This window comes from Actinocrinis puniceicyclus (genome assembly GCF_018283645.1).
In the GTDB taxonomy this organism is placed as follows: Bacteria; Actinomycetota; Actinomycetes; order Streptomycetales; family Catenulisporaceae; genus Actinocrinis; species Actinocrinis puniceicyclus.
Genome location: NZ_JAGSXH010000040.1, coordinates 1 through 49968 on the forward strand (window position 1 = coordinate 1; position 49968 = coordinate 49968).

General features: G+C 70.8%; 45 protein-coding genes and 1 riboswitch. Of the genes, 35 read left to right on the plus strand and 10 right to left on the minus strand.

The genetic code is table 11. The features are described from left to right. Positions 1-202: 202 nt before the first annotated feature. Positions 203-1114: a glutamate ABC transporter substrate-binding protein gene (locus KGA66_RS13290; RefSeq protein ID WP_211468275.1), complete on the minus strand. Its 912-nt coding sequence runs from the start codon at positions 1112-1114 to the stop codon at positions 203-205. Between the two features lie 300 nt (positions 1115-1414). On the opposite strand from KGA66_RS13290, the gene miaB reads away from it, so the two are divergent. From miaB to miaA, 3 genes are all read left to right on the plus strand, one after another. Then, positions 1415-2953, plus strand: coding sequence for a tRNA (N6-isopentenyl adenosine(37)-C2)-methylthiotransferase MiaB (gene miaB, locus KGA66_RS13295; protein ID WP_211468277.1), 1539 nt, complete (start codon positions 1415-1417; stop codon positions 2951-2953). 18 nt (positions 2954-2971) lie between these two features. Next, on the plus strand, positions 2972-3715 hold the full coding sequence (locus KGA66_RS13300; protein WP_211468279.1) for a class III extradiol ring-cleavage dioxygenase family protein: 744 nt from the start codon (positions 2972-2974) through the stop codon (positions 3713-3715). A gap of 274 nt (positions 3716-3989) precedes the next feature. Next, positions 3990-4940: a tRNA (adenosine(37)-N6)-dimethylallyltransferase MiaA gene (gene miaA / locus KGA66_RS13305; protein ID WP_369015866.1), complete on the plus strand. Its 951-nt coding sequence runs from the start codon at positions 3990-3992 to the stop codon at positions 4938-4940. Positions 4941-5016: 76 nt separating this feature from the next. Here the strand turns inward: miaA and KGA66_RS13310 are convergent, their stop codons facing one another. Further along, on the minus strand, positions 5017-6339 hold the full coding sequence (locus KGA66_RS13310) for a D-arabinono-1,4-lactone oxidase (RefSeq protein WP_312886896.1): 1323 nt from the start codon (positions 6337-6339) through the stop codon (positions 5017-5019). 178 nt (positions 6340-6517) lie between these two features. On the opposite strand from KGA66_RS13310, the gene KGA66_RS13315 reads away from it, so the two are divergent. Both KGA66_RS13315 and KGA66_RS13320 read left to right on the plus strand, forming a co-directional pair. Continuing rightward, complete coding sequence (locus tag KGA66_RS13315; protein WP_211468285.1) at positions 6518-7597, plus strand: ferrochelatase; 1080 nt, start codon at positions 6518-6520, stop codon at positions 7595-7597. Continuing rightward, positions 7597-8442, plus strand: coding sequence for an inositol monophosphatase family protein (locus tag KGA66_RS13320; protein ID WP_246507703.1), 846 nt, complete (start codon positions 7597-7599; stop codon positions 8440-8442). Before KGA66_RS13315 ends, KGA66_RS13320 begins: the two co-directional genes overlap by 1 nt. Positions 8443-8586: 144 nt before the next feature. Here the strand turns inward: KGA66_RS13320 and KGA66_RS13325 are convergent, their stop codons facing one another. Beyond that, positions 8587-8766, minus strand: coding sequence for a hypothetical protein (locus KGA66_RS13325; RefSeq protein ID WP_211468287.1), 180 nt, complete (start codon positions 8764-8766; stop codon positions 8587-8589). Positions 8767-9136: 370 nt separating this feature from the next. Between KGA66_RS13325 and KGA66_RS13330 the strand changes: the two genes are divergently transcribed. Further along, the gene (locus KGA66_RS13330; protein ID WP_211468289.1) at positions 9137-9793 is read left to right on the plus strand and encodes a response regulator transcription factor; all 657 of its coding nucleotides are present in this window, start codon (positions 9137-9139) and stop codon (positions 9791-9793) included. 10 nt (positions 9794-9803) lie between these two features. After that, positions 9804-11186 carry a sensor histidine kinase gene (locus KGA66_RS13335; RefSeq protein WP_211468291.1) on the plus strand — a complete coding sequence of 461 codons (1383 nt, stop codon included), beginning with the start codon at positions 9804-9806 and terminating at the stop codon, positions 11184-11186. Between the two features lie 209 nt (positions 11187-11395). Here the strand turns inward: KGA66_RS13335 and KGA66_RS13340 are convergent, their stop codons facing one another. Continuing rightward, entirely contained in the window at positions 11396-11914 is a 519-nt protein-coding gene (locus tag KGA66_RS13340) for a gamma carbonic anhydrase family protein (RefSeq protein ID WP_211468293.1), read from the minus strand. A 209-nt stretch (positions 11915-12123) separates the two neighbouring features. Here KGA66_RS13340 and KGA66_RS13345 point away from each other — a divergent pair, with 209 nt between their 5' ends. Further along, positions 12124-12417 carry a DUF4193 domain-containing protein gene (locus KGA66_RS13345; RefSeq protein WP_211468295.1) on the plus strand — a complete coding sequence of 98 codons (294 nt, stop codon included), beginning with the start codon at positions 12124-12126 and terminating at the stop codon, positions 12415-12417. Positions 12418-12503: 86 nt separating this feature from the next. Here the strand turns inward: KGA66_RS13345 and KGA66_RS13350 are convergent, their stop codons facing one another. Continuing rightward, positions 12504-13025, minus strand: coding sequence for a DUF3093 domain-containing protein (locus tag KGA66_RS13350; protein ID WP_211468297.1), 522 nt, complete (start codon positions 13023-13025; stop codon positions 12504-12506). Between the two features lie 149 nt (positions 13026-13174). On the opposite strand from KGA66_RS13350, the gene KGA66_RS13355 reads away from it, so the two are divergent. The 4 genes from KGA66_RS13355 to KGA66_RS13370 all read left to right on the plus strand — a co-directional run bounded on the left by KGA66_RS13355 (position 13175) and on the right by KGA66_RS13370 (position 16026). Next, entirely contained in the window at positions 13175-13786 is a 612-nt protein-coding gene (locus KGA66_RS13355) for a PaaI family thioesterase (protein ID WP_438822038.1), read from the plus strand. A 65-nt stretch (positions 13787-13851) separates the two neighbouring features. Further along, entirely contained in the window at positions 13852-14295 is a 444-nt protein-coding gene (gene dut, locus KGA66_RS13360) for a dUTP diphosphatase (protein ID WP_211468353.1), read from the plus strand. 70 nt (positions 14296-14365) lie between these two features. Continuing rightward, positions 14366-15109 carry a DUF3710 domain-containing protein gene (locus KGA66_RS13365; protein WP_211468299.1) on the plus strand — a complete coding sequence of 248 codons (744 nt, stop codon included), beginning with the start codon at positions 14366-14368 and terminating at the stop codon, positions 15107-15109. 257 nt (positions 15110-15366) lie between these two features. Further along, positions 15367-16026, plus strand: coding sequence for a DUF3159 domain-containing protein (locus KGA66_RS13370; protein ID WP_211468301.1), 660 nt, complete (start codon positions 15367-15369; stop codon positions 16024-16026). 127 nt (positions 16027-16153) lie between these two features. Here KGA66_RS13370 and KGA66_RS13375 read toward each other — a convergent pair whose 3' ends face one another. Both KGA66_RS13375 and KGA66_RS13380 read right to left on the minus strand, forming a co-directional pair. Next, positions 16154-16813: a potassium channel family protein gene (locus KGA66_RS13375; protein ID WP_211468303.1), complete on the minus strand. Its 660-nt coding sequence runs from the start codon at positions 16811-16813 to the stop codon at positions 16154-16156. Then, positions 16813-17472 carry a potassium channel family protein gene (locus tag KGA66_RS13380; RefSeq protein ID WP_211468305.1) on the minus strand — a complete coding sequence of 220 codons (660 nt, stop codon included), beginning with the start codon at positions 17470-17472 and terminating at the stop codon, positions 16813-16815. The genes KGA66_RS13375 and KGA66_RS13380 overlap by 1 nt, the downstream gene beginning before the upstream one ends. A gap of 308 nt (positions 17473-17780) precedes the next feature. Here KGA66_RS13380 and KGA66_RS13385 point away from each other — a divergent pair, with 308 nt between their 5' ends. The 5 genes from KGA66_RS13385 to KGA66_RS13405 all read left to right on the plus strand — a co-directional run bounded on the left by KGA66_RS13385 (position 17781) and on the right by KGA66_RS13405 (position 24154). Further along, entirely contained in the window at positions 17781-19049 is a 1269-nt protein-coding gene (locus KGA66_RS13385) for a class I SAM-dependent RNA methyltransferase (RefSeq protein WP_211468307.1), read from the plus strand. 8 nt (positions 19050-19057) lie between these two features. Further along, positions 19058-19169, plus strand: a riboswitch (ZMP/ZTP riboswitch). A 33-nt stretch (positions 19170-19202) separates the two neighbouring features. Then, positions 19203-20504, plus strand: a complete 1302-nt coding sequence (gene glyA / locus KGA66_RS13390; protein ID WP_211468309.1) for a serine hydroxymethyltransferase — start codon at positions 19203-19205, stop codon at positions 20502-20504. A 517-nt stretch (positions 20505-21021) separates the two neighbouring features. Then, the gene (locus KGA66_RS13395) at positions 21022-22593 is read left to right on the plus strand and encodes a DNA polymerase IV (protein ID WP_211468311.1); all 1572 of its coding nucleotides are present in this window, start codon (positions 21022-21024) and stop codon (positions 22591-22593) included. 189 nt (positions 22594-22782) lie between these two features. Next, positions 22783-23577 (plus strand): class I SAM-dependent methyltransferase, encoded by a 795-nt coding sequence (locus KGA66_RS13400; RefSeq protein ID WP_211468313.1) that lies wholly within the window; start codon positions 22783-22785, stop codon positions 23575-23577. 187 nt (positions 23578-23764) lie between these two features. After that, on the plus strand, positions 23765-24154 hold the full coding sequence (locus KGA66_RS13405) for an SCO2097 family morphological protein (RefSeq protein ID WP_211468315.1): 390 nt from the start codon (positions 23765-23767) through the stop codon (positions 24152-24154). Between the two features lie 200 nt (positions 24155-24354). On the opposite strand, the gene KGA66_RS13410 is transcribed toward KGA66_RS13405, so the two are convergent. The 3 genes from KGA66_RS13410 to KGA66_RS13420 are packed head-to-tail and all read right to left on the minus strand — an operon-like array spanning position 24355 to position 29219. Continuing rightward, positions 24355-26886, minus strand: coding sequence for a transglutaminase TgpA family protein (locus tag KGA66_RS13410; protein ID WP_211468317.1), 2532 nt, complete (start codon positions 26884-26886; stop codon positions 24355-24357). 16 nt (positions 26887-26902) lie between these two features. After that, positions 26903-28255, minus strand: a complete 1353-nt coding sequence (locus tag KGA66_RS13415; RefSeq protein ID WP_211468319.1) for a DUF58 domain-containing protein — start codon at positions 28253-28255, stop codon at positions 26903-26905. Between the two features lie 13 nt (positions 28256-28268). Further along, positions 28269-29219: an AAA family ATPase gene (locus KGA66_RS13420; protein WP_369015868.1), complete on the minus strand. Its 951-nt coding sequence runs from the start codon at positions 29217-29219 to the stop codon at positions 28269-28271. A 463-nt stretch (positions 29220-29682) separates the two neighbouring features. Between KGA66_RS13420 and mraZ the strand changes: the two genes are divergently transcribed. From mraZ to KGA66_RS13510, 18 genes are all read left to right on the plus strand, one after another. Continuing rightward, the gene (gene mraZ / locus KGA66_RS13425) at positions 29683-30159 is read left to right on the plus strand and encodes a division/cell wall cluster transcriptional repressor MraZ (RefSeq protein WP_211468323.1); all 477 of its coding nucleotides are present in this window, start codon (positions 29683-29685) and stop codon (positions 30157-30159) included. A 312-nt stretch (positions 30160-30471) separates the two neighbouring features. Next, entirely contained in the window at positions 30472-31515 is a 1044-nt protein-coding gene (gene rsmH, locus KGA66_RS13430; RefSeq protein ID WP_211468355.1) for a 16S rRNA (cytosine(1402)-N(4))-methyltransferase RsmH, read from the plus strand. Positions 31516-31674: 159 nt separating this feature from the next. Further along, positions 31675-32232 carry a cell division protein FtsL gene (ftsL, locus tag KGA66_RS13435; protein ID WP_211468325.1) on the plus strand — a complete coding sequence of 186 codons (558 nt, stop codon included), beginning with the start codon at positions 31675-31677 and terminating at the stop codon, positions 32230-32232. 89 nt (positions 32233-32321) lie between these two features. Further along, positions 32322-34127 (plus strand): peptidoglycan D,D-transpeptidase FtsI family protein, encoded by a 1806-nt coding sequence (locus KGA66_RS13440; RefSeq protein ID WP_211468327.1) that lies wholly within the window; start codon positions 32322-32324, stop codon positions 34125-34127. Positions 34128-34303: 176 nt separating this feature from the next. Continuing rightward, positions 34304-35911, plus strand: a complete 1608-nt coding sequence (locus tag KGA66_RS13445; protein ID WP_312886900.1) for a UDP-N-acetylmuramoyl-L-alanyl-D-glutamate--2,6-diaminopimelate ligase — start codon at positions 34304-34306, stop codon at positions 35909-35911. Beyond that, a complete protein-coding gene (locus KGA66_RS13450; RefSeq protein WP_369015865.1) occupies positions 35908-37401 on the plus strand; it encodes a UDP-N-acetylmuramoyl-tripeptide--D-alanyl-D-alanine ligase in 1494 nt (497 codons plus the stop codon). The genes KGA66_RS13445 and KGA66_RS13450 overlap by 4 nt, the downstream gene beginning before the upstream one ends. Beyond that, positions 37398-38456, plus strand: a complete 1059-nt coding sequence (mraY, locus tag KGA66_RS13455) for a phospho-N-acetylmuramoyl-pentapeptide-transferase (RefSeq protein ID WP_211468329.1) — start codon at positions 37398-37400, stop codon at positions 38454-38456. The genes KGA66_RS13450 and mraY overlap by 4 nt, the downstream gene beginning before the upstream one ends. After that, positions 38453-40006, plus strand: coding sequence for a UDP-N-acetylmuramoyl-L-alanine--D-glutamate ligase (murD, locus tag KGA66_RS13460; protein WP_211468331.1), 1554 nt, complete (start codon positions 38453-38455; stop codon positions 40004-40006). Before mraY ends, murD begins: the two co-directional genes overlap by 4 nt. 47 nt (positions 40007-40053) lie before the next feature. Continuing rightward, on the plus strand, positions 40054-41448 hold the full coding sequence (gene ftsW / locus KGA66_RS13465) for a putative lipid II flippase FtsW (protein WP_312886901.1): 1395 nt from the start codon (positions 40054-40056) through the stop codon (positions 41446-41448). Positions 41449-41465: 17 nt separating this feature from the next. After that, positions 41466-42599 carry an undecaprenyldiphospho-muramoylpentapeptide beta-N-acetylglucosaminyltransferase gene (gene murG, locus KGA66_RS13470; RefSeq protein WP_369015869.1) on the plus strand — a complete coding sequence of 378 codons (1134 nt, stop codon included), beginning with the start codon at positions 41466-41468 and terminating at the stop codon, positions 42597-42599. Continuing rightward, complete coding sequence (gene murC, locus KGA66_RS13475; protein WP_211468335.1) at positions 42596-44149, plus strand: UDP-N-acetylmuramate--L-alanine ligase; 1554 nt, start codon at positions 42596-42598, stop codon at positions 44147-44149. The genes murG and murC overlap by 4 nt, the downstream gene beginning before the upstream one ends. Then, positions 44146-44952 carry a cell division protein FtsQ/DivIB gene (locus KGA66_RS13480; protein WP_211468337.1) on the plus strand — a complete coding sequence of 269 codons (807 nt, stop codon included), beginning with the start codon at positions 44146-44148 and terminating at the stop codon, positions 44950-44952. Before murC ends, KGA66_RS13480 begins: the two co-directional genes overlap by 4 nt. A 231-nt stretch (positions 44953-45183) precedes the next feature. Then, positions 45184-46341 carry a cell division protein FtsZ gene (gene ftsZ, locus KGA66_RS13485; RefSeq protein WP_211468339.1) on the plus strand — a complete coding sequence of 386 codons (1158 nt, stop codon included), beginning with the start codon at positions 45184-45186 and terminating at the stop codon, positions 46339-46341. Between the two features lie 69 nt (positions 46342-46410). Next, positions 46411-47139 carry a peptidoglycan editing factor PgeF gene (pgeF, locus tag KGA66_RS13490; RefSeq protein WP_438822039.1) on the plus strand — a complete coding sequence of 243 codons (729 nt, stop codon included), beginning with the start codon at positions 46411-46413 and terminating at the stop codon, positions 47137-47139. 6 nt (positions 47140-47145) lie between these two features. Continuing rightward, complete coding sequence (locus KGA66_RS13495) at positions 47146-47922, plus strand: YggS family pyridoxal phosphate-dependent enzyme (protein WP_211468343.1); 777 nt, start codon at positions 47146-47148, stop codon at positions 47920-47922. 110 nt (positions 47923-48032) lie between these two features. Next, complete coding sequence (locus tag KGA66_RS30990; RefSeq protein WP_211468345.1) at positions 48033-48761, plus strand: cell division protein SepF; 729 nt, start codon at positions 48033-48035, stop codon at positions 48759-48761. Between the two features lie 63 nt (positions 48762-48824). Further along, positions 48825-49112 carry a YggT family protein gene (locus KGA66_RS13505; protein ID WP_211468363.1) on the plus strand — a complete coding sequence of 96 codons (288 nt, stop codon included), beginning with the start codon at positions 48825-48827 and terminating at the stop codon, positions 49110-49112. A gap of 70 nt (positions 49113-49182) precedes the next feature. After that, positions 49183-49968 (plus strand): DivIVA domain-containing protein (locus KGA66_RS13510; RefSeq protein WP_211468347.1); only part of this gene is annotated, 786 nt, incomplete at its 3' end.

Consider the following 49968-nt stretch of genomic DNA (forward strand, 5'->3'; position numbering starts at 1 on the left):
CAGCGACCGCGAGATGCGACTGCTGAAGGAGCGGCACGTCAGACCACACGAGTTCCACGGCGAGTGGAACTACGACCTGATTGCGACCGAACCGCCCGAATGAGCGTGTCGTTCATTTCCAGGCCCTTAGCTCGACACCAGCCACCTGGCCCGAGGTCGCGAAGTATCGCCTAGGCGTCGCAGGACGTTGTGGTGGACGCTGTCACGATCTCGTCATCCACACGCCGTCCCGCGGCGTGATCGCCTCGATGCCCGAAGGCGCCAGCGTCGCGTTGAAGATCGCCTGCCAGGTGCCGTCCTTCTCGGCGGCCACCAGAATGTCGTCGATCTTGCGGCGCAACAGGTCGTCCCCGTACGGCAGCCCGATGCCGTAAAGCTGAGTGTCCCCGGCCTGGGGGACCGCGATCAGGCGCAGGTGCGCGGGATCCTGCAACGCGTACCCGGCCAGGACGGCGAGGTCGGTGTACACGCCACTCACGCTGTGGTCCTTGAGCGCCGCGACGCACTCGGAGAACGAACCGCGCGACACCGGCTGGGCGCGGGTGAGCGACGCGAGCGGAGTGAACGAGGTCGATCCCGAGGTCGAGCACACGGTGTCGCCCGCGGTGAACGAGGTCACGCCGGTCACGCCGCTCTCGTCGGAGCGCACCAGCAGTCCCTCGTCGGTCTGGAAATACGGCCCGGCGAAGGAGACGTTCTGGGCCCGGTCCGGGCTGTACGAGTACGAGGCCACCACGAGGTCGACCGAGCCGTTCTGCAGGGCGTTCTCGCGGTTAGCGGAGGTGATCGGCACGAACTGGATGCGTGCGCGGCCGAACCCGAGCCTGGCCGCCACCAGTTGCGCGATCTCGACGTCGAAGCCGGTGTAGGTCTTCGTGCTCTCGTCGTAGTAGCCGAGCCCGGGCTGGTCGTTCTTGACGCCGATGACGATGCGGCCACGGCCCTGGTCCCGCTGAGCCATCCGCTGGAAGGTGGGCGAGTTGTCCAGCCGGACCCCGGCGGCCACGGGAAAGTCGCCGGTGGCCGCGATCGGCGAGATGGTGACGCAGCCCGTGGTCGTGCCCGCCGTGACCGCCATGGCGAGCAGGAGTCCCAGCCATCCCCGTCGTCGCACGTGTACGCCCCTCATGCCGCTGCCGCCCCGAATGCTCTTCCCGGTTCGGAAAGGTAGCGCGTGTCAGCCTTATTCGTCACGGCGGGCAATAACGGTCGGGTAACGGAGCCGCGGCGGCCTTCCGATCTCGCGGCGTGCCGCCCGCCCCACGCCCAGCGGGCCGCCGCGGCAGGTTCGGGGCGCCGGCCGCGCGACTCGACGTGGCAAAATTGCTCAGTGGCCGTCGCGCGCAGGGCTGGCGGCCGTGGCCCGCACGGGCCGCCGCGTCGCGGCGAAGCGGATGAGAGTGGTACGGCTGGAATGTCCTCCTCCAGGAAGTACGAGATCGTCACGTACGGCTGCCAGATGAACGTGCACGACTCCGAGCGGCTCTCCGGCCTGCTGGAGAGCGCCGGCTACGAGCGTGCCGAGCAGGGCGAGTCGGCCGATGTGGTGGTCTTCAACACCTGCGCCGTGCGTGAGAACGCGGACAACCGGCTGTACGGCAACCTCGGGCACCTCGCCTCGGTAAAGGCACAGCGGCCCGGCATGCAGATCGCGGTCGGCGGCTGTCTCGCGCAGAAGGACCGCGGTGAGGTGATCCGCCGCGCACCCTACGTCGACGTGGTGTTCGGCACGCATAACCTCGCGGCCCTGCCCGTGTTGCTTGAGCGTGCCCGCGTGCGGCAGGAGGCGCAGGTGGAGATCGCCGAGGCGCTGGAGGTCTTCCCCTCCACGCTGCCCTCTCGGCGTGAGTCCGCCTACGCGGCCTGGGTCTCGATCTCCGTCGGCTGTAACAACAAATGCACCTTCTGCATCGTGCCGTCCCTGCGCGGCACCGAGCGGGACCGGCGACCGGGCGAGATCCTGGCCGAGATCGAGGCGCTGGTCGCCGAGGGAGTCGTGGAGATCACGCTGCTCGGGCAGAACGTCAACTCGTACGGAGTCGGGCTCGGCTCCGTCGACGGCGGGCCTGGTGCGGACAGCGAGGCGTTCTCCGGGCTGCTGCGGGCCTGCGGGCGGATCGAGGGACTGGAGCGGGTCCGCTTCACCTCCCCTCATCCGCGCGACTTCACGGATGACGTGATAGCGGCCATGGCGCAGACGCCGAACGTGATGCCCTCGCTACACATGCCGCTTCAATCAGGCTCGGATGCCGTGCTGCGCGCCATGCGCCGTTCGTATCGCCAGGAGCGCTACCTGGGGATCATCGAGCGCGTGCGTAAGGCGATCCCGCACGCCGCCATCACGACGGACGTCATCGTCGGCTTCCCCGGCGAAACCGAGGCCGACTTCGAACAGACGTTGCACGTCGTGCGCGAGTCCCGGTTCGCCTCGGCGTTCACGTTCCAGTACTCGAAGCGCCCCGGCACTCCGGCCGCCGAGATGGACGGCCAAGTGCCCAAGCAGGTCGTGCAGGAGCGCTACGAGCGCCTTGTCGCATTGCAGGAGGAGATCTCCTGGGCGGAGAACCGCAAGCTGGTCGGCACGGAGGTCGAGCTGCTGGTCGCGGAGGGCGAGGGACGCAAGGACGGCGCGACGCACCGGATGTCCGGTCGCGCCCGCGACAATCGGCTCGTGCACTTCGCCGTCGGGGACGCCACGGCGGACGGGACGAGAGAAGAGCAGCGTCCCCGGCCCGGTGACCTGGTCACGACGCGGATCACCTACGCCGCGCCACACCACCTCGTCGCGGACGGTGATGAAAACGGGAGTGCGGTACGCACGCTGCGACGTCTGCGCTCCGGAGATGCGTGGGAGGCGCGTCACGCGGCTGCAAACGCCAAGCCGGTCGTGTCGCTCGGGATGCCAGGCGTGGGCTCACCCGCGCCGCTTTCGCCGGCTCCGGTCTGCGGCTGAGCGCGGAACGGTTCGAGAATGCTCGTCGCGGCCGCAGTATGCCCGCAGACACCGTTGCTCGTCCCGCAGATCGCGGGCAATGCCGCTGGGGAACTGGCGGACGTGCGCAGCGCCGCGCTCGACGCGGTAGCCCGGCTGTGCGGCGAGCGAACGGATTTGCTGATCGTGCTCGCGCCAACCGAGGGCTCGGGCGCCCGAAGGACCGGGCTGACCGGCTCGTTGCGCCGTTTCGGCGTCGACTACAGCGTCGGAGGGCACGACGGAGCCACGGAACCCTGCTGCGGTCTGCTGATCGGCCGCTGGATGCTTGAGCGAACCTTCCCGGCCGCGGTGCCCGCGCACGAGGGGTGGGAAGTGGGCGAGCAGACCGAGCCGGGAGAGTGCGCTCGGCTCGGCCGGATGCTGGGCGAGCGGGCCGCACGGGTGGCGCTGCTCATCATGGGAGACGGCTCGGCCCGGCGCACGCCCAAGGCTCCGGGCTACTTCGACGAGCGCGCCGAACCCTTCGACGACGCGGTCGCCCGCGCGCTGGCCGACGCGGACGCGGCGGCGCTCGCGGCCGTGGACCCGACTGCCGCGCGCACGCTGATGGTGGCGGGCCGGGCGCCCTGGCAGGCACTGGCCGGGGCGGCCATGGCCGCTTCCAGCCGCGCGTGGCATGGCGAACTGCTCTCCTACCGAGCGCCTTACGGCGTCGGTTACTTCACGGCGCTGTGGACCGGTGCGGAACCGGATGCCACTGCGCGCGACGCCGCTCGCTGACTGCTCGGCTTCGGCCCTTTCGCTCGTCGCCCCGCGTGAGCCTGTAAAGATGATGCCTGCGCGATCCTCAGGCTGGGCCCCGGGGTGGCGCTGTGTCCGGAAGCCCGAAGAACTGGCCACGGTCGGATCGATTGGTCGCCGCCCGCCCGGGGGACAGCGCGTGAGAGAGCGCGCGAGAGCTGCGAGGATGGACCCTGTGACAGGGCCAGTGACGCAGCAGGCGCCGTCGCGGTCGACCGCGACGGTCTATGAGGGTGAGGCGCTGCCCGACCGGCTGAGAACCGAGACCGGCGGGGCAGCCGAATCCTCCGCGGCGCACGGCAGGCCGGCGGTCATCGCCGTGCTGGGTCCGACCGCAGTCGGCAAGTCGGACCTGGCTGTGGCGCTCGCCAGGGCGGTCGGCGGTGAAATCGTCAACGCGGACTCGATGCAGCTCTACCGCGGTATGGACATCGGTACCGCGAAGCTCACCGAAGCCGAGCGGCAGGGCGTACCGCACCATCTGCTGGATATCTGGCAGGTGACTGAACGCGCCGCCGTCGCCGAGTACCAGCGCTTGGCGCGCGTGACCCTCGACCGGCTGCTGGCCGAGGGAAAACCGGCGATCCTGGTCGGTGGATCCGGTCTCTACGTCCACGCCACGCTCGACGACTTCGAGTTCCCCGGGACGGATCCGGAACTGCGCGCCGAACTCGAGGCGCAACTCGCGGAACTCGGTGCCGGCGCAATGCACGCCCGACTGGCCGCGGCCGACCCGGGGGCCGCGGCCGCGATTCTGCCGTCCAACGGCCGCCGCATCGTGCGGGCGCTTGAGGTGATCGAGCTGACGGGCGGCCGGTTCACCGCCACCTTGCCGGGCCACAGCCCGCATTACCCGCACACACTGCGCCTCGGCCTTACCGCAGACCGCGCTGTCTTGGACGAGCGCATTACGCGCCGCGTGGACGTCATGTGGGAACGTGGACTGGTCGATGAGGTCCGTGTGCTGGAACGGATCGGCCTGCGCGAAGGCGCCACCGCGAGCCGGGCGCTCGGATACAAGCAGGTGCTCGCGTTCCTCGCCGGAGAGTGCTCGGAGCAGGAAGCACGGGAACTGACGGTGAAGGAGACCAAGCGCTTCGCCCGGCGCCAGGAATCGTGGTTCCGCCGCGACCCGCACGTGCACTGGCTCGACCAAGGGGTCGCAGGACTTTACCAAGCCGCGCTGGAACTCGTGCGCGGTTGACCGAGACCCCCCGACTGCGGCCCAGACGGCGCTGACCGCAGCTCCGACTGAGGTTCTGACTGCGCGTCAGCCTGGTTCAGGAGCCGAAAACGCGCCGGGTGTACGCATTGGCGAATACGCGCTGCGGGTCCGCCTTATCGCGTACGGCGAGGAAATCGTCGAAACGTGGATACGCCGTAGCGAAGTAGTCCCTGTCACGCGTGTGCAGCTTGCCCCAATGCGGGCGTCCGTCGTACGCGACCATGATGGACTCGGCGTTCTCGAAGTACTCGGTCGGACTCACGCCGTTGGGCATGTGGAACGCCAGATAGGCGGTGTCGCGGCCGTACGCGGTCGAGAGCCACAGCTTGTCGGCCGGTGCCGTGCGGACCTCGATCGGGATGCTGATGCGCAGGCCGGCGTCCTGAAGCATTCGCCGCACCTCACGCAGCGCTGGAACGGTTGCCGCCCGCGGCAGTGCGTATTCCATCTCAAGGAACTTGAAGCGCCGCGGCGAAGTGAACACCTTGTCCGACCGGTCTGTATAGCTGCGCGCCGACAGGGCCCTTGCCGCGAGTTTGTTGATGGCGGGAACGGCGCGCGGCGCGCTGCGGCCCGCCTTGAGCAGTCCCGAGTAGAACGTGTTGGACAGGAACTCGTCCTCGAACCACGTGCGTCCGCGCGAGAGCGGGGCCGCCGGTCCGGCCGTGCGGTTGTTCCGCTTGAGCATGGTGGTGTCGGTGTGCGGGAACCACCAGAACTCGAAATGCTCGTTGTCCTGCCACAGCTGATCGAAGGAATCGAGCACCGCGTCGAGCCGCATCGGTTCCTCCTGCGCGGCCAGCAGGAAGGCCGGCTCGGTGCGGAAGGTGACCGAGGTGATCACGCCGATGGCGCCGAGCCCGATGCGCGCCGCCTCGAACAGTTCGGGGCGCTCGGTCGCCGAGCAGCTCACCGTCGACCCGTCGGCGAGCACCAGTTCCAGCGCCGCGACCTGCGCGGCGATGGACGCGCTCGCTTTTCCGGTCCCGTGCGTGCCGGTGCCGATCGCCCCGGAGACGGTCTGCTCCTGGATGTCGCCCATGTTGGTCAGCGCCAGGCCCTGTTCGGCCAGCAGTTCGTTGAAGCGCCACAAGGGCATGCCCGCCTCGACGGTGACAAGCCCGGACGCCTTGTCCGCCGACCGCAGGCGCGCCAGGTGCTCGAGACGAACCAGTACCCCGTCGGTCACCGCGACCGGGGTGAAGGAATGGCCGGTGCCGACCGGTTTGACGGCCAGTCCCTGGCCGGCGGCCTCCCGCACGACCTGCGCGACCTCGGCGGTGCTTCCCGGCGTGGCTATGCGCCGCACCCGGGATTTCTGGTTGCCGGCCCAGTTGGTCCACGTGCGGGTCGGCGCGGCGCTCGCCTCAGTGCTCACAGCCCAGTTCGCCCATCTCTTCAGGTCGGCGCGGTGCCGAGCGCGGGCCGTCCCGCGCGGGGCTCTCGCGCGTAGCCAACGCGACATGCGCCCGGGCGTCAAGAGCCGTCAAGCGCGTACGGCCGGTTTCGCAGGCTCCGGCCGCGGCCTGCGGCAGCAGGCGTGCGAGGATGGCTTCATGTCTTTGGCCAGCCCGTACGACGCTCTGCTGCTGCTGTCCTTCGGCGGACCGGAGGGACCGGAAGACGTGGTGCCGTTCCTGGAGAACGTCACCCGAGGTCGCGCAATCCCCAAAGAGCGCCTGGTCGAGGTCGGCGCGCACTACTTCCATTTCGGCGGCGTCAGTCCGATCAACGGGCAGAACCGGGCCCTGATCGCCGCGCTCGAACGCGACTTCGCCGGGCAAGGACTGGATCTGCCGATCTACTGGGGCAACCGGAACTGGGACCCATACGTCGCGGACACGCTCGCTCAGATGGCGGCCGACGGAGTACGCCGCGCCGTGGTCTTCGTCACTTCGGCCTATTCGTCGTACTCCGGTTGCCGCCAGTACCGCGAAGATCTGGCCGCGGCGATGGAGTCGGGCGGCGCGGGGAGCGCGGGGCTGTCTCTCGATCGCATCCGCGCCTACTACGACCACCCGGGTTTCGTCGAGCCCATGATCCGCTCGACGGTCGATGCGCTGGGCGCGCTCGACGCGTCTGTGCGCGATGCCGCCGAGCTTGTGTTCGTTACGCACTCGCTGCCGCTTGTCCTGGCGGAGTCGAGCCTTTACGTCGAACAGCACCGCACAGTCGCGCATCTGGTGGCTCAGGGTGTGGAGCTGGCCACCGGGGTCAGCGGCCGGGTGAGCACGTTGACGTACTGCAGCCGCAGCGGACCGCCGAGCCAGCCCTGGCTGGAACCGGACATCGGCGACCACCTGTGCGAGCGCTCGGCTCAGGGCCCCGCCGCGGCCGTCGCGGTCCCGATCGGCTTCGTCTCGGACCACATGGAGGTGGTCTACGACCTGGATACCGAGGCGGCCGAGACGGCGGCCAAGCTCGCCCTGCCCTTCGCCCGTGCGGCCACCGTGGGCACTGATCCGCAATTTGTCGCCGCGATCCGTGACCTCGTGCTCGAACGAGCGGCGCGGGCGCGCGGCGAACAGCCCAGGCCCAAGGCCCTCGGGTCGCTGGGCGTGATGCCGGACGTGTGCCGAGCCGGATGCTGCGCCAACCCGAGGGCGCACCGCCCGGCGTTGTGCGGCTCAGACTGATGGCGCAGCGGGACGCACCGATGGCGGGTGTCAGCGGCGGCACGGCATTGGACCCATGGCGGTTGCTGGATCTGGCCCGTGCGGCGGCGACGCAGGCCGCTCGGCTCGCGGTCGAGCGGCGGCCGGCGGACCTCGGCGTCGCGGAGACCAAATCCAGTCCGACCGACGTGGTGACCGAGATGGACACCGCGGCCGAATCGCTCATCCGGGAGCTGATCCTCGGACAGCGGCCCGATGACGCTTTCCTCGGTGAGGAAGGCGGCGCCGAATCAGGGCGCAGCGCGGTGCGTTGGGTCATCGACCCGATCGACGGCACGGTGAACTACCTTTACGACTTACCGCACTGGGCCGTCTCCGTGGGCGTGGAGGTGGATGGGATCACAGTCGCAGGCGTCGTAGCCGCTCCCCGTCTCGGTGAGCTGTACACGGCGGTGCGGGGCGCCGGGGCCTGGTGCAACGATGAGAAGCTTCGCGTCAGACCGACCACCGAGCTTGGTTCCGCTCTGATAGCCACCGGTTTCGGTTATCGTGCCGAGCGTCGGCGACGCCAAGGCGCGATCGCCGGTGCGCTGCTGCCGCGGGTACGTGACATCCGGCGAGCCGGTTCGGCGGCGTTGGACCTGTGCGCGGTCGCAGCGGGCCGGGTGGACGGCTACTACGAGCGGGGAACACACCACTGGGATCGCTGTGCCGGGGCTCTGATCGCCACGGAGGCGGGCGCGATCGTCGGGGGCTTCGAGGGTGCCCCCGCGAGCGAGCAGATGGCTCTGGCGGCTCCTCCAGGGACCTTCGAGGCGCTCCACGAAGCATTGAGGGAGCTCGGCGCCGACGCAGTCGATTACTGACGTCCGATGACCCAGTGATTCGCTATCTAACACCGCATGACGCTGCGCAGTCGCGGCGGGTATCCCGCGCGAATGCTAAGCGCCCCACACCGCGCAGGGCGTGGGGCGCTTGTTCGGAGTCTCGTGGTTCAGCTCGGGAGATGATCAGGCGGCGGTGGTAGACGGCGCGACATCTACGCCGTGCTCGGCCGCGATCCGCAGCAGGGAGTCGAGCTCGCCCTGCTCAACTTGGACCGCATACGGGTCCTTTGCGTACACAGCACGGCGCAGGGCCGTCTCCGTGTCGTAGATGCGCTGACGCAGACGAATGGAGAACTCTCCCATTGGTTCGCTCCTTGCGCGGGGAGGGGCGGACAGGCGTTCCGGTGAGGGTCCGGGCTGCCGCCAAAGCCGTAGACGTCGGGGCCGGATCGGCCGCGGGTGTAGGGAGTCGCCTTCCTGATGTTCGTACCGGGAATGGATCTAGCTCGTAGGTCGTGCCGCACTCACCAAGTGCCCACGCCGCCGTACCGGCAGGTTGAGCCATCTGGGTCAAGCTTCCCGAACCGGCTGACCGCCAAACCATCCGTTGGGACGCCGTCCTTTCTTGACCCTCCCTTTACGCGGCGCGCGGCAGGCTGTTCTCTTCGAGCGAGCCTCGACCGATGAATATCGGTCGGGCGTGAAGCCACGGTGAAGCGGAGGCGTACGGAACATGCGGGTCTTGGTCGCCGAGGATGAGCAGTTGCTGGCCGACGCGATCGCCACCGGACTGCGCCGTGAGGCGATGGCCGTAGACGTGGTCTACGACGGCGAATCGGCCTGGGAACGCGCCAGCGTGAACGACTACGACGTCGTGGTACTGGATCGCGATCTGCCCGCCCTGTCCGGTGACGAGGTCTGCCGTCTGGTCGTCTCCTCCGGCTGCGCCACCCGGGTGATCATGCTGACCGCTGCCGCGGACGTCACCGACCGGGTCGCCGGCCTCTCTCTCGGAGCGGACGACTACCTCGGAAAGCCGTTCTCCTTCGTCGAACTGGTGGCACGGGTGCGCGCGCTCGGCCGCCGGGCCGTCGTGCCGGTCCCGCCGGTACTGGAACGCGCGGGGTTGCGGCTCGACCCGGCGCGCCGCGAAGTCACTCGCGACGGTGCGCCGGTCACTCTCTCACCGAAAGAGTTCGCCGTCCTGGAAGTCCTCATGCGAGCGGACGGCACGGCGGTGACCGCCGAACGGCTGCTGGAGAAGGCATGGGACGAGAACGCAGACCCGTTCACGAACGTCGTGCGAGTCACGGTCATGACGCTGCGTAAGCGCCTGGGTGATCCGCCAGTGGTGTTGACCGTGCCTGGTGCCGGTTACCGCATCGCGTGAGCGGCGAATCATGACCGGTGATCCGAACTCGAATACGCAGAACGTGAATTTGCGACGGGGTGACGCTCCGGACGGCAGCGGCCCAGGAGCCACGAACCCCGCCGGGGTAAGACCGCCTGACCCGCTCGCGCAGACCGTCGTTCCGCTCACCGCCTCGGGCCACTACACGACGGCCACCGAGGCGACGCCACCCTTCGGCCGCCGCGCGGGGCGTGCGGCCGCCCCGCGCGGCCTGACCGTGCGCGCGAAACTCGCCCTGATCTACGGGGCGTTGTTCGTCGGCGCCGGCATAGTCCTGATCACGCTGATCTACCTTCTGGTGCTCTGGCGGCTGAACCACCCGCGGGCGAACCTGCCGTCCTGGTGCACGTTGACGGCGGCGGACCGCGCCGCCGGGATCCGGCTGACCGGCGCTCAGAGCGCGTTGTGCAATCGGCTGGAGCGCTCCGACACACTGCGCGGCATCCTGGTCTCCTCGCTGCTCGGTCTCGCGGTCACGAGCGTCGCGGCCTTCGGCGTCGGCTACTGGGTCGCCGGGCGTGTGCTGCGCCCGTTGAGCCGGGTCACCGCCGCCGCCCGGCGCATCGCGCACCGGCCCGACGCGGCCGCGCGCACCAGGATCTCGCTCGACGGACCCAGCGACGAGCTGCGGGAGCTGGCCGACACCTTCGACGAGATGCTTGACCGGCTCGACCTCGCCTTCCAAAGCCAGCGGCGGTTCACCGGCAACGTCTCGCACGAGTTGCGCACGCCGCTGGCGATCAACCGCACGCTCCTGGAGGTGGCGCTCGCCGATCCCGACGTGCCTAAGCCGACCGAGCAACTGGCCAAGGCGCTGCTCACTACGAACGAGCGCTCCGAGCGCATGATCGAGGGACTGCTCGCGCTTGCCCGAGCCGACAATGCGCTCGTCAATCCGTCCCCGGTCGATCTCGCCGCGGTTGCCCGCCGTGCCGCCGCTCAGTGCGAGGCTGAAGCCGCCGAGCGCGCCGTCACGGTACGTACCGATCTCGGGCCTGCTGCCTCGTTCGGCGACGCGGCCCTACTCGAGCGCGTGGCGACGAACCTGATTCAGAACGGGCTGCGGTACAACATGCCCGGTGGGTGGGTCGACGTGGTCACCTACGACCAGAGAACCCACGGCCTGCTGGTGGTGGCCAACAGCGGACCCGTCGTGCCCGAGGCTGCCGCTGAGAGCCTCTTCGAGCCCTTCCGGCGGCTCAAGCGCGGCGCGGGAGGGTCGCCGGACCCGGCAGACCGCGGCGCCGGCCTCGGCCTCTCCATCGTCCGCGCGATCGTCTCAGCGCACCGCGGCCGCATCGCGGTCCAGCCGCGCTCCGAAGGCGGCCTCATCGTGCGGGTCTGGATCCCTGCCGTCGACTATGACCGGTGACGGGCCAGGTCCCGCGAAGCGGTCACCCGAACGGCCCCCCCGGCGCGCCGCTGTCCGGGCTCCGTGCTGCTAGTGTCCCGCGCCGGAAATCCGCCGTGAAAATCGGCCCCCGCATCCCGCCTGGCCGCGTTGCCGAAACACCCACAGACGACCCACTGCGTTGATTGAGCACCGCGAGGGTAATCAAAGAACTCGGACGACAGAGTGGCCTAGCCGATCCGCCTCAACTCTTGAGCGTAAGACGCGCCGTTCGCGACGTATCGCGCCACCGCGTCGTCGAAGGCGCCCGGAGGCACGGCATCTGTGCGGATCTTCGCCGGCACGCCGAGGGCCATCGCGCCGGTGGGCACCTCGGTACCGGGGGACACGACGGCACCCGCGCCTACGAGTGCGCCGCTGCGGATGACTGCGCGGTGCAGCACGATCGACCCGGAGCCGATCAGGCAGCGATCCTCGACCACACACCCCTCCAAATGGGCGATGTGACCGATAACACATTCGGAGCCGATTACTGTCGCGAGCTCATCCGTCGCGTGCAGGACCGCACCGTCCTGAACAGATGTGCGCTCGCCGACCGTGATGGACCCGTAGTCGCCGCGCAGTACCGCCCCCGGCCACACCGTGCTCTCTGCACCCACGCTGACCTGCCCGATCACGACAGCATCCGGATGGATGTATGCCTTAGGATGCAGCGTCGGGACGTGGTCGCCCAAGGCGTAAATCGGCATGGGGCAAACCTTCCATGACTGGGTAGGGGTGCGTGACCGGAGGTCGGCCCATCCTGCCAGATCACCCTTTCGGCGGACGCGGGAGGGTGTCGGTTGCGTAACACCCCTTGAAGTAAGGCAAAATCTCCGCCTCGGATCGGGCACAAGTCCGGCTCCCGAAACGTTACGTGCCCAGAACCAGAGAACCGCCTGAAGGGGGAGAGGGAGAAATGGCCACCGATTACGACACGCCACGCAAGACCGACGACGAGCTCAGCGAGGACTCGCTGGAGGAGTTGAAGGCCCGCCGCGTCGACAAGACCGCGGCCGTCGTGGATCTGGACGAGGGCGATGCCGAGTCGCTGGAACTGCCCGGCGCCGACCTGTCCAACGAGGAGCTCAGCGTCCGGGTGCTGCCACGCCAGGCCGACGAGTTCACCTGCGCCAAGTGCTTTCTGGTGCACCACCAGTCGCAGTTGGCGTACGAGCGCAACGGGCAGAGCATCTGCCACGACTGCGCCTGATCGGGGTTGGGAGGGGACGAGATCCCCTCGCAACCGGTGCCCGTCAGCCGGCGGGTACCCGAGGTCGTTCGGGCAGCCGGCGGTGGTCAGCGCTGGAGCGCGTTGACCGCCGCTGCGAGCTGCTTGGGCCGGCGGCTGGACAGGTAAAGATACGGGGTCGGGTCTGTCGGGTCGGCGACCTCCACACGCACAGCGGTCGGTATGTAGCTGCGCAGCAACAGGAAGGCCCGCGGATCCGCCTCGTACGTCCGCAGCGCACGCGAGCGCTCCGGGTCGAGCGCGTCCGCCCCGCCCAGCGCGGAGGCGGGCAGGACGGCGGATCCGGCCGCGAGAGTACCGTCCGCACGGATCTCGATGACCGGCCTGCCGTATGCGAGCACCGCCGCGCCGCTCAGCGCGGTCCCGGCGACCAGCGCGGCCAATGACCACCACGGGCTGATGACCAGCATGATGATCGCCAGACTCAGTCCGAACAGCAGTCCGATGAACCAGTACGACAGCGGCGCGCGCAACTGTTCCCGATAGAGCAGACCCCTGTCGCTCAACGCGGCGTTCACCGCTTCGGCAGTCCGCTCGCGGCTGCCCGTCGATTCCCCGGCGCTCGTCATAGCGCCTAGCGTCACACATGACCCGAGCGCTGCCTAAGCCGCCCCCGTCGGCCGAAGGCGCGAATTCGGCCGGCTGTAATGTCTGGGGCGTGAGCACACCCCACGTGACCCGGCAGAGCGCGCGGGACTCCGCACCCCCGGCCGAGAGCGTGCCGGTCCAAGGCGCAGCGGCCGCTGCCGCGCCCACGGTCGCACCGACCACGCCACCGCCCGACGCCACACCTGCGCAACGACACCCGGAGGCACCCGCCCCGGGCATCGAACTCGGACAGCACTACCCGATGTGCTTCGCCTGCGGTGATGAACAGGCCAACGGCCTGCATCTGCGGGTGTTCGCCGCCGAGGGCGTCGCCGTCACCGCTCAGTTCGAGGTCGCAGCGGCGCACCAAGGCGCCCCCGGTCTGATCCACGGCGGCCTGCTCACGCTCGCTTTCGACGAGGTGATGGGCTCGCTGCAGTGGATGATGCGCATTCCGGCGGTCACCGGGCGGTTGGAGACCGACTTCCTGAGGCCGATCCCGCTGGGCCGCACGGTGCACTTCGCCGCGCGCTGCCGCGGCGTACACGGCCGCAAGCTCTACCACTGCGCCGAGGGCCGGCTCGACGGCCCGGACGGCGAGCCGGTGGCCCGCGCCAGCGCGCTGTTCGTCGAGGTGCGGCTCGACCACTTCGCCAAGCACGGCCGCGCCGAAGAAGTCCAAGCGGTGCTCGACAATCCCGGCGATCACCGGACTCTGCGCGCCTTCGAGGTGAATCCGTGACGGAACACCTGGAAGAGTTGGAGCGCTCTGCGGCGGCCGGACCCGGTCCGTCGGCGAGCCAGGGCATCGACGGCACGGTGGACGTGCTGGTCACCCGGCTCGACGAGGGGCTGCCCCTGCCCAGCTACGCCCATCCCGGTGACGCGGGCGCGGATTTGCGCACGACGGTGGACGCGGTCGTGGAGCCGGGAGAGCGCGTCGTGCTGCCCACCGGTCTGGCCCTGGCACTGCCGGAGGGCTATGCGGCGTTCGTGCATCCACGCTCCGGTCTCGCCGCGCGTTACGGAGTGGCCTTGGTCAACTCCCCTGGAACGGTGGACGCGGGGTACCGTGGCGAGGTCAAGGTGATCGTGGTCAATCTGGATAAGAATGCCCCTGTGGTATTCCACCGGGGAGACCGGATCGCCCAACTCGTGGTGCAACGGGTCGAACGTGCCCGTTTCCGCGAGGTCGTGCGGCTGCCGCAGGCGGCGCGCGGCACGGGCGGATTCGGCTCCACCGGCCGATAGGCGCGGCGCCGCGATCAGAGTCGGACGCGGACAGCCGCGGACAGTGGTTACAGGATGGGGAGACGAGACGATGTTCCGACGGCGAGGGCGCGACGCGGGTCAGGAGCCGGAGGACGGCTTCGACGAGTCGGCCGACGACGTCTACGAGGACGCGCAGAGCGCAGCGCGGCCGACCCCGGAGCCGGGTTCCGGCCGGGAGAACGGCCCGTGGGACGCGGCGGAGCTCGACGACCCCCAGGAAGGCCGGATCGACTTCGGCGGCCTGCTGATCCCGGCGGCCGGCAACATTCGGGTCGAGATGACCGAACAGGGCCAGCTGGTGGCCATCCGCGTCGAGCTCGGGCAGAGCGCTTTGCAGGTCAACGCCTTCGCGGCGCCGCGCAGCGAGGGTATCTGGGCGGAGGTGTGCGACGAGATCGCGGTCGAGATCACGAAGCAGGGCGGCATCGTGGACCGCGGCGTCGGCCAACTCGGCCCCGAACTGCGGGCGCGGGTGCCGGTGCGGCTGCCCGACGGCAACCAGGGCATGCAGGTCATGCGTTTTCTCGGTGCCGACGGTCCGCGCTGGTTCCTGCGCGGCGTGGTCTACGGGCTCGGCGCCGTGCAACCCGAGGCAGCCGCGGCGGTAGACCGGGTGTTCCGGGAGATCGTGGTCGTACGCGGCACCGAGGCGATGGCTCCGCGTGACCCGATCCCGATGGAGATGCCCAAGAACGCCCAGCCGGCCGAGCAGCCACCCGCTGAGGAGGCTTCTCCGTACAGCGGCGGGCTCAATCCGTTCGAACGCGGCCCGGAGATCACCGAGGTGCGGTAACTGCTGGTCCGAACGCGCCTACGCGGCGGCGAGTCGACCGGAGGGGCTTGCGAAATCGCATGGGGAACACCCCTGATCCGGCCGGATCCCTCGCCGTCGCGCCGCGTTTGGCTACGATGCACGGCATGCCAGGTTTCCCCCCACCCGACGCGGCTGCGCCCCTTTTTTCCGCTCGCGAGGGCGCAGTCTCCGCTCACGAGGGTGCAGCCACCCCCCACTGCGGCGCAGGGCCCGCGGCGGTCTCCGAGGAGGCGGCCGTGGTCCCGGAACCGCGCGACGGCGCCCCGGGCGCCACCGATGAGGAGCGCCTAGAGGCGTACAAGGAATCGATCCTCGCCAACTTCGGCGGCAAGCGCGGACTCACCGAGACCGGGCTGCCGAGCATCCTGTTCATCGCGGTCTTCACGGCGACCAGGAACCTGAACGAGTCACTGTGGTCCGCGGTCGCCGTCGCGGCCGCGCTGACCGTGGTGCGGCTTGCGCAGCGCGACAAGCTCCAACACGCTCTGGGAGGGCTGTTCGGCGTCGTGGTGTGCGCCGGATTCGCCAAGTACACCGGCCAGGCGAAGGACTTTTACCTGCCCAGCGTGCTGCTCAACGTCGGAGAGGCGCTGCTGTTCAGCGTCAGCGCCCTGGCGCGCTGGCCGATCGTCGGTCTGGTCATCGGTCCGATCACCGGGGAGATGATGGCCTGGCGCGATCATCCGGAGCGGCTGCGGGTTTTCACGATCTCGACCTGGCTTCTGGCCGCCATGTTCGCGTTGCGCGTGGCCATCGAGATCCCCTTGTACCTCGCCAACCAGATCACCGCGCTCGGCGCGGCCAAGGTCGTGCTCGGATATCCCCTGTACATCGCGGTCGTGTTCGTCTGCTGGCGGATCATCAAGAAGGCACCGTTGCCCGCACAGCCATCGTGAGCCTGCGCGTGCCAGGCGTGTTACCGCACCAAGCGACGCTCCCCGGCGGCTGCCTCTCCATCCTCGGAGAAGGCAGCCGCCGGGGAGCGTCGCTTTTCGTGCAACTTTCTCGCCGCCGGGGCACGCCCTACTGCGCCGAGAGCAGTTCTTCCAGTTGCTGCTCGCGATCGGGAGCGGCGACGAACAGCAACTCATCGCCGGCTTCCAGCGGATTCTCCGGGCTCGGCACGAGCACTCGTCCGCCGCGTAACACGGCGACCAACGCCGTGTCCTCCGGCCACGCGACCTCGCCGATGCCCGTGCCGACAAGCGGCGCATCCGCGGGCAAGGTGAGTTCCACCAGGTTCGCGTCGCCCTGGCTGAACCGCAGCAGCCGCACCAGGTCGCCGACCGAGACCGCCTCCTCGACCAGCGCCGACATCAGGCGCGGAGTCGAGACCGCCACGTCGACGCCCCAGGCGTCGTTGAACAGCCACTCGTTCTTGGGATGGTTGACCCGGGCCACCACCCGCGGCACCCCGTACTCGGTCTTGGCCAGCAGCGAGACGACCAGGTTGACCTTGTCGTCCCCGGTGGCGGCGATGGCCACGTTGCAGCGTTGCAGCCCCGCCTCGTCCAGCGAGACGATCTCGCAGGCGTCCGCCAGCAGCCACTCGGCGCGCGGCAACTCGTCCACGGCGATCTGGTGCGGCTCCTTGTCGATCAGCAGCACCTCGTGCCCGTTCTCCAGCAGCTCCACGGCGATGGAGCGGCCCACGTTGCCGGCTCCGGCGATGGCGACGCGCATCAGTGTCCCGGTCCCTTCGCGAAGATCTCCTCGACCTTCGGCAACTCGGAGGCGAGCAAGGCCACGTGTGCGAGGTCGCCTTCCTGCAGCACGGTCTCGTTGTTGGGAAGCATCGCGTGCCCGAGACGGGTGAGGGCGGCGATACGCACGCCTGCCGCGTCCTCCAGGCGCGAAACCCGGTGGCCGACCCAGCTCGCGTTCATGTTCACCTCGGCGAGGATCACGGTGCCGGACGGGTCCCGCCAGTGCTCGTCCGCGCCGGCCGGCAGCAGGCGCCGCAGCATCTGGTCCGCGGTCCAACGCACGGTGGCCACCGTGGGAATCCCGAGCCGCTGGTAGATCTCCGCGCGCCGCGGGTCGTAGATGCGCGCGACCACGTTCTCCACGCCGAAGGTCTCCCTGGCCACCCTGGCGGCCAGGATGTTGGAGTTGTCGCCGCTGGAAACCGCGGCGAAGGCGCCCGCGCCCTGGATTCCCGCGTCGATGAGCGTGTCCCGGTCGAATCCGGTGCCGGTCACCCGGCGGCCCGCGAACCCCGTGCCGAGACGACGGAAGGCGTTCGGATCCTGATCGACCACGGCGACCGAGTGGCCCAGGTCCTCCATGCTCAGGGCCAGCGCGGAACCCACGCGGCCACAGCCCATGATCACGATATGCAACTGCCTGGTCTCCTCGGTCCGTCTGCGGCGCGCACCCATACAGGCCGCACGGGCTTTCGCCGCTCTGTGTCTATCATCTGTCGGGCGTGCCGCCCAGGGCGGGGTTGGCGGCCGTCCGGCGGCAGGCTCAGAAGGTTCTACCCTGGTGCTTGAGCCTGACCGAACCGTCCGGCGCGGTCGCCCGCTGTAGATCGGATCCCCCAGTGCCCGCTCGTTACGCATCCCGCACGAAGTCCGCTCGCGAGAACGCTTCCACAGGCCGCTCGCGCGCCGAGCGCCCGGAGACGCGCGCCGACCACGGCCCCAGCATGGCGGGGCAGCGCTTCGAGGTGGAGATCGGCCCCGTCGCGCACGGCGGGTTCTGCGTGGCGCGGTACGAGGGCCGGGCGGTGTTCGTGCGGCACGCCTTACCGGGCGAACGTGTTGTGGTCGAGGTGACCGAGGGAGCCGAGGGCGACCGCTTCCTGCGGGGCGATGCCGTCGAGATCCTGCTGGCCTCGCCGGACCGGGTCGAAGCCCCCTGCCGGTTCGCCGGGCCGGGGAAGTGCGGCGGCTGCGACTGGCAGCACGCGACCCCGCAAGCGCAGCGGCGGATGAAGGCGGCGGTCGTCGCGGAACAACTGCGCAGGCTCGCGAAGATCGACCGGGAAGTCGTCGTGGAGGAGTTGCCGGGAACGCCGGACGGCCTTGGCTGGCGCACCCGCGTTCAGTTCGCCATTGACGACGAAGGCCGCGTCGGCCTGCGTAAGCACCGCTCGCACGAGATCGTGCCGGTGGACCACTGCGTCATCGCGTCACCTGACGTCGAGCAGGCGGGTGTCGAGTCGCGCGCTTGGCCCGGCATGGCGGGCGTGGAGGTGATCGCCGCGACCGGGTCGTCCGATCGGACCGTCGTCGTCACGCCGCGAGCGGGCCACCGCGTGCCACTGGTCGAGTTGGACGTGCCCGTGTCCGTTCTGCGCGGCGACGGCAAGGGCGGCACCCAGCGCATCCACGGCCGCGGCCACGTGCGGGAGGTCGCCCTCGGGCAGACGTGGAAGGTCAGCGGGTCGGGCTTCTGGCAGGTGCACCCGGCAGCGGCCGACGCGCTCGCCGCGGCCGTCCTCGACGCGGTGAAGCCGCGGCCGGGGGAGACCGCGATGGACCTGTACTGCGGCGTCGGCCTTTTCGCGGCCCCGCTCGCCGCGGCGGTCGGCGCGGACGGCGAGGTGGTCGCGGTGGAAGCCGACGCGGCCGCACTCGCCGACGCCTCCGCCAACCTGGCCGGGTTCGAGCAGGTCGTGCTGGTGGAGGAGCGGGTGGACAGGGCGCTGGACCAGGCGCCGGAGGGTTTCGAGGCCGAGGTCGTAGTGCTCGACCCGCCGCGGTCCGGTGCTGGGCGCGCGGTCGTGGACCGCATCGCGGCGCTCAAGCCGCGCGCGATCGCGTACGTCGCCTGCGATCCTGCCGCGCTGGCGCGAGACACCGCCTACTTCGCCGAACGCGGCTACACGCTCGCCGACCTGCGGGCTTTCGATCTGTTCCCGATGACCCACCATGTGGAATGCGTGGCGACGCTTGTCCGGGACGATCGCTAGGATCGTCTCAGGCGAGCCGCGACTGGCGCTTCGGCGTGACAGACAGGCCGACTAGGTGGGCGTAACCACCGGGAAGCGGCCCGCCGTTCCGAGTGGGCACCGTGCGCCTGGGTGTTCGCCGCCACCGTAGTTAGCCCAACGATGGAGGCAGACATGCACGAGCCCGCCGTACCGCATCTGGCCGCGGCCGACCCGCAGATCGCCGGTCTGGTCCAGGATGAGGCACGCCGCCAGTACGAGAAAGTCCGGCTGATCGCCTCGGAGAACTACGTCTCCGCCGCGGTGCTGGAAGCCACCGGCACAGTGCTGACCAACAAGTACTCCGAAGGCTACGCCGGCAAGCGCTACTACGAGGGTCAGCAGATCATCGACCAGGTCGAGACGCTGGCCGTGGAGCGCGCCAAGGCGCTGTTCGGCGCCGAGCACGCCAACGTGCAGCCATACTCGGGCTCCCCGGCGAACCTCGCCGTCTACCTGGCCTTCCTCAGCCCGGGCGACACGGTGCTGTCGATGGACCTGCCGATGGGCGGCCACCTCACCCACGGCTCGCCGGTCTCGGCCACCGGCAAGTGGTTCCGGCCCGTGCATTACGGCGTGCGCCGGGAGACCGGCCGCGTCGACATGAACGACGTGCGCGAGATCGCGCTGCGCGAACGGCCGAAGCTGATCATCTGCGGCGGCACCGCGATTCCGCGCACGATCGAGTTCGCCGCGTTCGCCGAGATCGCCCGCGAGGTCGGCGCGATCCTGCTGGCCGACATGGCGCACATCGCCGGCTTGGTCGCGGGCGGCGCGCACCCCTCGCCGGTCGGCCACGCCGACGTGATCTCGACGACCACGCACAAGACGCTGCGCGGCCCGCGCGGCGCGATGCTGCTGTCCACCGCCGAGCACGCCAAGGCGATCGACAAGGCCGTCTTCCCGGGCCTGCAGGGTGGCCCGCACAACCACACCACGGCGGCCATCGCGGTGGCGCTGAAGGAAGCGTCGCAGCCCTCGTTCAAGGACTACGCGGCCAACGTCGTGGCCAACGCCCAGGCGCTCGGCGAGGCGCTGATCGAGCACGGCTTCGACCTGGTGTCCGGCGGGACGGACAACCACCTGCTGCTGGTGGACCTGACCAACAAGGGCGTCACCGGCAAGGTCGCCGCCAAGGCCCTGGACGCGGCGGGCGTCGAGCTGAACTTCAACACCGTCCCGTTCGACCCGCGCCGCCCCTTCGACCCCTCCGGCCTGCGCCTGGGTTCGGCCGCGGCCACCACCCGCGGACTGGGAGCGCAGGAGATGGCGCAGGTCGCGCAGTGGATCGACGCGGCGGTCGCGGTGGCCGCGCGGGCCGGCTCGCTCGACGGCCTCAAGGACCGGCAGGTGGCCGCCGACCTCGACAAGATCGCCGGAGAGATCAGGGAACTGCTGAGCGGCTTCCCGATGCCAGGCTGGGCCGTCGAGCGCTGAGCCGGGCCACGCCGTGTTCGAGTGCTGCCGCACACCGCCGTGCGGCAGCACTCTGACGCATCGGCTCCTGCGCGGCCCGCCCGGCGCGTCACGGCGCGATGTGGTCTAGGCCGCAGTTTCGCCGCCGCCGAGCCCGGTGACCTGGGGTGATAGGAATGGGGCGGAGAGTGGCCGACAACAAACCCGGGCGAGTTTGCGCGCAGGGCTTGGCGGTTATGCCCTTGTGACCCTATCGTTATCAGTGCTCCGCCTAGGTGCGGAGTCCGCCGGGGCCGGTGCGCCCGGTGGCGTGCGTTCCCAACCCTGAGCGGGGAACACCCGTCACCGGACGTGAGCCGAAGGACGGCCCGGGCGACGACGTCGGATTGAGCCTCCGGCTGTGCGGACACGTGGATAGTAGGGCCGTGGCGGGCGACCGTCGCGGCCCTCTACTTTTCTGTGTCCTACTCGCAACCTCGGCGGTGCGCTCGGCGCGGGTTGTATGGGCCTTGTCGGTGCTGAGCGCGACCATGGAGACATGGACCGTCCGCCCTCCCCAGCGCCGCTGACACGGCAAGCGCCGTCGGTGCTGCACGTGGACATGGACGCGTTCTACGCGGCGGTCGAGCAGCAACACAAGCCGAGCCTGCGCGGCAAACCCGTTGTCGTCGGCGGCGTCGGCCTGCGAGGAGTGGTTTCCACCGCGAGCTACGAGGCGCGTGCGTTCGGCGTGCGTTCCGCCGTCCCGACAGCGCTCGCACGACGGCTGTGTCCGAACGCGGCGTACCTCTATCCGCGCTTTGCCGCGTACCACGCGGTCAGCACCGTCGTGATGCAGCTGCTGCGGGAGCTCTCGCCCCTGGTGGAGCCGGTGAGCCTGGACGAGGCATTCGTCGATCTCGCGGCGATGCCTGACGGAGCACCTCGGGATATCGAGCAGGTGCGTGGGATCGCGGAGGAGTTACGCTCCAGGATCGCGCGGCGCACCGGCCTGACCGCATCCGTGGGTGGCGGGACCTCGAAGCTGATCGCGAAGGTCGCCTCGGACGCGCAGAAACCGGACGGCTGCGTGATCGTCCCGGTCGGCGGCGAGCTGGACTGGCTCGATCCGCTGCCGGTGCGCGCGCTGTGGGGCGTGGGTCCCGCGACCGCGGACCGGCTGCGCAAGATCGGCGTCGGCACCGTCGCCGAGCTCAGGGTCCTGACCGAGTCCGACCTGGTCGGGCTGCTCGGCACGGCGTGGGGCGGCATGCTGTTCCGGCTGGCCCGGGGCATGGACGCGCGTGCGGTGGAACCGGAGCGGCCGACCAAGTCCATCAGCGCCGAGGACACCTATCCGCACGACCTGGCGGACCGTGCCGCGATGCGCGCCGCGGTGACGCAGCTCGCCGAGCGGGTGGTGCGCCGGCTGCGGTCGGCGGGCCACACCGGGCGCACCGTGACCGTGAAGGCGCGCGGTCATGACTTCACCACGGTGACCCGTTCGGAGACCTTCGGCGCGCCGACAGATGACGAGCGTCTGGTCGTGGAGGCCGCGATCAGGCTGCTCGACGATGCGGTGCCGGCGGCGACCGCGTCCTCGACGGGCATCCGCCTGCTCGGTGTCGGCATTTCAGGACTCGCCGACTACGCGCAGGGCGACCTGGTGGCGGAGCTGGCGAGGCTTGAGCGCGCACTCGGCGCCGCCGAGGCGCGAGCGCAGGCAGGGGCCGGCGATGGCGGCGCCCCGGGCGACGGAGAGGCTGGTACGGGCTTCGCCGAGCCGAACCCGGCCGGGCCGGATGGCGAGCCGCCGCCCGGCGCTGGTGCCGGTGCCGCCGCTGCGCATGGGGAGAGCGGCCCGGCGGTTCCGGCGGTAACACTGTTCGGCCCGGTCCCGGTGGACCGGGCGGCGCGTAGGTGGCTCGCCGGGCAAGACGTGCGGCACGCGCAGCGCGGACCGGGCTGGGTGCAGGGCGCCGGGGTTGGGCGGGTTACCGTGCGATTCGAGGGACCGGACACCGGGCCCGGCCGAATAGGTACTTTCCGGGCGGACGATCCCGATCTCGAACCGCTGGATGCGGGAGAGGTTGCTCGGGAGGCGCTGCGGTCACGTCAGTCGCCGGCTTAGCCGAGGCCCCGGTGTGCCCGCGGCCGGTCGCTGCGGCCGGCGCGACCCCGTGACAGGTGCCGGAAGTCCGTTCAGATCACACCTGGCATGGCCTAATCTGATCACGCAGCGCGCGGAGGACACCGCGCGCGACCGCCGTCGAAGTGAGGCCCTGCCGTGGTTACCGACCGCACGAATCCCAGAAGCTCGGTGCGGACCGCTGTGTTGTGGGGCGTGGTGCGTTCGGCCCTGGAGACGATCAAGCGCGAGCCGGCTGCGGGCGATGTGCGCTCAGGGCGAGCCGCCGCCGGCGAGCCGGGCCCACCCGTACCGCTCGACATCGTGGACGTCGGCGGCGGCACCGGCGGCTTCGCCGTCGCGCTTGCCGGGCTCGGACACCGGATCACCGTGATTGATCCGAGCCCTGACGCGCTGGCGGCGTTGGAGCGGCGGGCGACCGAGGCTGGGGCCTCCGACTCGGTGCGGGCCGTGCAGGGCGACCTCGGCACGGTCTTCGACGTGCTCGAACCCGGCTCCTGCGACGCGGTGCTCTGCCACGGCGTGCTCGAGTACGTCGAAGACCCCGCCGAGGGCTGCCGTAGTGCCCGCGGTCTGCTGCGTCCCGGCGGCATTGCAAGTTTCCTGGCGGCGAATCGCACGGCGGTCGTGCTCGCCCGAGCGCTCGGCGGCCATGTCGCCGAAGCCCTCGCGGCGCTGCATGATCCCCGCGGCCGGTTCGGCGCGCACGACCCGGTGCCGCGCCGCTTCGGCGAACAGGCACTGCGCGACCTGGTCGAGCAGGCGGGGCTGACCGTCCACGCAGTCCACGGCGTGCGCATCTTCGCCGACCTGGTGCCGGCCGCCGCCATCGACGTGCCGGTCGGCAGCGGGCCCGCGGCCAACGTCGCCGATCTGCTCTCCCTCGAAGCCGCCGCCTCGGCGCTGCCCGAGTTCCGGGCCATGGCCACTCAGCTGCACGTGCTCGCCGGCCTGGACGAGGCGTAACCTGACTGCGTGGCGTGACGCAGTGTCATCCTCTCGCCCCGCCCGGGCCGCTGAGGACGGTCCGAAAGCGGAAAATTGAGCAGCGCCGTTCCGCACACGCGGGGGCCTGCCTATCCTTGACCTCAAGAGGTGTCGGTGCTGAAACACCGCAGCTCGCCCTTGCGTAACGTCCAGCGAGGAGGACCCCGTGCCGCTGTCCGAGCATGAGCAACGGCTGCTCGAGCAGATGGAGCGGGCGTTGCACGCCGAAGATCCGAAGTTCGCGTCCGCGCTCCAGGGAAACAAGCTGCGCCGCAGGCTGCGCCGCCGGGTCGGGTTCGCCGTGGCGGGGGTGCTCGCAGGGGGAGCGCTCATCGGCTATGGAATAGTCGCTGGGCGGGTCGCGCTCGACGCCGCGGGTGCGGCGGTTGTCGTGGCCTGCGCGTGGCTGGCGTGGCTCAGCTGGCGCCGCATCCCGGCCCCCGGGCAGATCGTGCCCGCCTCCAGGCTGAGGCCGCGCCGCACGCCGCGGTCCGGCTCCTTCCGCCAGCGCATGGAGCTGCGCTGGCAGCGGCGCCGCGAGCGCGACGGGTTCTGACCACCTGGACCGCGGCCGCTGCGCGCCGGCCGTCTTCCGGCCGGCCTGCCGGGAAGCCTGGCAGCGTCGCGCACCGCGCCACCCGGAGGGTGTCCCGTTCGGTTCCCTGGCCGAGGTGACGACCGGCATGCCGCGGGATGGCCGGGTTGTCGATCGCCCGATCCGTTCCCGATCCGTTCCCGGGCCGGGCCGAACCCTTCTCAATCCTCTTTCTCGTGCCCGCGGCCGCCACGGTAGATCGACGCGGACATCCGCTCGCGCCGCTCACGCAACCGGGTCAGCGAGGACGAGGGCAGGATCGCGGCCCTGATCCGGTTCCCGCGCCCGGCGTGCTCGGCCAGCGCTGCCCGCAACGTACGCAGATCCCTGGGCAATGCCCGCAGCGCGGGCTGGTCGTACTGTGCGCTCTCGGCATATCGGGCGTGCTCGGTCAGCGTCGTCACTCGGCCGAACGCCGCCCGTGCCTCGTCGTCCATGCGCGCGGCCGCGGTCAGTCTGGACGCCGCCTGGCGCGGGGTGTCGCTGTCGACCCATGCGTAGCCGAGGTCGTCCGCGCACTCGCGCAGCTCCGCCCACGCAGCCAGGGCGACAATGGCCATCGGAGAGCGCTGCGTCCGCTCCTGCCGCCAGCGCCCGATGCCGGGCTGCTGCTGCGTCGGCTCCTCGCCCCGAGCGGCCCGGGCGAGATAGCGCTCGGCCTGCTTGACCAGGGTCCGGCGCTTGCGGCGGCGCCCAAGCCGGCCCACCGCCGGGACCGCGGCCAGCGCCAGCAGCACCAGCAGTGCCAGCTTCGCGCCGACCTGCGCCGGGCTGCCGGTCAGGAACCAGCGTTCGAACCAGCGCGGGATCACCCCGAACGGGCCCCAGGAGGCGAACTGCCGCGACCCGGCCAGCGGGCCGCCGTTGTCCGCGCCCTCGCAACCGCCGGAGATGCGCCGGACCTGAGCCGAGCACTGGCTGGCACTCGCGCTCGGATTCGCCGTCGGGTTCTGTGCCGACTGCGAAGGCAACGCGCTCGCGTGCAGCTGGCCCGGCGTGACGCGCGTCCAGCTCGGGGAGCTGCCCCGCCCTGAAGTCTGGATGCTGACCGTCGGCTCGAAGCGCAGCCAGCCGATTCCGTCGAAGTACAGCATGGGCCAAGCGTGCGCGTCGTGCGTGGTGACGACGTATGTTCCGTCCACCTGGGCGGTGCCCGGCGTGAAGCCGACGTCGACGACCGCCGGGATGCCCAGGGAACGGGCCATCGCGGCCATCGTGCCGGCGAACTGCTGGCAGAAACCCTTGTGGTTCTTGAGGAAGGTCTCGATCGAGTCGTTGCCGTCCCCGGCCGGCACCGACAGGCTGTAGGTGAAGTTCGCCAGGAACCAGTCCTGCAACTCCACCGCCTTCTCGTACGGGGTCGTGCCGCCCGCGGTGATCGTTCTGGCGGTGGCGCGCACGTCCGCCGGGAAGTCGGACGGGAGTTGGAGGTACCGGCCCAATGACGAGCTCAGCGGCCCGGTCGCAGCCTCCAGCTGTCCGCTGGTGGGTGCGACATCGGCGCTGACAACCGCGTACCGCAGCCCGTTCCGGGAGCGTGCGGCCGAGTCACCGGGCACGATCTCAAGAGTGCTCGGGTCGTACAACGGCTGGGAGATGCCCGTGACGGTCTCGGGTGCGTAGGGCACCGGGACCGCGCTGAAGGAGAAGTCCGCGATGACGGAGATCCGCGTCGTCACTTCCGTCTGCTTGATCCCTGCGGTGGTCAGGCCGGGAATGGTGACGCTCGCGGACTCCAGCGGGTTGCTCGGCACCGAGGCCGAGGTCCATTTCTCGCCGTCGAACTTGTCCAGGACCGACATCTGCAGGTAGTCGGAGCGAACTTGAGGCGAGCTGGTGGTGTAACGCAGCAGTGCCACGGGACTCGACGAAGTCAGCGACTTTCGGATGTTGACGGTCTGGTCGATGCTGAACGTGCCCCCGCCTCCGGTCCCGTTGCCGCCGATCGTCTTGAACACGCCGGGCAGGGTCGGCACGAACCAGGGCAGCACCAAGGCGGCAGCCACAGCGGTGACGGTGATCTTGCGGGAAAGCGAGCTGTGCGGGTTGTTCACCGGTCCCGAAAGCTCGCCGGCCGTGTGTGTCGGGCCGCCGAGCGCCCGGCCCCAGCGGCTGAGCCGGTCGTGGCCCTCGGCGCTGACCAGCGACAGGTAGCCCGCGGCCGACACCGCGAACGCGAGCCAGCTCAGTCCGCCGGGTCGGCGCGTGGCCGGGATCAGGTAGACGGCGAGCAACGGCAGCCCGGCGAGCACGGCGCGGCGGAAGGTCACCGCGAGCGCGTCGATCAGGATCGCGAAGGCCGCGCACACGATGGCCAGGATCGTGGTGATGCCCGGGGTCGGGGCCGCGGGCGGAGCGTCGCGGCTGATGTCGGCCTGGCCCGCGGAGACCTGGTCGGCCAGCTCGCGCCATGCGCCGGGACCCGGGATGATCAGTGCGACGGCGTTGTCCGCGGCGCGCAGCAGGGTGAGCGCCAGCACGGCGGCGACCAATTGCGCCAGGATGACCAGCGGGCGCGCGAGCCCGCCGGCGCGGGCGAGATAGCCGGCCGCTCCGGCCACCAGGATCAGTGCGAAGCAGACGAACAGCCACGGGCCGGTCTGCACCAGACGCGTCAGGCCGAGGGTCGCCGCGGCGGTGGCCACCCCGGCGGCGACGGTCAGGCGCAGCGGAGCACGGCCGGTCTTCGTCATCGTGCGGCTCCCGTCATCACGCGCCTCCTGCGGTCTTCAGCCCGACCTCCCCGAGGGCGTCCGCGACGGCGCCGACGCCGACCACCGCGGCGGTGTGCCGGGACGCGACCCGCCACAGGTCCGCGAAACGGTCGCCGGCGCGCGCGGTGACGACCTGCCAGCCTCCCGCCTCGAGCATTGCGGCGGCGTGCCGCTGGCCGTCCTCGAACCCGGGTGGAAGGGGGATCGCCGCCGCGCTGCCCGCCCAGGTCTGCGCGTCCAGCAGGAAGGCCACCGCGCTCGCGGTCACCGGCTTGGCCCGGGCCAGATCGGCCGCATCGTCGCCGGTCAAGGTTCCGAGAAAGGCGATGACCAGACTGTCCGCCCGGTCGTCCGCGGCCGCCTGACTGAGGCTCAGACCGACCGCATGGACCGGGCGCAGCACGGCGAGGGTGTCGAGGACCGCGTCCTGAGTGTCGGTCAGGATCGAGCCGGCGCCGTCACCGGTGCTCAAGTGCACCGTGTAACCGTTGTTGAGCAGGTGGATCGCGCTGCTCGCGGCCGCGGAGACGGCCCACTCCAGCGAGGCGGTCGGACCGGTCCCGCGGTGCGCGCCGGCGCGGTTGTCCAGCAGGACCGTGCAGCGGCTGTGCCAGGTCTGTTCTTCACGGCGCACCATCATCTCGCCGTGGTGCGCCGTGGCCCGCCAGTGGATTCGCTTCAGTTCGTCGCCGTAGCGGTACTCGCGCACGCCGACGTCGTCCTCGCCCGCGGCTGCGGCGTGTGCGGCGTGGCCGTCGCCGTGCCCGGCCCATACGGTGCCCAGTGTGATCGCGGGCAGCTGCTCGACCTTCGGCGCGACCGTCAGCGTGTGCTGAGCGCTGAAGGACCGGGTCAGCTCGAACAGGCCGAGCGGGTCGGCGCTGCGCAGTGTCAGCGGTCCGAGCTGGTAGCGGCCGCGGCTGTCCGACCGCACCCGGTAGGCGACCCGGCGGCTGCCGCCCGGCTCGATGCGCCGCAGGATGAACCTCGGCCGGGACCCGAGCGTGTACGGCACCTGATCCTCGACCAGGAGCGGGCTGCTGGGCAGCCGCGCGGCGTTCTCCAGCCGCAGGTGCACGCGCGCCGGCGAGCCCACCGGCACCCGTGCCGGTTCCAGGCTCCGCCGGCAGGCGATCCGGTACCGCGAGGCCGAGGTGATCGCCGCGGCCGCGACCGGCAGCGCCACCAGCAGGATGGCCACCCGCAGCAGCGGCCCGTAGCCGAGCAGGATCGCGCAGGCGGCCGAGGCGAGGCCCGCGGACAGGAAAGCCCGCCCGCGCGTGGTCAAGCCGGCCGAGAACGTGCGGAAGGTGCTGCGGACCTTCTTCGTCTGCGGGCGGGTGTTCACGGCCGGCTCCCCGTCACGTGCGGGCGCGTCGCGCGCCCTGGCCGTCGATCGGGACCTGGTCGAGCAGATCCGTGACTATCTGCTCGGACGAGCGGCGGGCGACTCGCGCCTCGGCGGTCGGGATCAGCCGGTGCGCGAGCACGGGCACCGCCAGTGACTTGACGTCGTCCGGCAGCACGAAATCGCGGTCCTCCAGCGCGGCCCGCGCGCGCGCAGCCCGCACCAGATGCAGCGTTGCGCGCGGTGAGGCGCCCAAGCGCAGGTCTCCGGACATCCGTGTGGCCGTCACCAGATCGATCACATACCGTTTGACGTCTTCGGACACGTGGACCGTGCGTACCGTCTCGATCAGCTTGACGATGTCGTGCGTCCCCGCGACCGGCATCAACTCGTCGAGCGGGTTGGCGGCGCTGTGCCCGTCGAGCATCCGCAGTTCGGCGGCCGGTGCCGGGTATCCCATCGCGATCCGGGCCATGAATCGGTCGCGCTGGGCCTCGGGCAGCGGATAGGTGCCCTCCATCTCCACCGGGTTCTGCGTGGCGATCACCATGAACGGCGTTTCCAGCGGGTAGCTGACCCCGTCCACGGTCACCTGCCGCTCGCCCATGCACTCCAGCAGGGCCGACTGGGTCTTCGGCGAGGCGCGGTTGATTTCGTCGCCGAGCACGATGTGCGCGAACACCGCGCCGGGCTTGAACTCGAACTCCAGCCGCTGCGGGTCGAAGACGGTCACGCCGGTGACGTCCGACGGCAGCAGGTCCGGGGTGAACTGGATGCGCCGGACCGTGCATTCGATCGTCTTGGCCAGCGCCTTGGCGAGCATCGTCTTGCCGACGCCCGGCACGTCCTCTATCAGCAGGTGGCCTTCGGCCAGCAGCACGGTCAGCGCGAGGCGGATCACATCGCGCTTGCCCTCGATCACCGACTCGACTCGCTGCAGGATGCGATCGGTGACCGCCGAGATCCGGTCGGGCCGTGCGTATCCGGACCCGGTGTGCTGCTCCTGGCGCTGATCGAATTGCTCGCCGTCCTGCGCCTGAGTGCTGCCCGGCACCGGACCCTCCCCTCGTTCACGGCCGCGCCTTTCCGGCTGCCGTTGGGGTCATCTTGCCCGAAGGCGCGCGTGAATGTGCAACAGCTGGGACAGGGCTTTCGAATTCGTCAGCGCAGTGAACCGCGCGGTGATCGGTTCCGTGGGATAGCGCCCTTTTCGAAAGTGCCCGGCGAACCGGCGGACGGCGGCGAAGTGGAGCACTCGGACGGCGTAGAGGGGGGTTTGTGGAGTAGAGTGGAGGGAAGTGGAGGACGTGCGGGATGGCGTCAAGGCGTAGTCACGCACTGCCCGTCCGCCATGTCCTGTGCGCAACTTCCGCTGACCGCCGTGCCCTGCGGCGCGGCGGGTCCGTCCCGGCCGGCAGGAGGCGCCGATGTTCCTCGGCACCTTCGTTCCGCGCCTGGACGACAAGGGCCGGCTGATCCTGCCGGCCCGGTTCCGCGAGGAGGCGGCCCGGATCGACGGAACGGAGCGGCTGGTGATCACCAAGGGGCAGGAGCGGTGCCTTTCGGTGTGGCCGGCCTCGGCGTTCGCCGAGGCGGCGGACCGGATCCGCCGCGCCTCCGCGACCGGTTCACTCGCCTCGCCCCGCGCGGTGCGCGACTACCTGCGGGTGCTCTACGCGGGCGCCAGCGAGCAGTCGTTCGACAAGCAGGGCCGCATCACCTTGCCGCCCGCGCTGCGCGAGTACGCCGGCCTGACCCAGCAGGTCGCCGTCGTCGGCGCGGATACGCACTTCGAGCTTTGGGACGCGGCGGCCTGGGACCGCTACGTCGCCGAGAAGGAACCGGCCTTCGCCGACCTGGATCAGGACGACCTGTTCCGGGGGGTGGCGCCCGACCTGCCCTGAACCGATGCGTCCAGGGCCGCGCGCCGCGGCCGTGGGCCTCCACCCGCTCACCCGCGTTCTGAAGCCCCTTCCCCGGTTCCAGAGCGTTCGTGAGTACATCCGAGCGGGCGGGGACCCACGGCCGCGGCCTTCTTCCCCGGTACCACTGTCCAGTGTCGCGCCCGTACCGCGTATCGCCGTGCTGCGCCGGCTGCGGTGTGTCGCGTGCGCTGCGACCGACCGCCGCCCGTGAGCTGCGGTGGGATACTGGCCGGCATGGCACCTGACTCGGCGGCGGATGACGACACGGCTCGAAAGGGCGATACGGGCCGCATGCGCTCCGAGCCGCGGCAGGCGAGAGAGCCGGCCGCTGCGGAATCGGCGAGCCACGCCCCGGTCATGCTCGAACGCTGCGTCGAGACGCTGGTCCCGGCGGCCGTGGACGGCGCGGTCTTCGTCGACGCGACCCTCGGCCTGGGCGGGCACAGCGAGGCACTGCTGCGCGCCTGTCCGGGAATCCGGCTGATCGGACTGGACCGCGACCCGCAGGCGTTAGCGCGTTCGAGTGAACGGCTGGCGCCGTTCGCGGACAGGATCGACCTCGTGCACGCCGTCTACGACGAACTGCCCGTGGTACTCGACCGGCTCGGGGTGCGGAGCATCCACGGCATCCTCTTCGACCTCGGAGTCTCCTCGCTACAGCTCGACGTGCGCGAGCGCGGCTTCGCCTATGCCTTTGACGCGCCGCTGGACATGCGCATGGACCAGGACGCGCCGCTGTCCGCATACGAGGTCGTCAACACCTACCCGGTCGCCGAACTGGCTCGCGTCCTGCGCGAATACGGCGAGGAGCGCTTTTCCGGACGGATCGCCTCGGCGATCGTCGCGGCCAGGGCCAAGGAGCCGTTCACCACCACCGGTCCGCTGGCCGAACTGGTGCGTGACTCGATCCCGGCGGCTACCCGGCGCACCGGCGGGCATCCGGCCAAGCGCACGTTCCAGGCGCTGCGCATCGAGGTCAACGCGGAACTGGCGGTCCTGCAGCGGGCGATTCCGGCGGCGATCGACGCGCTGGCGGTCGGCGGGCGCATCGCCGTGCTCGCCTACCACTCGCTGGAGGACCGGTTGGTCAAGCGGGCGCTGGCGGCGGGAGCGGCTTCGACCGCGCCGCCCGGCCTGCCGATCGCGCCGCCGGACACCGACCCGCTGCTGCGGCTGCTCACCCGGGGGTCACAGGAGCCGAGCGCGGCCGAGATCGCCGAGAACCCGCGCGCGGCTTCGGCGAAGTTCCGCGCCGCCGAACGGGTGCGCGAAGGGGCGGTGGCCCGCCGGCTGCGCGACACCGCAAGCCAGGATCGCAGAGCCCGTCGCTATTAGAGCGTTAAGTTCGGTTTCGTGGCGGATCGGCCGATCCGCCCCTGGATCGGGCCGAAAATCCGCGAAGACCGGGCGGCATGTGCCGCGCCGTTACGCCTTCTCGCATCGGCCTTGCGGAATACTGGCCGGCATGGTTGCAGCACTGACGGGGGAGCGGCGGTGAGCGCCGGGCCGCCGGAGGGTCCGCCCGACTCGATCCGCGGACGGGTGCGCCGGCCCGGCCGGGTGGGTCCGGTCGCGGTGATCGAGGGATTCGCGGGCCGCCGGTCGGTCGTTCCCTTCGCCATCCTCGTGCTGTGCCTGCTGGCCGCCGGACTGGTGATCCTGCTGCTGCTCAACACCGCACTCGACCGCGGCGCCTTCCAGATCCAGGCCGCGCAGAAACGGCGCTCCCAGCTGACGGACCGCCAGCAGGAACTCCAGCTGAGCCTCGCCGCACTCTCCGCGCCCGGGGCGCTGGCCTCGCAGGCCTCGGCACTCGGCCTGGTACCCAACCCGCGCCCGGCCTTCCTCAACCCGAGCAGCGGCGCCGTCCTGGGCGTGCCGACCCCCGCGCCGACCACGGCGGCGCCCTCGCCCTCGCCGTCGCCGTCGCCGTCAGCGACGCCCTCGGCCTCAGGCACCGCCTCGGCGACGGCCTCGCCCACCGCGCCCGCATCCGCATCCGCATCCGCATCCGCATCCGCATCCGCATCCGCGCCCGGGGCGCGCCCGTGAGCCCCACACGCGACGGCGACCGCGGAAACGACGGACGCCGGGTACCGCCACGTCGAACTCCGCAGCAGTCCGCGAAGCCTCGTTCAAGTGTGCGGACACGGACCGAGAACCGCGTCAGCGCGCCGCCTGCCGCGGCCAAGCCGCTCCAGCTGGGTGACCCGCGCCGGCGGCTGCGCGTCGGGATGATCACGATGGCGTTCGTACTCTCCCTCTTCGGCGGCCGGCTCTTCCAGCTACAGGCCGTGGACGCGGTGAATTACGGCGCCAGCGCGGCTGCCGCCAGAACGCAGGACTACGTCCTGACCGCGACTCGCGGCGCCATACTGGACTCCGCCGGCCGGCCGCTGGCCGAATCGGTCGACGCCGTCGACATCACCGCGGACCCGGTGCAGGTCAGGAGTCTCAAGCAGGACCCGGCGGTGTACGCCTCCAAACTCGCCGCGCTGCTGGGCAATCCGCCCGGCAGCGTCGACGTGGGCAAGCTGCGCGCCAAGCTGTCCGACGTGACGACCCGTTACGTCCTGCTGGCCAAGCAGATCACCCCGCAGGTCTGGAATCAGGTCAAGGCCCTGGGTCTGTCCGGGGTCTACGGCGTACCCGACGCGAAGACCGTGTACCCGAGCGGACCGGTTGCCTCGAACCTGGTCGGCTTCATTGACGGCTCGGGCAAAGGCGCGGCCGGCCTGGAACGCGCCTACGACGGGTTGCTGGCGGGCAAGAACGGCCGCATCTCCTACCAGGCCGCCGACGGCGCCGAGATCCCGACCGCGGGCATCAACGAGCAGGCGCCCGTGCCCGGCACCTCGATCGAGACGACCATCGACGCCGCGATCCAGTGGGCCGCGCAGCGGACGATCGACGCGCAGGTCTCCGCCTCGAAGGCCGAGTCGGGCACGGTCGTGGTGATGGACCCGCGCACGGGCGCGATCCTGGCGCTGGCCACCTCGCCGAGCTACGACCAGACGAACCTGTCCGCGGTGAACCCGGCCGACCTCGGCGACCGCGCGGTCTCCGAGGTCTACGAACCCGGTTCGGTCGCGAAGGTGATCACGATGGCTGCGGCCATCCAGCAGGGTGTGGCGAGCCCGACGACACGTGTGGTGGTGCCCGGCGCGATCCAACGCGAGGGAACCGTCTTCCACGACGACACCGCGCACGCCACCGAGCACCTGACCCTCACCGGAGTGCTGGCCGAGTCGAGCAACATCGGCACCATCGAGACCACCGACACCTTCGGCCCGGACCGCGACCAGATCCTCTACCGTTACCTGACCGAGTTCGGCTTCGGCCGGTACACCGGGCTGAACCTGCCCGGCGAGTCCGCCGGACTGCTCGCGCCCCCGTCGAAGTGGAGCGGCTCACAGCGCTACACCATCCCCTTCGGCCAAGGCCTGTCTGTCAACGCGGTCCAGGCCACCAGCGTTTTCGCCACGATCGCCGACGCCGGGGCGCGTGTGACGCCCAACCTGGTCAAGGGCTACGTCGATACCGGCGGCCGTTTCACCGCCGCACCCGCCGCGTCACGCACCCAGGTCGTCTCGCCCGGCACCGCGCACGAGGTCGAACAGATGATGGAGTCCGTGGTCTCCGAAAAGGGCACCGCGCCCGCCGCGAAGATCCCCGGCTACCGCGTCGCGGGCAAGACCGGCACCGCGAACCGCTTCGACAGCCGGTGCGGCGGCTACTGCGGCTACACCGCCTCGTTCATAGGGTTCGCACCCGCCGACGACCCGCAGTTGGTGGTCTCCGCGGTGATCCAGGACCCGACCAGCGGCCCGTACTTCGGCGGCTCGATCGCCGCGCCGGTATTCCAGAAGGTGATGTCCTTCGCGCTGCAGAGCCTGGCGATCCCGCCCACCGGCACCAAACCGCCGAACCTGCCGGTGCAGTGGTGAACGCACGGACCCGGCAGGGCGGAGACGACGTCAAGATCCGGTAACAGTTGCCCGCGCACGTGAAGCCTGCCCGCAAGTTCAGAGGGTGTCTGGTCCGGTTTCGGGGTCAACGTCGCGGTCGTCGTGCTCGGGGCCGCTGGCACGCAGGCGCGCCGAGACGCGGTAGCCTGCCCGTCGTGCCGAACCCGCTCAAACAACCGCCCCCCGCGACCGGCCAGCAGCGACCGGGACACGCTCCGCAGCGCACCCTCGCGGAACTGGCCGAGGCGGTGCCCGACACGGTGATCACCGGCACGCACGACGCGGCCGCAGTGCTCATCTCCGGATTCACCCACGACTCGCGGGCAGTGCAGCACGGTGACCTCTACGCGGCGATGGCCGGTGCCACGGTGCACGGCGCCGTGTTCGCCGCGCAGGCCGCCGAGCGCGGCGCGGCCGCGATCCTGACGGACCGTGAAGGCGCCGAGCGCGCGGCCGAGACCGGGCTGCCTGTGATCGTCGTACCGTCGGTGCGTCCCGTTCTCGGTCCTGTCGCGGCCTGCCTTTACGACCAGCCCTCCGCACATCTGAAGATGCTCGGTGTGACCGGCACCAACGGCAAGACCACCGTCAGCTATCTGATCGACGGCGGACTGCGCGCGGCCGGTTACCACACCGGCCTGATCGGCACGGTGGAGACGCGGATCGGTGAGCGTGCCATAAAGTCCAGCCGCACCACCCCCGAGGCCCCCGACCTTCAGGCGCTGCTCGCGATGATGCTTGAGGACGGTGTGGGCGCGGTCGCGATGGAGGTGTCCAGTCACGCGTTGGCGTACGGCCGGACCGCAGGGATCCGCTACGCCGTCGCCGCGTTCACCAACCTGACGCAGGACCACCTCGATTTCCACGCCGACCTCGAGGACTACTTCGAGGCCAAGGCCAAGCTGTTCACCCCCGGCTACACCGAGTTCTCGGTCGTCAACATCGACGATCCCTACGGCAGGCGCATCGCTCAGCGGCTGACCGACGCGGACCAGCCGCACTGGACTTACTCGGCCGCCGCAGAGCCCTCGGCGCACTGGCGTGCGGCGCACGTCGAGCCGGCCGCCGAAGGCTCGGTGTTCACGCTGATCGGACCGGATGACTGCCGCGTTCCCGCCTCGGTACAACTTCCCGGCGGTTTCAACGTCTCCAATGCGATGGCCGCGATCGTCGCACTCGTCGCAGCCGGCGTTGAACCGCAGACCGCGGCCGCCGGCGTGGCATCCGTGGCTGGAGTGCCCGGACGGATGCAGCGGATCGACGCCGGGCAGCCGTACCTGGCTGTCGTCGACTTCGCACACACTCCGGACGCGATCGGCACGCTGCTGGCAGCACTGCGGCCGGTGACGCGGGGTCAGGTGCGTGTCGTCATCGGCTGCGGAGGCGACCGGGATCGGGGCAAGCGACCGATGATGGGCGCCGCGGCGGCGCGCGGCGCCGACGAGGTGATCCTCACCAACGACAACCCGCGCTCCGAGGACCCGCTGGCCATCCTGGAGGCCGCCGCCGCCGGGGCGCGTGAAGCGATCGCAACGGGCGCGGCGTCGGCCGTGCAGGTCATCCCGGACCGCGCCGAGGCGATCGCACGGGCCGTCGCGGCCAGCCGCCTGGGCGACACGCTCGTCGTCGCGGGCAAAGGACACGAACAGGGACAGGAGATCGCCGGCGTGGTCCATCCGTTCGACGACGCAGCGGTGCTGCGCACCGCGATCGAACGCTCCTTGACCGAAGGCGGCGCGTCCGAGCGGTCGATGCCGCTGTGATCGGGATGACCCTCGCCGAGATCGCGCGCGCGGTCGGCGGAACGCTCGCCCCGGGGACGGACGGCTCGCTCGCGGTCACCGGGGCGGTCACGGTGGACTCGCGCGCGGTGGAACCCGGCGGCCTGTTCGCGGCCTTCGTCGGCGAGCGCGTGGACGGGCACGACTTCGCCGCGGCGGCCGTCGGGCAAGGCGCCGCGGGCGTTCTGGCGAGCCGCCGGATCGAATCGGACAGCGGCCATATCCCCACCGTGCTCGTCGCGGACGTCAAGGACGCCCTCGGCGACCTCGCCTACGCGCTGCTGAACCGGTTGCCGGACACCACCGTGATCGGGTTGACCGGCTCCTCCGGAAAGACCTCGACCAAGGACATGCTCGGCCAGGTGCTCGCGGCGCACGCCGTGACCATCGCGCCGAAGGGCAGCCACAACAACGAGATCGGACTGCCGCTCACCGTCCTGCGCGCCGACGGGAGCACCAGGTATCTCGTGCTGGAGATGGGCAGCCGCGGCATCGGCCATCTCAAGTACCTGTGCCGGATCGCGCGGCCGTCGGTCGGCATGGTGCTCAATGTCGGCAACGCGCACGTCGGCGAGTTCGGCTCGAAGGAGCAGACCGCGCTGGCCAAGGGCGAACTGGTCGAGGCGCTGCCGCCGGACGGCCTGGCCGTGCTCAACGCCGACGACCCGCTGGTGGCGCCGATGCGCGAGCGGACCGCCGCCCGGGTGCTGACCTTCGGCGAGTCGAACGCCGCGGATGTGCGCGCGAGCGGCATCGAACTGGGCCCGGACGGCCGCGCTCGCTTCGTCCTGCACGCCGACGCCTACGGCCAGCCCGCCGAGGTCGCGCTGCGCGTGGTCGGCGAGCACCAGGTCGCCAACGCGCTGGCCGTCGCGGCCGTGGCGCTCGGGCTGGGGCTGCCGGTGGACGCGGTCGCGCGGGATCTGTCGGCGGCGCTGCCGCTGAGCGCCGGGCGCATGTCCGTCTCGGAACGTCCCGACGGCGTCGTCGTGATCGACGACGCCTACAATGCCAACCCGGAATCGGTGCGGGCCGCGCTCAAGGCGCTGGGCGCACTGGCCCGCGCCCGGCCCGGGGCACGCTCCTGGGCGGTGCTCGGGCAGATGCTGGAACTGGGCGAGCGCTCCGGCGAGGAACACGACGCGATCGGGCGGTTGGCCGCCCGGCTGCGCGTCGACCGGCTGGTCGCGGTGGGCGAAGGCGCCGAGCACATCCACGCCGGGGCCGGTCACGAAGGCTCGTGGGGAGAGGAATCCGTGATGGTGGCCGACCCGGATGCGGCGCTGGCGCTGCTGCGCGCCGAGCTGAGGCCCGGAGACGTGGTGCTGCTCAAGGCGTCCAACTCGATCGGTCTCGGCCGGGTGGCGAAGGCGCTGGTCGAGGACGGTGCGATCGAGGAGTGGGCGGTCGAGGACGGCGCGATCGAGGAGTGGGCGGTCGAGGACGGCGTGGCGGCGGAGGGCGACCGGTGAGGGCGGTCCTGTACTCCAGCGTCATCGCGCTGGTCTGCTCGCTGGTCGGCACCCCCGTCGTGATCAGGATGCTGGTCAAGCGCGGCTATGGGCAGCTGATCCGGGACGACGGCCCGAAGAACCATCTGACCAAGCGCGGCACGCCCACCATGGGCGGGATCGTGATCGTGCTGTCCACGCTGATCGCGTACGGCGCCACGAAACTGGCCACACAGCACTGGCCCAGCGCCTCCGCGCTGCTGGTGCTGTTCCTGATGACGGGGCTCGGCGCGGTCGGCTTCGTGGACGACTTCATCAAGATCTACAAGCAGCGTTCGCTGGGCCTGCGGGCCAAGGCGAAGCTGATCGGGCAGGCCCTGGTCGCGGTGATCTTCGCCGTGCTGGTGCTGCACTTCCCGGACCAGTACGGGCTGACCCCGGCGTCCACGAGCGTCTCCTTCCTGGCGGACACCACGCTCGTGCTCGGTCCGGTGCTCTTCGTGGTCTGGGCGTACCTGCTGATCTCCGGCACTTCGAACGCGGTGAACCTGACCGACGGCCTCGACGGGCTGGCCACCGGCGCTTCCGCGATGGTGTTCGCCGCCTACGTGTTGATCGGCATCTGGCAGTACGGCCAAAGCTGCGTGAACGCACCCGGCCCGGGCTGCTATGCGGTGCGCGATCCGCTGGACCTGGCGATCGTCGCGGCGGCGCTGATGGGCGCGTGCTTCGGCTTCCTGTGGTGGAACGCCAAGCCGGCCAAGATCTTCATGGGCGACACCGGCTCGCTGGCCCTCGGCGGCGCGCTTGCCGGGCTGGCCATCTGCTCGCGCACCGAACTGCTCATCGCGCTGCTCGGCGGCCTGTTCGCGATCATCACGATGTCGGTGATCATCCAGGTCGGTTCGTTCAAGCTGCGCGGTAAACGGGTGTTCAAGATGGCCCCGCTCCAGCACCATTTCGAGTTGCTGGGCTGGGCCGAGGAGACCATCGTGATCCGGTTCTGGATCATCGCCGGGCTCTGCGTCGCGCTCGGCATCGGAGTGTTCTACGCCGGATGGGTCACCGGATCATGACGGAAGCGACGGACACCGCGGACCCGGCCGGGCCGCGCGACTGGCGGTCGGCGGACGTCGAGGGCCGCGCCGTCGTGCCGTGGCGGGGCTTGCGCGTCTGCATCGTCGGAGCGCGGGTCGTCGGCATCTCCGCGGCCCACGCGGTGCGCGCGCTGGGCGCCGAGGTCACGCTGGTCGATCGCGGCGACGACGCGACGACGAGCGAGCGCGTCGCACCGCTTTACGCCGAGGGCGTGCGCGTCCGGCTCGGCGACGACGCCACGCTGCCGGACGGCTGCGAACTGCTCGTCGTCTCGCCCGGAATCCCGCCGCGGGCACCGATCGTCGCGGCCGCCCGGAAGGCCGGCATTCCGGTCTGGGGCGATGTGGAACTCGCCTGGCGTCTGCGTAAACCGCTTCCGGACGGTTCTTACGCGCCGTGGTTGCCTATTACCGGCACCAACGGTAAGACGACCGCCGTGCGTATGCTCGCGGCGATGCTGGGGGCCGCTGGCAAGCGCACCGTCGCGTGCGGAAACATCGGCCTGCCGATTCTTGACGCGGTCCTCGCGCAGGATCCATACGACGTGCTCGCCATCGAACTGTCCAGCTTCCAACTGCACTGGACCGAGTCGATGAGTCCGCTCGCTTCGGCGGTCCTCAACGTGGCCCCCGACCACATCGACTGGCACGGTTCGCTCGGCGATTACACCCGGGCGAAGGGCCGCATCTACGAGAACTGCCAGGTCGCCTGCGTGTACAACGTCGCCGACGATGTCACCCGGGAACTCGTCGAGGACGCGGAGGTCGTTGAGGGCTGCCGCGCGATCGGCTTCACGCTCGGCGCTCCGGGGCTGTCCATGCTCGGCGTGGTGGACGGCATCCTGGCCGACCGCGCCTTCGTCGAGGACCGGCAGCGCACCGCCGCCGAACTCGGGACCATCTACGACGTAGAGCCGCACGCCCCGCACAACATCGCCAACGCGCTGGCGGCCGGGGCGCTGGCGCGTGCCTACGGCGTTCCCCCGGCGGCGGTGCGTGACGGGCTGCGCGCCTTCCGGCCGGACCCGCACCGCATCGCCTTCGTCGCCTCCATCGACGGCGTGGACTTCGTCGACGACTCGAAGGCGACCAACCCGCACGCCGCCGCCGCCTCCCTGGCCGCCTACGAGGACGTGGTCTGGATCGCCGGGGGACTGGCGAAGGGCGCGACCTTCGACGACCTGGTCGCCGGGGCGGCCAGGCGGCTGCGCGGCGCGGTGCTGCTGGGCGCCGACCGCTCGTTGATCGCCCGCGCCCTCGCCCGCCATGCCCCTGACGTCCCGGTCGTGGACATCGGGGGAGCGCAGGACGGCCTGACCGGCGCCCGGGCGATCGAACGCGCCGTCGAAGCCGCGTCGCGATTGGCCGCGGGCAAGGCGGCAGCGCTCGGCGATGCCGCGGCGGATACCGCGCCCGTGACCGTGCTGCTGGCCCCCGCCTGCGCATCGATGGACTTGTTCGTCTCCTATGGCGAGCGCGGAGACCTGTTCGCGCGCGCCGTGCGGGAACGCAAGGCCGCACGCGGGTAACGTGCCCTGATGAGCCGGATACGTTTGTCTGGAGATGGGTGGGCCGCGTGGTTGAACAGCAGGGCCGACCCGTAGAATTCCCGCCTCCTTCCACGACGAAGAACACGGCAACAACGAAGATCACGGCAACAACGAAGAACACTGCGACGACCGAGGGCGCTGCGGCGAACGACGCCGCGCTCGCGGTCTGGGATCTGCTGCGCCGCATGCGGCCCGGCCGCGCCGGCTCCGGGGAGGGCGGTCACCCCTCGTTGCCGCGCTACTTTCTGATCGGCGCGACTTTCCTGCTCATCACGGTCGGTTTGCTCGAAGTGTATTCGGCCTCGACGGTACACAACCTGCTGACCGGCAAGCCGGAGCTCGGCACCGTCGAACGCCAGGCGATCTCGGTCGCGATCGGCATCCCGATACTGATCGTCGCGGCACGGCTGCCGGTGCGCTTCTACCGCGCGCTGGCCTACCCGCTGCTGATCGGCACTCTGATCATGCTGGTCATGGTCCTGGCCCTGGGCCAGGTCTCCACCGGCGGCAACAAGAACTGGCTGGTGTTCGGGCCGCTGACGATCCAGCCGAGCGAGTTCGCGAAGTTCGCCCTCGTGCTGTGGGGCGCGGACCTGCTCGCCCGCAAGGAGAAGCGGCTGGCCAGCTGGGACCACCTGATCGTGCCGCTGCTGCCGATGGCCGGGCTGATCATCGGACTGGTCATGCTCGGCGGTGACATGGGCACCTCGATGATCATCGCGGCCATCGCCTTCGCGCTGCTGTGGATCGTCGGCGCCCCGGGGCGCCTGTTCGCCATTCTGACCGGTTCCGCCGCCGGCCTGGCCGCCGTCGCCGTCCTGCTGCGGCCGAGCCGGGTGCGGCGCTTCACGGCCTTCCTCGACCCCGCCGCCGACCCGCAGGGCACCGGCTTCCAGGCGGTGCACAGCTTCAGCGCGCTGTCGACCGGCGGCTGGTTCGGCGTCGGGGTCGGGGCGAGCCGGGAGAAGTGGGGCTCGCTGCCCGAGGCGCAGACCGACTTCATCTTCGCGATCATCGGCGAGGAACTCGGCCTGATCGGCGCGCTGGCAGTGCTGGCGCTGTTCGCGCTGATCGGATACGCCGGCGTGCGGATAGCGCTGCGCGCCCGCGACAGCTTCGTACGCCTGGCCGCCGGGGCGGTCACCGCCTGGCTGATGGTGCAGATGATGATCAACCTCGGCGCGGTGCTCGGGGTGCTGCCCATCGCCGGCGTACCGCTGCCCTTCGTCTCCTATGGCGGCTCCTCGTTGCTGCCGTCCATGGCCGCGATCGGCATGTTGGTCTCGTTCGCCCGGTCTGGTGACGGCGGCGCGGGACGAACGGATATGCTCTCGACCCGGGCCAGTGCGGCGTCCGCGGCTGCCGCCGGTTCCGGCCGCCCGCGCCCGAAGGCACCGCGAGAAGAGGGACGCACAACGTGACCGACGCAGCCCGTCCGATCCATGTCGTGCTCGCCGGAGGAGGCACCGCGGGCCATATCGAGCCCGCCCTCTCCCTGGCCGACGCGCTGCGCAGACGCGACCCACGGATCGGAATCACGGCGCTGGGCACCACCAAGGGCCTGGAGACCAGGCTCGTCCCGGAACGCGGCTACGACCTCGAACTCATTCCGGCCGTGCCGCTGCCGCGCAAGCCCACTTCCGAGCTGTTCACCGTGCCGAGCCGGCTGGCGGGCACGGTGCGCCGGGCCGCCGAGGTGCTCGACCGGGTCGGCGCGGACGTCGTGGTCGGCTTCGGCGGCTACGTCGCGTTGCCGGCGTACTTCGCCGCCCGCCGCCGAGCGGTGCCGATCGTGCTGCACGAGGCCAACGTGCGCCCGGGCCTGGCGAACCGGGTCGGCGCGCGGATGACCGAGCGGATCGCGACCGGTTCGCCGGACTGCCGGCTCGGCGGCGGCCGCTACATCGGCATGCCGCTGCGTCGCTCCCTGTCCACACTCGACCGGGCTGCCTTGCGCGCGGAGGCCTGCGACGCGTTCGGCCTGGAGAAGGAGGGCCCGACGCTGCTGGTCTACGGCGGGTCACTGGGCGCGCGGCGGCTGAACGAGGCGGTCACCGCGGCCGCTCCCGCGCTGTGCGCGGCCGGGGTGCAGATTCTGCACGCCGTGGGCCGCGCCAACTACGACGAGTCGGCGCTGCCGCGCATCGGCGGCGCCGGACAGGGCGGCGCGCTCGCGAAGTACGTCGCAGTGCCCTACCTCGACCGGATGGACCTCGCTTACGCCGCCGCGGATCTGGTCCTGTGCCGCGGTGGTGCGATGACCTGCGCCGAGGTCGCCGCGGTCGGCCTGCCTGCAGCTTATATACCGCTTCCGATCGGTAACGGCGAGCAGCGCCTTAACGCGCAACCGGCCGTGCGCGCGGGCGGTGGCCTGATGATCGATGACGCGGATCTGACCGCGGACTGGCTCATCCGTGAGCTGATCCCGCTCGCTCGGGACCGGGAGCGATTGGACCACATGGGCGCCGCCGCGGCCGAACTCGGTCGCCGCGACGCCGACGAGACCCTGGCCGACCTGGTCTTCGAGGCGGCCGGCAGCACGCCGGCGGTTGCCGCGGGAGCGCAGGCGTGAGCGTCGGGCCGACGCACGGGCTCGCCGATCCGCGCGGCTACGAACCGCCGCAGTCGATTCCGGCCGCCGAGGAGCTGGGACGCATCCACTTCGTGGGCATCGGCGGAGTAGGCATGGCCCCGGTCGCGCGGATCGCGGCCGAGCGCGGCCTGCCGGTGTCCGGCAGCGACATCAAGCGAACCGCCACGATCGACGCGCTGCGGGCCGCGGGCGCACTGATCCGCATAGGCCAGGCCCCGGAGAACCTCGACGGCGTGGACACGGTCGTGGCGACCACGGGCGTGCGGCCGGACAATGTGGAATTCGTCGAGGCGATGCGGCGCGGGCTGCGCATCATCCACCGTGCCACGGCGCTCGCGGCGCTCATGGTCGGGCGCACGGCGGTACTCGTCGCGGGCACGCACGGGAAGACCACGACCACGTCGATGCTCGCGGTCGCGCTCGACGTCCTCGGGCTGGACCCGTCGTACGCGATCGGCGGCGAGATCGGCGCCTCCGGTGTCAGCGGGCACGCCGGGGGCGGCGCCGTGTTCGTCGCCGAGGCCGACGAGTCCGACGGCACGTTCCGGCACTACGAACCCGACATCGCGGTGGTCACCAACGTCGAACTCGACCACACCGACTACTTCGGCTCGCTCGACGACGTGCACAAGGCGTTCGTCTCCTTCGTGGACCGGCTCAAGCCCGGCGGCCTGCTGGTGGTCTGCGCGGACGATCCCGGCGCGGTCGCGGTCGGGCGGGTGGCGCAGGACACCGGGCTGCGTGTGGTCTGGTACGGCGAGAACGCCGCGGTACCCGGTCAGCCGTCGCGTGCGGGCCGGCCCGAGGGGGAGCAGACCGTCGACTATCGGATCGAAGGGGTCGAACTGGTCGGCGGCGCCGCGCGTTTCGACATACGCGCCAAGGCCACGGGCATGGTCCATCACCTGCGGCTGGGCGTTCCCGGCCGGCACAACGCGGCCAACGGCACAGCCGCCTTCGCCGTCCTCGACGCGCTGGGTACCGATCTGAACCGGGCACCGGACGCCCTGGCGGCCTTTCACGGTGCCAGGCGCCGAATGGACTTCAAGGGTGAGGCCGGCGGCGTACGCGTCTACGACGACTACATGCACCACCCGACCGAAATCGCCGCGACGCTCGCCGCGTTTCGCGCCCTGGCCGGGGACGGCAGGCTCATCGTCGCCTTCCAGCCCCAGCGCTACACACGCGCCCGGACCTTCCTGCGCGAGTACGGGCCGCGGCTCGGCGCCGCGGACGCCGTAGTCGTGCTCGAGGTCTACCCGGGTTCCGGCGAGGATCCGATCGAGGGCGTGACCGGCGCCGTGATCGCCGGTGACATCCCGCTGCCGCCCGACCGCGTCGTCTTCGAACCCGACAGCGCGGCCGTGCCCGCGCGGCTGGTGGCCTGGGCCCGGCCGGGCGACCTGATCGTCACCGCCGGGGCCGGGGACGTCACGAGCCTCGGCGCGAAGATTCTCGACCTGCTCGCGGCCGGCGACGGCGCGGCTTCGCCGGAACCGGCCGGTGCGGAGGCAGGATCGGATTCGTGAGCGACGACGGCACCGATCCCGCGGACCCGGCACGGTCCGCGATCGCGTCGGCCCGCTCGCTCACAGCCGTCTCCCGCTTGCCCGCACAGCTGTACGCGGCCAGGATGCGCGCCCGCGAACGCTGGCGGAGATTGAGTATCACCGTCACGGTCACGCTCGTCCTGCTCGCGGTAGCCGCATACATCATCATCTGGCACACGCCCGTCCTCGCTCTTACGACCGTACGTGTCGCGGGGGAGAAGAGTGTGCGCGCACAGCAGATCGTCAATGCTGCCGCACTGCGCGACGGCACGCCGCTCGCCTCGCTCGACACCGGCGCGGCGGCAGCGCGGGTGCGGAGACTGCCACCGATCGCCTCCGCTTCCGTGTCACTCGACTGGCCGCACGGCGCGGTCATCACCGTGACCGAACGCGTGCCGGCCGCGTTGGTACCCGAGGGTGCGCGTTACGACGTGGTGGACGTGTCCGGGGTCGTCTTCGGGGTGCGGGACGCGCCATCCGGCGTCCTGCCCGTCATCCGCGTGCAGGGCTCGCCCGCGGTGAAGGCCGCCGTGGTTCCCGGCGCACTCGCCGCGCTCAAGGCACTCGCCCCGGTCATCGTCGGCCAAGTCACGGGTATCTCAGCGTCGAGCGCGTACTCGATCGAATTGACCCTGCGCGACGGCTCTGTGGTGGAATGGGGTGGACCCGACGCGGCGTCGGCGAAGGCGGCTGACCTTGCGGCCCTGTTGCGGCTCGGCAAAGCGGCCCGATACGACGTCAGTGCCCCGGAAGCTCCCGCGATGTCCGGACGATATGACTGAGTGACGGTGGGTCAGTTGAACTGTGCTTCAGGAACTTTCGGCGTGTTCGTTGAACAGGCGCTCCGAGAGACCTACTGTCGATTCGTCGATCGAGTCGTCACCTCGATGACTGACCCATAGTTGATGTTGACCCTAATTGATGTTGACTCAGTCCGAGGGCGATAAGGTCGTTCGCGAATAGACACCGAGCGCCGACCATCCGTACTCACCAGCGCGAGAGGCCTTCGAACCGTGGGTGCACCGCAGAACTACCTCGCCGTGATCAAAGTCGTCGGGATCGGCGGCGGTGGCGTCAACGCGATCAACCGGATGATCGAGGTCGGGCTCAAGGGCGTCGAGTTCATCGCGATCAACACCGACGCGCAGGCTCTGCTCATGAGCGACGCGGACGTCAAGCTGGACGTCGGGCGCGAGCTGACCCGCGGCCTCGGCGCCGGCGCGGACCCCGAGGTGGGCCGCAAGGCCGCCGAGGACCACGCCGAGGAGATCGAGGAGGTCATCAAGGGGGCCGACATGGTCTTCGTGACCGCCGGCGAGGGCGGCGGCACGGGTACCGGCGGCGCTCCGGTGGTGGCCCGCATCGCCCGCTCGCTCGGCGCGCTGACCATCGGCGTGGTCACCCGTCCGTTCACCTTCGAGGGCAGGCGGCGCGCGGCGCAGGCCGAGTCCGGGATCGCACAGCTGCGCGAGGAGGTCGACACCCTCATCGTCATCCCGAACGACCGGCTGCTTTCCATCTCCGCGCCCGGGGCCACGGTGCTCGACGCGTTCAAGTCCGCCGACCAGGTGCTGCTCTCCGGTGTCCAGGGCATCACCGACCTGATCACCACCCCGGGCCTGATCAACCTGGACTTCGCCGACGTCAAGTCGGTCATGTCCGAGGCCGGCTCCGCGCTCATGGGCATCGGTTCGGCCCGCGGCGACGACCGCGCGGTCGCGGCGGCCGAGATGGCGATCTCCTCTCCGCTGCTCGAGGCCTCGATCGACGGGGCGCGCGGGGTGCTGCTGAGCATCTCCGGCGGCTCGGACCTCGGCCTGTTCGAGATCAACGAGGCGGCGCAGCTGGTCTCCGAGGCCGCGCATCAGGACGCGAACATCATCTTCGGCGCGGTCATCGACGACGCGCTCGGCGACGAGGTGCGCGTCACCGTGATCGCCGCCGGGTTCGACGGCGGCCAGCCGGCCAAGCGCCGCGACGGCACCCGCCGCGTCGACGAGCCGCCCGCCCAGAGCAACACCACCGTGCACAACGCGATGCTCGGCACGCTGCCCCGGCCCGCCGGCGACGAGGACCCGCTCGCGGCCACGATCCCGGGCGCCCGCATCGAAGACGCGGCGAGCGCCGCCGACGAACTCGACATCCCGGACTTCCTCAAGGAAGGGAACTGACCGCTTCCGGGCACGTGCCGCCCCGCGGTTGGTGATCGCGCGGCGATCTGACACGCTCGTTGCGTGACTATCGCATTCAGCGGCCCGGTGCGCTTCGCCTTCACGGACCGCCGGGGCGGCGTCAGCCTTCCGCCCTACGATTCGCTCAACCTCGGTGACCACGTCGGCGACGATCCGCAGGCCGTGCGCACCAACCGGCAGCTGGCCGCGCGGGAACTCGGCGTCGCCCGGGAGCAGGTCGTCTACATGAAGCAGGTGCACGGCGCGGACGTCGCGTATGCCGGCGAACCGTGGCCCGACGAGCTCGCGCCGAGCGTGGACGCGCTCGTCACCGACCGGCCCGGCCTCGTGCTGGCCGTCCTCGTCGCCGACTGCACCCCGGTTCTGCTCGCGGATCGGGCCGCGGGCGTCGTCGCGGCGGTGCACGCGGGCCGCCCCGGGATGGCCGCCGGAGTGGTGACCGCGGCCGTCGCGGCGATGCGCGAACTCGGCGCGCAGCCCGCGCGCATCGAGGCGTACACCGGACCCGGCGTATGCGGGGCCTGCTATGAGGTGCCCGAGCGGCTTCGCGCCGAGGTGGCGGCCAGGGAACCGGAGTCCTGGGCGACGACGCGCCAGGGAACGCCCGCGATCGACGTGGCCGCCGGGGTGTCGGCGCAGCTGCGCCGCGCGGGAGTCCGGCAGAACCCGACCCGGATCGCCGACGGCTGCACGATGGAGACCTCGCAGTACTTCTCGTACCGGCGCGACGGGGTCACCGGCCGCTTCGCCGGATTCGTCTGGTTCGAAGAGGACTGAGGCACCGTGGCCGAGTCGTACGCCGGTTCCGGGCCCGAAGACCAGCGCGCCGCGCAGCTGGCCGAGAATCTCAATGCCTTGCGCACGCGCCTCGACGCCGCCTGCGCCGCCGCGCACCGCGCGCCCGGCGCGGTCGCGCTCGTCGCCGTGACCAAGTTCTTTCCCGCCACCGACGTCCTGCGACTGCTGCGCCTCGGCCTGCGCGAATTCGGCGAGAACCGGGACCAGGAGGCCGCGGACAAGGCCGCGCGGGTGGCCGGGGCGCTGCGCGGCCCGCAACACCTGGATCTCGCGGCGCCGCGCTGGCATTTCATCGGGCAGCTCCAGACGAACAAGGCCCGGTCCGTCGTCTCCTATGCGGACGTCATCGAGTCCGTCGACAGGCTCAGGCTGGTCGCCGCGCTGGATCGGGCGGCGGAACGGGCCGGGCGCGCGCCCACCTGTCTCATCCAGGTGAATCTCGATCCCGACCCCGGTGCGGGAGCCGACGCGGACGGTCGCGGCGGCGCCGCACCCGGCGAGGTCGAACGGATCGCCGACGCGGTGGCCGGTTCCCCGGCGCTGCGCCTCGGGGGCCTGATGGCGGTCGCCCCGCTCGGCGCCGACCCGCGTCCCGCCTTCGAACGCCTTGCCGAGTTGCATGCGAAAGTCCTTGGCACGCACCCTGAAGCTGTGTCACTCTCAGCGGGGATGAGCGGGGATCTCGAAGCGGCCGTGGCCGCGGGCGCGACACACGTACGCATCGGGTCCGCGTTGCTCGGTAGCCGAGCGCCGCTGCGGTAACGTCTGATCCAGTATCCGAACGAAGAGCGCCGAGCGCCTCGGTCCGCAGGGGGAACACGGCGGCCGTCCGCGACCGGTTGATCCGTCAGTTCGAACAAGGAGGGACGGGCATGCCCGGATTCATGAAGAAGACGGCCGTCTACCTCGGGCTGATGGAGGGGGACGACCCCTACGCGTACGAGGAGTACGGCCAGGAGGCGGACGAGGAGCGGCCGCTTCACCTCGACGACGACGAGGAGGAGGAGCCGGAGCGCTACTCCGCCTCGCGTACCGAGTCCGCCGCCGCCGAGCAGGAATCCCGGCCGCTGTTCCTGTCCGAGCCGCGGCGCCCCCGCGACGCCGAGCGTACCCCCGAGCGCCGCGAGGTGGATCGGCGCGACGCCGGCGACTCCGCCTTCCACGGCGCCCAGTCCGCCGGATACCCCGTCGCCCGGCCCGCGCCGATCGCGCTGCTGCCCGAGCGGGCCGATCGTTATGAGCGCCCTGCGCCGGTGGCCGCGACGATGGGCAGCGTCGGGCACGGGTTCGGCGGCGGCGGTGACGGCGGCTCCTCAAGCGACGCATACCGGATCACGACGCTGCACCCGCGCACGTACAACGAGGCGCGCACCATCGGAGAGCACTTCCGCGACGGAACCCCCGTCATCATGAATCTGACCGAGATGGGCGACGCCGACGCGAAGCGGCTGGTGGACTTCGCCGCGGGCCTGGTCTTCGGGCTGAGGGGGTCGATCGAGCGAGTGACGCAGAAGGTGTTCTTGCTTTCACCTGCTAACGTCGACGTGACGGCCGAGGACAAGGCCCGCATCGCCGAGGGCGGGTTCTTCAACCAGAGCTGACAGGCGGTACCCGACCGGGCGCCGCCGGTGACCGCGGCATCCGGGACGGACGGACGTTTTTCGATGGGACACGTGGCGATCCAACTGGTCACAGTGGTTCTGTGGGCTTACTGGGTCGTGCTGATCTTCCGGTTGATCATGGAGCTGGTTTTCCAGTTCGCCCGCTCCTGGGATCCGCGCGGTGTCATGCTGGTGGCTGTGGAGTCCGCCTACACGGTCACTGATCCCCCGCTGAAGTTTCTGCGTCGGCACATCCCGCCGCTTCGTCTCGGCGGTATTGCGCTGGACCTGGCGTTTATGCTGCTCTTGCTTATCATGTGGCTGTTGATCGGGGTGGTGGGCCGCCTGTGACACGACAGAACCGCCAGGACACGAGATATTGTCTGTCCGGTACGCCGACGATCCACGCTGAGGTGAAGAGATGCCGTTGACCCCCGAGGACGTGCACAACAAGCAGTTCACGACCGTCCGGCTGCGCGAGGGCTACGACGAGGAAGAGGTCGACGCCTTCCTGGACGAGGTGGAGGCCGAGCTCACCCGGCTGCTGCGGGAGAACGAGGAGCTGCGCGCCAAGCTCGCCGCGGCCACGCGCGCCGCGGCCGCCGCGCAACAGCAGCCGCCGATGGACCGTCCGCCGATGGACCGGATGCCCGCCAGACGAGAACCCGTGCCGATACCGCCACAGCTTCCCGCGCCGATGCCGGTACCCGTACCGCAGCCGCAGCCGCCGCAGTTCCAGCCCGGCGGCGACTCGGCGGCCCGGGTGCTCGCGCTGGCGCAGCAGACCGCCGACCAGGCGATCGCCGAGGCCCGCAACGAGGCCAACAAGATCGTCGGAGAGGCGCGTACGCGCGCCGACGGCATGGAGCGCGAGGCCCGCGGTAAGGCCGACGCCCTGGAGCGGGACGCGCAGGAGAAGCACCGCGTGGCGATGGGCACGCTGGAGCAGGCGCGCGCGTCGCTGGAGCGCAAGGTCGAGGACCTGCGGGCGTTCGAGCGCGAGTACCGCCAGCGGCTCAAGTCGTACCTGGAAAGCCAGATGCGGCAGCTGGAGTCCAACAGCAGCGACGACCCGGCGCTCTCGGCCTCGCGCGGCGGTTCACCGTTCCCGCAGCTGGGCGCTGGCGCGCCCCAGGCTCAGGCTCCGGCGCCGGCGATGGTCGGCGCGGGCATGGGCCCCGGCATGGGCATGGGTCCGCAGCAGGGC

Excerpts from the sequence above, each read along its gene's own strand:
- miaB (WP_211468277.1), top strand. The coding sequence starts at position 1,415 with ATGTCCTCCTCCAGGAAGTACGAGATCGTCACGTACGGCTGCCAGATG.
- KGA66_RS13300 (WP_211468279.1), top strand. The coding sequence starts at position 2,972 with ATGCTCGTCGCGGCCGCAGTATGCCCGCAGACACCGTTGCTCGTCCCG.
- KGA66_RS13315 (WP_211468285.1), top strand. The coding sequence starts at position 6,518 with ATGTCTTTGGCCAGCCCGTACGACGCTCTGCTGCTGCTGTCCTTCGGC.
- KGA66_RS13320 (WP_246507703.1), top strand. The coding sequence starts at position 7,597 with ATGGCGCAGCGGGACGCACCGATGGCGGGTGTCAGCGGCGGCACGGCA.
- KGA66_RS13325 (WP_211468287.1), bottom strand. The coding sequence starts at position 8,766 with ATGGGAGAGTTCTCCATTCGTCTGCGTCAGCGCATCTACGACACGGAG.
- KGA66_RS13330 (WP_211468289.1), top strand. The coding sequence starts at position 9,137 with ATGCGGGTCTTGGTCGCCGAGGATGAGCAGTTGCTGGCCGACGCGATC.
- KGA66_RS13335 (WP_211468291.1), top strand. The coding sequence starts at position 9,804 with ATGACCGGTGATCCGAACTCGAATACGCAGAACGTGAATTTGCGACGG.
- KGA66_RS13340 (WP_211468293.1), bottom strand. The coding sequence starts at position 11,914 with ATGCCGATTTACGCCTTGGGCGACCACGTCCCGACGCTGCATCCTAAG.
- KGA66_RS13345 (WP_211468295.1), top strand. The coding sequence starts at position 12,124 with ATGGCCACCGATTACGACACGCCACGCAAGACCGACGACGAGCTCAGC.
- KGA66_RS13350 (WP_211468297.1), bottom strand. The coding sequence starts at position 13,025 with ATGACGAGCGCCGGGGAATCGACGGGCAGCCGCGAGCGGACTGCCGAA.
- KGA66_RS13365 (WP_211468299.1), top strand. The coding sequence starts at position 14,366 with ATGTTCCGACGGCGAGGGCGCGACGCGGGTCAGGAGCCGGAGGACGGC.
- KGA66_RS13375 (WP_211468303.1), bottom strand. The coding sequence starts at position 16,813 with ATGCGCGTCGCCATCGCCGGAGCCGGCAACGTGGGCCGCTCCATCGCC.
- KGA66_RS13385 (WP_211468307.1), top strand. The coding sequence starts at position 17,781 with ATGGCGGGGCAGCGCTTCGAGGTGGAGATCGGCCCCGTCGCGCACGGC.
- glyA (WP_211468309.1), top strand. The coding sequence starts at position 19,203 with ATGCACGAGCCCGCCGTACCGCATCTGGCCGCGGCCGACCCGCAGATC.
- KGA66_RS13395 (WP_211468311.1), top strand. The coding sequence starts at position 21,022 with ATGGACCGTCCGCCCTCCCCAGCGCCGCTGACACGGCAAGCGCCGTCG.
- KGA66_RS13410 (WP_211468317.1), bottom strand. The coding sequence starts at position 26,886 with ATGACGAAGACCGGCCGTGCTCCGCTGCGCCTGACCGTCGCCGCCGGG.
- mraZ (WP_211468323.1), top strand. The coding sequence starts at position 29,683 with ATGTTCCTCGGCACCTTCGTTCCGCGCCTGGACGACAAGGGCCGGCTG.
- rsmH (WP_211468355.1), top strand. The coding sequence starts at position 30,472 with ATGCGCTCCGAGCCGCGGCAGGCGAGAGAGCCGGCCGCTGCGGAATCG.
- murD (WP_211468331.1), top strand. The coding sequence starts at position 38,453 with ATGACGGAAGCGACGGACACCGCGGACCCGGCCGGGCCGCGCGACTGG.
- KGA66_RS30990 (WP_211468345.1), top strand. The coding sequence starts at position 48,033 with ATGCCCGGATTCATGAAGAAGACGGCCGTCTACCTCGGGCTGATGGAG.
- KGA66_RS13505 (WP_211468363.1), top strand. The coding sequence starts at position 48,825 with ATGGGACACGTGGCGATCCAACTGGTCACAGTGGTTCTGTGGGCTTAC.